We start from the raw sequence: 57671 nt of genomic DNA, 5'->3' as shown, positions 1-57671 counted from the left end.
TGTATGGGAGGTTTGATGAAAAAAATGAAATCGAGACGAGAAAACGGTTTCAATTGCTCGGGTTTCATCATCAATAGGCTGTGCCTTGCGGAGGTGCGCGAAAGCCCACGAGGTGCCTCGTTAGCCACTCAAGCCATTGCTAACGAAGACGAGGTCCTAGCTGATCTGGATGTCGACCTTGTTGGGGACTTGGGCAACGACCAGGATTTGGCGTCTTCAAGTGACCGAGCAGGTATTGGCGCACCCATTGAAGTCCACATTGAAGCCCCTATTGAAGAGGAGGTCCCCATTGAAGAGCTCAATACTAAATTTCGAAAGAGCTGCATTCAAGATCGGCAAGCTGACAAGGAAAAATACGCGCGGATGCTTTTTGTAAAGCTGGAACTCTGCGTTTACGTGCACAGCAAGTTAAAGGAACGTGGCGGTGTGGAGCGAACCAGCTTGTCGCGGGAACTGGCAAAAGTGATTCGCAAAGTGCTAACGAACCAGGCGCACATGGATCGAGTTCATCAAAGAATTTGCGGGGCAAGCCTGGCGCTGCGCGCGTTTTCCCAGGACCGGAAGGGGGGCCATCAGGATATTGATCCCCAATAGGTCTTTGTAATGTAGGGGGGGGGGGGGGGGGACGATCTGATCAGGTCTTTATAGTGGCAAAAATAAGAGGTGAGACATGCGTGTCGAAAACCCAGCTGTGCAATTTAACGGACATGCTCGCTCTGCAGGCGAAAATGTTGGAAATAAAGCAGACGTGAAATCTGAGATCGCTCTCACACTGATTGAAGCGATGAAGAGCGGGAATACCCCCTGGCAAAGACCTTGGGCGGCGCAAGCTCTTAGGCCAGTGAATCTCGCCACGAACAACGGATATCGAGGCATAAATAGGCTGCTGCTTGCTTTGGGGAGCTGTCTTGATGCTGAGGGACGCTCCGATCCTCGGTGGGCAACCTATCAGCAGGCGCAAGCAAATGGCTGGCAGGTCAGGCGTGGCGAGAAAGGGACCCCGATCGTGAAGTTGGTTGAAGTCGGGAAATCTGCGAGCCCGGATGCACATCAAAGCTCTTCTGCCGGCAATCGTCAGCCTGCCGGCAGCGTCAGATCTAATGCCAATGCCAATGCCAATGTCGGAAGTGGAAGTGGAGCGGGAGCGGGAGCGGGAGGGGGAGGCGGTGGACTTTCGGGCGCGCGGAATGCGCAGGCAGGTCAGGCCGAGCGCAAGGCTTTCGCGCTGCGGCGATACGTCGTTTTCAATGCTCAGCAAATGGATGGCGTGCCATCTCTTGAAACCCCATCTGAAAAGCTGTTCGATCCTGTCGTCCGTGCGGAGGCGGTGATCCAGGCTCTCAAAGAAAAGACGGGCTTGCTCGTCGTTCATGGTGGCACCGATGCCTGTTACGTGCCGGCCCTGGATGAAATACGGTTGCCGGCCAAAAAGTCTTTTCATAGCGCCTACGATTATTATGCGACGGCTCTGCATGAAGGGGCCCACAGCACGCTCCATAAGAAGCGTTTAGACCGTCAAGAGGCGATCGCAAAGCGATGGGGCGACGAGGCCTACGCTGTCGAGGAGCTGAGGGCGGAGATTTGTTCGGCGATCTTGGCGGCTGAGACTGGTGTGCCGATGACTCAAAGCCACATCGACAACCACGCGGCCTACCTTCAGCACTGGATCAAGGCTGTGAGCACTGATCCGATGGCCATTTTCTCAGCAGCGAAGGATGCCGAGCTTATGGCGGAATACATGCTTGGCTTGGAGCGGAAGATGGCGGCGATCGAGCCGCACAAGGAATGGATCGAAGAGTATGACAACGCGAGGAGCGCATGATTATTTCCCTTCAGCAGAGCTAACTGATAATTTTGGTCTCAAGTTCATCGAGGGCGAAGTTGATGAAAAATAAATTCCCATGTGGGTCAAATTTCTCACCATTTTAGTTGGTTTTGTGATACTATATTGCGGTGGAATAGAGTGACACCCGAAAACCCGCCCGGGAAGATATTCCATACCTGCCCAATTCCAAGTCTAATCAGCTTACGGAAACAGGTCCGGTAAGGCCATGTGCTCATTATGAGGCGGGGGTATCAAGCTGTGAATGTGTTGTAAGTGCAAAACAAGATCCGCGTGCAATAGAGGGTCCTTCTAAGCCTAAAAAGACCAAACCTGTAAAGGCAGAGTCTGTAAAGGACAAGTCAGCGAAGGCTGGGTCTAAAAAGGCCAAGTCGACAAAGGCGAAGTCCGAAAGTGGCAAGCCAGCGAAGGCGAAGTCCAAGAGGACCAAGTCAACAAAGGCGAAGTCTGATAAGGCTGCTAGCTGCGTAACCGTGGCAATGCAAGAAGGTGTGTTCGATGTGATCTCAAAAGCGGAGGTAATAATGAAAAGTTCGAAGAAAGTTAGTGCAGTGAAGAAGTTAGTAGGTTGGATGATGTTTGCAACAGCAATGAAAATGAGCATGCTTCCGTAAGCTGATTAGTGATAAAAAAGACCCGCCGAAGCGGGTTTTTTTTCGTCCATCGCTTTTGCTAAAGCGGCTTAGCCGATCGACACGTGCCTGTTCTCGATCGAGCTGGATGCGACCCACTAATTTGTGCGAGGCGATCATCGCCAGCAAGGCCACCGGCATGGCCGAGTCACTGATGCTTCGAAGATTAGCAGGACGCTTTTCGCGGCGGCGTTGTTAGATGATATCGGCATGCCTCTGCCATTAGCGACATGGCCTATTGGCCCGTAGTGAAAGATTTTATGGGCGATGGGTATGCGAGCTAAAGATTTGGATAAGCGCCTCACCCCGCATGCAAGCCAGATGCCTTACTTGGACAGGCTCAGGAGGCTAACGACTGTGCCGTCTTGAACTCGGAAAGATTGCGACTTGACTTGATATCTCGATGCTTCTCGATCCGAAAACCATAGTTGCCCTCCCTCCGTTTTTATTCTTGTTTTGCCCTCGCCTTCACCATACACCAAATCAAAAGCCTCGGTGTCATAGTGCAGCTCTCTATTGAGGAATAGATTCTCAGGTGCTTTGGGGCTTTTGAAAAACCACGCAAGACCTCTGCGAACATGACACACCACCCATGCAGGAGCTGTGGATGTTCGAACCATCTTAATGCACGTTGCGGTTATGCTGGCGTTGAACGTTGCGCCGAGTTTTTGCGCGCTGTCGATAGTCAGAGGCTTGCCACATGCAGCTGGAATGAATAGATAGCTAGGGAGCAAAAGCTGGCTAGCGAAGCTATTCGCAATGGCTTCGCCGTCGCGCGAAGCATCGCTATGTGGACCTATGTCTTTGCTCGTGCAAAGAAAGCCGCTGCGTCCGCGATCAAGTTTCAAGTGCCCAAGTTCATGTGCCAGTGAGAACCTCTGTCTAGTAATGATGCTCTTGGAATTGATGGTGATGACAGCTTTGTCCCCATCCGCAACAAGCCGGGCCTCGCAGCCGCAAAGAGGGCGACGATGGACGGTTGCTCCCATGTCGAATGCTATCGCATCCAAGTCGATGTCGGCGGGGTCGGATATGCCATAGTTCCACAACAAGGCCTCTGCAGGGCTAAGCTGGGAAAGTTCAAAGGGGGTCATGATTGTCCTTGACCGCCCCCATCTCAATAAAATCATCCCAGAGCGATAACCAGTCGTCGTCGGAAAGTGTTTTTCCATCGCGGAATGCGACGGCTAAATTGGGCCTGATTGCCAAAACAGCTTGTATGCGTTGCTTGATTGATTCCAAGCTAGGTCGCAAGCGCGGCTCAGTCGCCCTGTTTTGCTGAGACTCAGCCAGGCGCTGCCGCGCCAACGCTAGCTTTTGCCGCTTGGCTTCCGCGATGAGTTTCATAGCGCTTGAGCGAAACTCATTGCCGAGCTTGGCAGTGTCCAGTCCATCCTCTTGCGCTTCCTGCATTAGTTGTTCGTCCGTTAAAGCATCCACCTCGTCACTGAGAGCCGCTGCGATTCGGTTTGCTTTGCGGAGCAAATCTTTTTGGGTGTGGTGAGTCATTTTGTCCTCCGTCCACGAAAAATAACGTCTGCGCCACGGCGCAATTTTTTCCTTGCCGACTCGTATTCCGTGACGGTCAGTCCGAATTCTTCGATGAGAACACCCCGTGGTGTTCCGTCTTCCAGAGCTGCCAACACGAGTTCGACGTTGTCATCTCCTTTGAAATGCGCTTTCAGCTCTTCGATATCGGCTTGCAGCGCAAGGAACGCGGCATTTTCAATAAGGAGATCATCTGTGCCAGGTGCGCCTGCGATGTGAGCCAGGCTGCCATCCGAGTATCTGTCATCGTCAAGGTCACATTCAAGTGTTTCATTGATCACTTGTTTTAATCCACGCTGACCGTTTGCAATACTCTTCATCGCCCCGAATATGAAAATTTCAAAAGGCAAATCCAATGGCCAATGGCGCGTTCCCTGCAATGTTCGAACAATTGCTTCATTGAACAAGGCCATCGGATCTCCATCTGGCGCGCTGCCAGCCCAATATTTTATTTTCTTGCATAGGCGAATAATGTCCACATCCTTGAAGGCGCCTATGGCAACCTCGAGCCGCGCCGCGATGTCGCTTGGCGCCGCCATGTCTACCGGTTCAGATTGTCGCATCGCTTTTTTCTCCTCCGCCACATTGTAGGCTGGCCACCTTAAAAAGTCGGACAAAATATTTTTTGTCCGACTTTCCGATCTCATCAGCCTATGTTTATGTGGGGCACTTCCGCCCCATATTTAAGGAGCATTCCATGGCAAAGAAAAATAATCAACACGTCGTCCCTAATTCGACGGGCGGTTGGGCGGTGCGACGGGAGCATTCTGAGCGTGCGACGGCAATTTTGCCGACAAAGCAGCAGGCTGTCGACCGCGCACGTGAAATCGCTGCAAATCAAGGTGTCGAACTGGTCATCCACACAAAGGATGGCCGGATTCAAAACAAAGACAGCCACGGAAACGACCCGTTCCCACCACCAGGCTAATGCTTGGCATCATTGGAGAATCGCATGATCGACATTAAATTTAAGGTGGGTGGCCGAGAGGTGAGCCCGAACAATTTGAAAAGCGTTCTGGAAAAAGCCATTTTTCAAAATGTCCGAGACCAGATCGCCTCGCGCGTTGGCCGCATCTCTTGCCCCGAACATGGCAAGTCACCTCAAATAATAGGAGAGGGGCGGGATCTTTCCTCGCTGAAGTTCACGGTCAAAGGATGTTGCGACAAAGCTGTCAATGAAGTGCGACGTCGCATGGGCGCCTAGTCTAGGTGGCGACGAATATTGATGTGAAGGATGCCGCAAGGCCGCTGGAAGCTGCATGCTAAAAAGCGTGCGGCTTTCAGCCTGTATTTGCAAGTCGCCGGCTTTGATTAACTAAGCGTGGCGTGAGCAGTTTAGGATCAGCTGGGCTGGTGCAAGCTGAAAGTATTCGGATGCATTGAAGAGAAAATATGCGCCATGAGTTGTGGCGACAAAACAAAGGGCGCGCAATGAGAACAGAACAAGAAATTTTCGATGAGCTGGGCGCGTTATGCGCATCACCAGGATTCATCCATGTGATCGCATATTTTTGTATGCGCGACAACATGATCGGATATGCAGGCGATGAGATGAAGGCAGAGGACATGGCTAACCTCTACGGACACTCGCGTCTAATTCGAACCGAGATTTCCGCCCTGTTGGGGCTGTTGATCAAGCATGATATCGATTATGCGCTCCCCGAACCTGCAATGCTCCAGAGCTATGCGGAAAAATGCGAAGCTCTCCTAGAAGAGATACATCAAGCGATGTCAGGAGAGGTTTTCCGCGCTGTGACACCGGAGATGATGAAGGATAAAAACTTCAACCCGTTTACTTTGGGAGCAGCTCTGCGAGAGTCGATTTTCTATGGGGCGGAGTCCGCTTATGCTTTTCAATACCGGGATTTTTCGCCGCTGAAATATGGACGCGACGACGAGTGGCTTATTGCTAACAAGGGATATTCTGTTGACGACGGGAAGAAGGTGGTCCACGCCGTAGGACTCCATCAGAATGACAGCGCCGTCAATAATCTCAATGCGATGAAAGAGCTACCAATGGCGCAGTGGACAATCTTGCCGGCGAATGAGTTTTCCGCTACGGATATTGCGGCGCGGGCAGCTCTTCCTGTTGATGTGGTGGAGCGAGTATTGAATGCGTTCACGCTTTCGAAGGACCAGCGCAACGGAGGCTACAAGAAGCTTCAAGACTTCAATGCGATTAACGCCTCCCCGTTGATCAAGCGCGGTGATAAGTATTTGCTTTTTAATATTTGCAGCTTGTCCGAAGCATTTTATCAGTCTCCTTTTTACTGGATGTGGGATGACAAGCCCTATCGGCCGAAAGCGATGGAAAACCGTGGAAAATTCACGGAGGAATTCTCTGCCTCGCGCTTGGCTGGCGTTTTTGGGGAAGCGAATGTCTATGCCAACGTTAATATCTTCACATCAAAGGACACGATCGCTGGGGAAATTGACGTGTTAGTTATATTTGGAGATCGGGCGATCGTATTGCAGGCAAAATCGAAGCAGTTAACCATCGCCGCGCGGCAGGGCGATGATCAACAACTGAAAACCGATTTTGAGAAGGCTATCCAAGCATCGTGTAATCAAGGGTATTCGTGCGCTCATCTCCTGCGCGATCCGAAGGCCGTTCTCAGAAGCGCCGATGGGGTCGAAATCGCCTTGCCTTCTGAACTACGAAAAATTTATGTGATGTGCATTGTGGCGGACCACTATCCGGCGCTGAGCTTCCAAGCGAGGCAGTTCTTGAAATTTGCCACTACCGAGCACATTTCGCCGCCGTTCGTGATGGATGTTTTTTTGCTGGACGCCATGACAGAAATGTTGGACTCGCCGCTTCAGCTGTTGAGTTATGTCGACCGCCGCACCTATTACGATGATAAATTCATATCGTCCCACGAGTTGACTACACTGGGCTATCATCTGAAACAGAATCTTTGGTTGGATGGAAAACAAGATTTGGTCATGCTTGACGACACGTTGGGAACAGACCTCGACTTGTCGATGCTAGTTCGACGTGAAAATATTCCAGGCCCATGGACGCCAGATGGCGTGTTGACGCGCTTTGCCCAGACCCGAATCGGAAGGTTGGTGAAACAGATTGAGCGCGAACCCAACCCTGCGATGCTTGCGTTGGGCTTCTCGTTGCTAACACTTGGAGAAGATGCTGTGGTCAACCTCAGCAAAGCGATTGAAGAAGTCAATCGACGCGCGAAGGATGATGGAGAGAGACACAATATTTCGGTTCAAATGGAGGACGGCAGCGCCGGTCTCACCGTGCATTGCAACTATGACTCCGTTGAGGTGGCGAGCGAGAAGCTTCAGACATACTGCATAGCTCGAAAATACGCTCAGAAGGCCCATAGGTGGTTTGGCCTGTGCCTGAACCCAGATGACGGTGCCATTCGTTTCGGCGTTGGGATCGAGGAGAAGTGGGCGCGTGAACCAGCAATGGACGTTTTGACCCGAGGTATGGCGAAACCAATAAAAATGTCGGGTCTGAGCATTATGATTAGTAGAAAATTAACCAAGATTGGCCGAAATGATCCGTGTGCATGCAAGAGCGGAAAAAAATACAAAAAATGCTGCATGCAGTAGTCCGTAGTCACTACCGCGGTCTGGCTAGGCCTTTCTCGGCGGTGCCTAGATTGCTGTGCCAACGTGCAGACCTGGATTAAATTGAGAGCGGTGGATCTGATGCCCGGCTTGGCGGCACTGAAGGAGTTAACGCTTATTGTGGAGTATATGCTCGACTTGAGTGCGCAAAAGACAGTTGCCGATAGCTAAAAGGAATGGATTCAAAGCTGTAGTTGAGCATCTCAACCTATCGACATAACGGTGAACAGGAAATAGTCTTTTGACGGACTATGAATGAATATGGCTGACAATAAACGACATCATTATGTGCCGAAATTCTATTTGAGAGGTTTTTCGCAAGACAAAAAAAGCATCAACCTGTTACACGTCAAAAGTGGAAAAAAAATTCTTGGGGTGTCTTTAAAGAGTCAGTGCTATCGCGACTATTTCTATGGCAAAGAGGATACCCATGAAAAAGCGCTCGGCATCCTGGAAGGTGTCGCTGCTGAATCCCTTCGCCGCATGGTTGATGCTAGACGACCTCCTAGCCCTCATGAGCAAGACTTCCATACGATACTAATTTTTCTCGTAGTTCAATCATTTCGCACAGGCTATCAAGTCGACGCGGTGAATGAGATGACCGATAAGTTATTGAAACATCTATTGAAGGAAGAGGCCATGGCGAAATCCCCCGATCTCGACATGTCGAAGCTTACAATTTCAATGAAGAATGCCAGCAACATGAACGTCAAGAGTGCGTTCATCTCATACCCATTGCTAATCGATCTCCACTGGTTGTTGGTAAAGGCTGTCGATGATGATGAATTCGTCACTAGCGACACCCCCGTGGTTTTTGTGAACCCTTTGATGGGAGGAATCAATGGAATGGCCAACGTCGGAATCGCATGCAAGGGGCTGCTGCTGCTTTTTCCATTGACGCCACGCTGGTCGTTGCTGATGTTTGACAAGGCAGTGTATGAAATTCCGAAGGACTTCGGAGATGCGACGTCGGTGGACGCCTTACCCACCGACGTCGTCCAAATGAACTATTTGCAGGCTGCCTCGTGTTACGAGAATTTCTATTTTTTCCGTGACGACTTGGCTGCAGAAAAAATCTTGGCTGGCGCCAAACGATATAGGCGAATCAGAAAGAATACTCAATCGGTTTTTCCAGGAGAGGAGACGGAAAAATATAGGCGAGAAATTATTTTTAACTCCCAAGAAGGCATCGTCATGCCTCTGTCATTTTCTTTTTTAAAGATTCGAAGGCAAGCCATTCGTTGGCGAACTGAATTCATCCAGAAAAAAACGCGACCGGCGCTGGTGGTGCGCGATCCTTCGCTGTTTAGGTTGCATAACGAGTATCGCGAACTGCAAAAAAAAGGCGGTGTCATGCCGCCTATCGACGAGTTTTTGAAAAGTCGCTGCGAACAAGAAAAGGGAATTGATGATAATGGACAGCCTCAATGACGCTTCGTTATCTGGCTTCTAGCTTGGTGGAAACGGCTCTTTGATGAGTGCTTGGAGGTGCTGGGTGTCGGGGGAGGGGGGCTGCCTCCAGTGTTACTTCCTCTTGGTGCAAAGTATTTTCTGCAAAAGTTATTTGTTCCCGATGTAGCCTTTCAGGAAGGTTGCGAGCATGGCAGTGGCATACCGGAAGCAATCTATGACCTCAATTCAACTTTAGTTAGGTAATTGCGAATCGGCGCCCTTGACCCCAACGGCGTGTCTCAGTCCTGCGACACTACCGACCTGCTCCATTGTGTCTGCAGCCTCTCCCACTTTGACTTGTTCCTCAGCGCTGACCGATGGGCCATGGACTGCGCTCTGTCGCTGTTGGCAAAGGGCGCTTCGGCAAAATTTGGTGTAAAGACCGCCACACCTGTTGGCTCGAACGACGATCTTGAGCTGGCTTTCGATGGCACGTAGAATTGAGCGTCCTGCCAATGATGGTGGAGAATGGGAGTTGTTGTGAATTTGATCGAGTTCAAGCAGTCGGCGGATAAGCACATAGCGGAAGTTGAGCGTCTTGGCTCTGACATCGACGCTATCTTGGCGTATGTCGGCGCCGAGCAGCTGGAAGTGGCTGGTTTGGCAGAAGCGGGAAAGGCCATCCGTCTTGTCGCGCTGGAAGCCTTATCAAAGGGGAGGACGAATGCTTGGGAGTGCTGTCGGGGCCTTTGCAAAGAGTTGGTGCAGCGGTATGTCATCGAGGGCGAGCCGCTCTATCCATACATCCATCTCGCTGAATCGATTCGCGATCACTGCCGGGGTGGCTCTCGATCGCATGATGGCATCGAAGGCGATTGGAGCTTGGCCGTCAAATGCTCGGTGGCTGGTCGAAAAATTAGGGAGATGCAGGGGTATCACGATCTTGTCGAACCCACGCTGGGCGCCTACAGAAATTACGAGGAGGGTGCGCGCGCCGCCAAGCGGCTCATGGCTTGGGGTTTCGCTTTTGAACGAAGCGGTGGAGAGTTGCGCTTTGAGCCGGAGTCCGAGCGCAGAATCTTGGCCGATATCGATCGCCGAGTCCAGTCGTTCGGTGGCTTGGCGCTCGCACGTCGGATATTTGGCGCCATCGCAGGCTCCTACGATCCGGCACAAGAGCGTCACCATATCACGCGGCGCCCAACTAACTTAGGCAATGGCACGCCACAGGAGCCTCTTGGATATCTCCTCCAGCTTGCGGTCAAGCACCCGCTGGGGCGCAAGCCCCTGCGCAACTCACCGCAGCATTTAAACCGTATCGTGGTGCTTGCCACGGACTATGCCGCCGTCATGGAGGTCCAGCCGTATTGGATGGAAAGATTCGTCGGCAGGGACGCCGTAGCCATGTTCCAGGGGCTTCGCGAGATTGCGATCTACGACACGCTCTTTTGTCTGCCACAATTGCGCCCGCGCGACGCGGTGGCGATCGCAGAAGGCATCTTGGACGGTATCGAGATTTCAGGCTACTTTGGCTCAGGCTGGTCGATGGCCAATGCGCTTGAGGTCTCGCGCGCCATTGTCGAGAGCTCCGCCGGCAAGAGGGGGCCGCAATCGATCGACGTTGACGACTTGCTCCGCCGCTGTCCGAAGATGTCTCGCGAGGCCGTCTCGCGGACGCTGCGCGAGGCTCTCAGTCATCCTGAGCCAGGAGCCAACCAATGTTTGCTCAATCCATTATCAGCAGAACTCGGCGACGAGTTGAGTGGCCCTGGCATCGACTTCTTCGATCGTCCGCTTCTGAACCTTGGGGGCGGACGCTTTGAGCTGCTCGATAGGTCGATGTGTGCAACCGCCTTCATCAATGCCTTGCTGGCCCCTGCCGAGAAATTTATCAAGGATTTTGGAAGCAAGCACGCAGGAGTCGGCGTCGAAAAAATGTTGAGGCGAAGTTTTTTGGCGCGCGGCGTTAAAACGAAAGCCGGAAAGTATTCCGCTGACGGCGAGACGTTTGACTGCGATGCGGTTGTGGAGACCTCCGATAAAGTCATCCTAATTGAGGTAAAAAAGAAGGCCCTGACGGCGACTGCTCGGGCGGGCTTCGATGTGTCGGTCATCCTTGACTTAGCCAACAGCGTCTTGCGGGCTCAAACCCAAGCGGCTCAGCACGAGTTGCGGCTACGGCGGGGTGAGACATTAAAGTTGACGGAGGCGGATGGGACAATTCACGAATTGAGATTGGACGGCCGCGATGTGGAGCGCGTGGCGGTCAGCCTGCCCGACTTCGGAAGCTTTCAAGACCGCGAGGTGCTGATGGGGTTCTTGCATAGCCAAATGGAGGCGGAGTATTCGGTCAGCGCTCCTCAATATAAGGAAGACTTCGAAAAGCTTGCAAAGCTTCTCGCTAAATTCAAGAAGGTGGAGGCTCAGCTCCATGCGATGCAGCCAGAGTCCGTCGCACCCTTCTATCACTGCTGGTTCCTAAGTGTGCCTCAGCTTTTGATCTTGCTGGATGAAGCACACGACGCTGAATCGTTTTGGCGAGCTTGGAGCAGCACCCGTGGAATCCATATGGGCACTTTGGATTTTTATTGGGAGCATGCCTGTTTCAACGCGATGAAAGAGACAGCTCTCCCGAAGACAGCGTTCACAGCGCCAATTCCTTTGAGACAGGTGTAGGCGACCGCCATCATTAGAGCTCGTAGAAGCATGCTGACTTGCTTGCGGCTTTGTTTACCCGGACCTTTTGCAGAGGCACGATGCTTGTGTGCTCAAGCTGCACTGCTTGCTCCACGCCAAGCACAAAGGTCAGGTTCGCGCAGACCCTACTTTCGCATACTACTGTTTGAGGCAGATCAAGCGATAACTCAAGTTTTGAATTGAAACAGGGAGGTGGTAGCTCATCTATCTCCCTAGATTTGGACGCCAGGCTTAGCTTTTTTAATTCTTCTTTCGATCTCCCGCTTAATATCACCAGCAAGATATCGACCGTCCAACCAAGTGCCAGTGTTCTCGGGAACTTCGGACAGGGCTTGAGATGCTTTTTCAAGGTCGCCGGATAGCAGACAGCATTTGGCTAATGCAATCTTGGATGGGTTGAGCAAATAGCCATCATTGAGAAGCGTCGATTTTGTCATGCAAATAGAAAAAGCCTCCGCAGCTTCTTTGTAGTTGCCAATTTTATATTCATTGTAGCCGAGCTTAAAATAGTAAGGCGGATAATCATTTTTGATGGAGAGCGCTTTTTTTATGCTGCAGACAGCGTTTGTATAGTTTCCATGCACTTCATAAACAAACGAAAGCTTGCTCCAGGCTTTATGTTCATTTTGATCATTTTTAACCCAAGCTTCAGCCAATTCAAGCGCGCTATCAAGGTCATCCATGTCCACAGCATTGTTTATCTTTGCTGATACACTCATGCTTAACTCCTTTTTATAGCGTTCCCGCCGCATCTCTCGCTGACCTGCCCATTGATGCAGTCATCCATATTTCGCCCTTCCAGACTTCGCTGCCTGTTAGGGGAGTCAAAAAATTCCAAACAGCGTTCGCGTGCTTTAGACCACTCTTTTTCACATTCTTTTGTCATCTTAGCAAAAATCCTTGTTAGCGCAATGTTTTTGAGCAGTTGATGTAGGTATGAAGCAACCGCCTATCAGAAGGGAATAATTCTATTTCAACAATATTTCCGCCATGCTTGCTAAGTTGAAAGTTGAGCTCAAGAGCAAACCGGTATCCTCGTTCGAGTTGAAGGACAATAGCATATTTTCTGAAAGCGCGGCCTAGTCTGGGGCCTGAGCCTTATCACCCCTCACTTTTCAGAAACGGTTTAAAAATGAGCTTGGCAAACCCACTTTAGATGATTATTTGCAGCAAATTGTCGCGTCAGAATGTTAAGTTCGATAACGCTATAATTTTAGCTACCTATGCTTATTTACGGTTTTTTTGGTAAAAATCTATGAGACAACGGTCTTCTATATCGAAAGGGTTGACGATTCACATCGACTCGGACCCGCTAGACGAGGTCAAGGAAGAGTTACTTGCATACTGGTCGGCGCGTAAATACTCGCAGCATAGCGGTAGCTGGTTTGGGCTTTCGCTCGCCCCGGGCACCGGGAAAATTACATTCGGCGTCTATGGAAAATCGCCTTGGGTGCACGACAAAGCGCGCGACGAAGCGACCAGAGGCAGGCCGTCTATGCGTTCCTCGAAGAGCTTGTCGAAGCCGAAGAGGAAGTGGATGCGGAGGATGGAGCCACTGCCAAAAGCCGCAACAGTGAAAGTTGGCCGCAACGCCGCCCGACCATGACGAGGCGAAAAAAAGCAAGCGCTGCTGAATGGAACAGAGGCTAACTTTTGGCCCATCAGGTTAGAGGGGATGGCAGGCTAAATGCCTAGCATAAATTTTGCAGCTCCCATGTTGGGGGCGTATTCCATCGATAACGCAGCAAACTCGGCGGCTAGATCCGGCTTTAGCTTGACGCCATTCTCGCCCGCGTAGTCTCTGATGTTTGATGAAACGAATACCACCTTGGCTGTGAGGCCTTGATTTCGAAGATTCGCAATCGAAGCTAGGTAGGTTTCGATAACGATACAGTCCTTCATGGACTCCTTGCCCCTTCTAGCAGGCGTGATAGCGCGCCCGGCTCGGCTAAACACCTTTTGAGCAACATCGGTCGGCGCTGGCGCTCGGACAGTTGCCGACGCCATCCGATTAGCCAACAGGGCGGCGCGTCCAACATGGCCATCCCAATGCGCAATATCCGCTTTGGCGGTGGCGCCAAATGTTTCCATGATCGTATCCATCTTGTCTAGCCGCAGCTTCCACTTATCCAACGCTGTCTCGGCTTCTTTCTGGACATTGGGAAGATTGTCTTCAAGCTCGTCATATACTTGCTGGGCCAGAAGTGCTCTCAAGTCGTAGCCGCTTTCCATTTTTTTCAAGAGCGTTAGCGATGCCACAAACTCAATCGGATTGGCGTTTTCATTGGTAGCAGCCCGGATCAAATCAAGAATCGAGCAAGTATCTAAGCAAAGAATCGGAGCATTCAGGGTTACAAGATCGGTCACTTCGTTGTCGCTCAACTCCATTAGCGGCTTTCGTCGTAGCGTGCAAGCAAGCTAAGCGCGAAGTCGTAATCTTTGAGCAAATCGTGCGCGGTATCCTCTGGCCAGCGTTCAACCTCATGTAGCCAACGGTATACCAAATCGCTATCTGCCTTGCTGTGCTCAGCATGAGCCCCCATTAGAAAATCAATCCAACGGCCTTGATCAAGAGGATGCGATGCTCCCGTTGACTTATTCGCCAGACGGCTGAAGCTTTGCAACGCTTGGGCAGTTGGAGGGCTAAACCAGTCTTCGATCGACTGATGCTGCTTCGATAACTGGATCTCGAAATCCAACTTGCACGAAGCGGGGGTGGCGACTAGTTGCACAAATTCTTGTATTAGCGAGTTATAGGTTGCGTAATCAAGCGAGGAGCGCTTGGTGGGCACTACATTGAGAACGGAGTAACCTACGAGGCTCGGCCAAAGCACTATCCGCGCGCCGGGTAGCGTAGCATCTTCGGATCGCTCCATGAACATGATGATCCCGTCCTCTTGCTCTTGAACAGGCTCGTCCATAACGTAACGCCAAGGAGCCACAGCGTAATCGCTAAGCTCTTTTCCCAAGGAGGTCATCTGAGTGGCAGGACCAGTGATATGCAAATCTTGGAAAACTTCGATGGAGGATTTCATGTGGGTGGCTTTTAGGCGCTAGTGGAAATTGGCGATGATTCTATCAGTCTTATGTTGACTTGCAGCGAAACCTGGTTCACTTCACAGCATAATTTGCACACGAAACTGGCTCACGTATAAGCCACAATGCTGCTCACGACATTGGGGGGATTGGAGTGATTAATGTGGCATTACTAGGCATTATTCAACGCTGGGACATTCGCCTCCAGGTCCAATTGATAGAGAAAGCTAGGCGTTTGGGCATTTCTAAAAACACCACCCGACTCAAACTGCGATCAGAAAGCATTGGTCCAGCCTACTCCGCGTGGCACCCTATCTGGGCCGTCGAAAAATATGCGTTCCTGCTTTATGCGCTCCTGAAGACCGAAGCAGCACGATCACGCAAGCAGCGGCGCATGTTGAAACCGATACTTGAGGACGTGAAGGAATTGGGATGTGAGGGGCCTTATGACCGGGTCGCAGCATTCGCGAGCACATGGAGGGAGCGCCAAACTGAGAGGCTCAATCTTTCCAGTCAACAAAAAATCGTTACTTAAAGTGGGGAAACTACTTTGAGTAACGATGCATAGACCTCAGTCGAATATTATCGCCGTGCTGCCAGCGTTTTTTTTCGAGCATCCACAACAATTCGCCATCCCTCTAGTGTTTCGATATCAACGGAAAGCTCGTCAGGATGTGGCGTTGGAAGCTGTGCCGGCGCAGCAGCATCGTGTTCAAATTTTGAGCTTTTGGTCATACCAGCATTGATGATGGCGACATCGTCATCTTTAACCTCGACATATTTAAGTTGTTGCGTTTTTATTCCTTCGGTGAACCTTGTCACCACGCCTTGCAATAGAATTTCTTCAACTGCTCGCTCCCACGCAATTCGCAGATCATGGTAGGCATCGCGTGTCAACCGTTTAGCCATCTCCTCATCTCCATTTTTGTGGGCCTTGGCGACTGCTACCTGTTTTTGTCTGAGCGCCCCCACTCGTTTGCTGGTAGGCATCGCATCGAACGGCAAGCGATCGCTTTGCACTCCGAAGCCATCTGGAGCTCGTCGGATGCATTGGGGCTCTAATTCCAAGCCCAGAGCGTCGGCCTCCTGCTGGAGAATACATAGAAAGTAAATGTCGTGGGTGAGCACTATAACTTGGCGCTTTGTTGCCTCTTGGGCAAGCCGTTTTGCGACATGCCAACGTCGGCGATGATCGAGCGACGAGACTGGATCATCAAATACCACACCACCATGTCCAGGGGCCAAATTGACTTCAGTGAGGAAGGAGGCGAGGGCGATCGCACGCTGTTCACCCTCGCTAAGGATATCTTTGGCAGGGAGCGCTCCAGGCACCTCCAGCACAAGCTTGAACTGTGTCCGGCCTTTTAACGATTCCGGCTTCATGGCCACTTTCAACTCGTGGACGTTGAGCGATTGTAGTTCCGCGTTCAACGCGTCGACCACTTGCTTGGTTGCCATGGAATTGGATAGCACAGTAGAGAAGCGAGAGATGGGTGCTGTCGCGGAGGCTGCCAACGCACACTTGGATAGCTTGCCTGCTAAGGAAAATTTTGCGATGCATTCCAGTGCTGCGGTTTTGAGTTCAGAAAGTCTTCGCCGAGCGCCTAGCTCAGCGTGTTCTACCACCATCGCCGCTTTTGCTGCGACGTCCATCGTATCCTCCAAAATTTGTGCATCGACACGCATTTTTTTGCTTATGGCCGCAAGAGCATCCGATGATGGAATCGCTAATGCGTCTATTGCATTCCAGTCACCTAATGGAATTGACGCCTTTAAAATGGCTTCGCGCCGCTCGTTCAGGGCAAGTTGAGCACTTGAGCATTCATTCGCAAGCTCTTGGCTCGCGGTTACTAGGTCGGCGGCCAAGCCTGCATCAATAGACAAATCAATCTGGGCGTTTTTGACGGCTTGGTAAGCAGTCGCGGCGATCGATCGAGCAATGGTATGAGCCTTCTCTGCTTCCTTGTGTATGAACACCTCAAATGCTCGGAGGCGCGCGTCTCCTGTATCGGTTAGAAGATTCTGACAGAGGGGACACGCCGCCTCTGGGCCAAGATGTGGAAAGATGCTGTTGGCGTGCGACTCAGCAGAGAAAGCGCGGGCTGCCTCAAATAGGGCTCTCCAAGTATCGCCACCGGTGCCGGGCAAAAGGCCTTCGGCACCCTTAAAATCTTGTCTTGCCACTTCCGCAGCCTGCTTCGCAACTGTAGACTCATAGATAAGCTTTTTGAGCTCCGCAACCTTGGCATCGTCGAGGGCGCTCGCCGCCGCCGTTATGCGGTTCGCGAGTTCAGAAAATCTTGTTGCCTTGATTCTCAGCGCCTGCGCCTTCTGTTTTGGATCGGCCTCGGCCAAGGCTAGCGCCAACTTCTCAAACCGAAGTTGTTCATCGGCCGAAATCGTCGCAAGCGTCTCTATTTCCTGTGGAGCGGTAATCGCCGAGAGTTTTGCTAGCAGGGCGCCGGTTTTGGTCGCAGTTCTCGCCAAGTCTGCGAACATAGCCACATTTGGCATAGCTGTGGCGGAGTCGGCTCCGGCCATCGATTTAAGCTTGCCACAGACATCGACCAATTTGGACAGGATGTCCAGTCCGTAAGGGACGTAAGCAAAGTCGCCTTTATTGTCCACGTAAGCGCGGGCGCAATGTGAATCAAAAATAGAAACCGATGAAAGCTGCTCCGGGGACACTTGATTGGCAATCCACTCCACCTCCATTTCCTCGCCATCGACCAAAATCTCAAAACTAGCCTGCGCCGGTTCCCTTTGTGCTACGGCGACGTTCGCATTCGGATGAATCGCTTCGCTTTTGTCCCTGGCACGGCACGCCTTCTTGAGGACGCGCGAATATCCCGATTTCCCTGTTCCATTTTCCCCATAAATAACGCTAAGCCCAACGGGTTTGATTGGAAGGCGTTGATGCGGCGCTAACGCGTTCACGTTGAGCAGATTCTTTATGGCGACAATCTGAACGAGTCGACCTGCTTCCTGCGGAGCGGTGATCTGATCCGCAGCAAGTTTTCCAGGGATTCGTTTATGTGGATCTTCGATTCCATGTTCGGACTTGAGAAGCGCATACATGTCATCGTAGTCTTCGGCCTCCAGGTCCGCCTTTCCATATAGCCGAGCGATGATGTCCTGTTGCCAATTCGGCTGTTTTTCAGACCACTTTTGAATTTCTTGCAAGATTGTCATTGAATGCCTAATGTGATTGCAAGAATAGATACATATTTAAACAATATTAGTTTATATTCGTTCTCTGGCGCAACAAACATTGAAAAAATTCTGTAATGGGAAGGCTTCAATGCCTGCGGGGAACAAAACGAGTAGAGCTCGAAGGTAATTTTGATGGTGGCGTAATGAAGGCAACAAACCGAGCATATTCAATCGAATCGAGCGACGAGCGCATGTGCCATATCTTGGGCTTGGATGACAACGTGTATGTGGATTCTGCGCATATCCCCGATCCGAATTTACTGACCTACGACAACGGCTTCCATGTGGATTGCGCGGCTGTGTTCATCGACATCCGCGGCAGCAGTGGTTTGGTCAGGAAGCATTCCACTCCCGTGCTGGGCAAGATTTATCGAGCCTACATTTCCGAGTGCATTGCTGTGCTGAACCAAGATCCCAATTGCGGGGAGATATTCATCCAAGGCGACTGCGTCGGCGCATTGTTCCATGTCCCCACCGCAGAAGACGTCAACTCAGTCTTCTTCAGGACCGGAGAGCTCAACAGCTTGATCCAGCTTCTCAACTGGCGGCTTGGGCAAAAAGGCTATTCCACGCTGGAGTGCGGAATAGGCATGTCGGTAGGGCGCGCTCTGATGATCAAGGCTGGCTATAAGGGCTCTGGCATCAACGATGTCATCTGGATGGGAAACGTCGTCAACGAGGCTGCCAAGCTTTGCCACTTGGGTAACCGAGATGGCAGTGGCGTCATCCAAGTATCCCTGTCTACATATGCAAAGTTAAACTCTTCCCATCGCGAGCTTTTGAACCCGGTTGGGTCGCTCTTGCTCGGAGCTAAGCATTATCAAGGCACTTTTGTATCCACCGACATGGAGCATTGGACCGCCGAAAAGAGCTCGGCAAAAGAGAGCGAATGGATCAAGCTAGGCAAATGGGTTGGCCTGATCGATGAGCCACTGCCTGGCTCGCTGCGACGCGCCTAGAGTTGCCTATGATGGCGCGTGGCGCTCGAATCGGCTCTCTTCGGAGGCTGTCAAACAATACTTAACTTCTAAGTTGAAACGAGGATGCACATGCTGGAGCGGTTGAGCGGTGACAAGGGAAAGCGATTACGGATCGAAGCGTTTGCTGATCAAAAAATAGTTTCTGGCAACCGGGCACTGGCCCAAGAGCTTTCCGAGCTTGCCGATTTGATGGAGTTCAAGAAAGGAGCCTCCGCCGTCGAGCAGGGAGCTTCTGACAATGACTTGTATTTCATCTTGGCTGGATCATTTTCGGTGATCGTAAATGGCAGGGAGGTGCAGCGTCGAGGACCAGGAGACACTTTTGGTGAAATGGCTGCCATCGAGCCATCGCTGCGGCGATCAGCCAGCGTCTTGGCCTTGGAAGACTCGGTGGCCGCACGGCTCAGCGAGGAGGCCTTGTCCGAACTCGCTTCGCGCTATCCCGATATCTGGCGATTCTTGGCGCGGGAGTTGACCAAGCGGCTTATGCAGCGAAACATGTCCGTAAACGCCAAGCGTGAAAAGATCCGAGTGTTCATCATTTCATCGGCTGAGTCGCTGCCAATCGCGCGGGAAATACAAAGCGCGTTTGCGCATGACAACTTTCAAACCGTGCTCTGGACGGACGGCGTGTTCAAGGTTTCGAGCTACGCAATCCAAAGCTTGGAAGACGAGGTGGACCGGTCTGACTTCGCCATTGCCATAGCTCATCCCGAAGATCAGACTACCATTCGGGGGGCACAATGGCCCACCGCCCGTGACAACGTGATTTTTGAGCTGGGACTTTTCATGGGTCGGCTTGGGCGCGATCGGGCAATTCTTATGGAGTCGAGGGAAGAAAAAGTTAGGCTGCCAAGCGACATGGCAGGACTTACTACTGTGCCCTATCGGTTCGCGCCAGGGGCCGACGCGGCATCTATGATGGGGCCGGCATGCAACGAATTGCGCAAACATATTTTGGCCTTCGGCCCAAACGACTAAGCGAGCAAATATGGGATTAAAGGGTGACATCAACAGCGAGATCGGGAAAATCCTACAAAGCTCTTGGGCTGAGCGAGAAGGCAGAGTAGTGCCAAGCGATTCCTCCATCCAAATGGGCAACGATGCCGTAAAGATCGAAGCAACCGTGCTCTACGCGGATTTGGCAGATTCGACGATCTTAGTTGATCGATACAAGCCGCAATTCGCCGCGAAGATCTACAAAATGTTCCTCCATGCCGCGGCCAAGATTATTGTCGCGAACGGCGGAACGATAACCGCCTACGACGGAGACCGGGTGATGGCAGTTTATCTAGGTGGCTCGAAAAACACCCAAGCGGTGACTACCGCCTTGGAGCTCAAATGGGTGGTAGGCAACATCATTCAGCCAGCTCTAGCGGAAAAATATATCCAGACTGATTTCCGACTCAAACACGTTGTCGGGATCGACACCAGCGAATTGTTTGTCGCGAAAACGGGAATCCGTGGTAGCAACGACTTGGTTTGGGTTGGGAGGGCAGCCAACCACGCTGCTAAACTAGCCGCTATGCCTGATTCTCATCAAACCTACATCTCTGAGACGGTGTTCAAGAATATGAGAGCCGACGTAAAGGTGTCTGATGGCAGGCCCATGTGGGAAAGTCTGGCTTGGATTGAATTTGATGGAAGGAAGATATTTCGTTCGGACTGGGGCTGTGTGCTCGGATAGCGGTAGGCGGTTAATGAATGACAACTTAGTCTAGAGAATTTTGATCATCAAAAGCCACTGTTTTTCGTTTTTCAAAGAAGATTACAGGTTCATTCAAAAGGAACATATAAAAATGCTGTCATCTGAAAAATTAAAGCAGAACGCATTAACGTCTATACGCTTGGGTATGGAAGATTTTCAACGTGCTGTAAATCCGGTCAAGGCTGACGGAGACCCGGAGCGAGCGCTGTCCGCCGCGCGAAATCTTTTCGCCGGGATTTTGTTACTCTTCAAATATGGCTTAGCTTTACGCGTCAAAAATCCTGAGGATGTTGACGCATTGCTCTTCAACCCTCCGAAGCAAATCGTTCCCCATCCCGATGGTGCAGGTGGAGTGAGTTGGCGGCCAGTGGGTAGATTTGCGAAGCAAACTATAGACGTGGCTGGGATTAAATTGCGATTCGAAGCTTTTGGCATAATCGTTGACTGGGATGCTATGCAGCAGTTGCAGGATGAGAGAAATAATTTGGAACACCTGCATCCGACAAAAAGCGTAGGCGCGATTGCTGGATTCGTGGCAGATATGTTTCCAATTGTTCAAAATTTTGTGGTGGACGAATTGGAAGAGGGGCCAGCTGACTTTTTGGGACCAAGTTGGAAGGTCATGCTCGAACATCGGGCGTTCTTCGAAGCCAGTTTGAAGCAATGTGTTGAAGCATGGTGTGCAAATCCAGTCCCCGACGGAGTGAAAAAATACATCGATGCCGTTAGGTGCGATGAATGTGGTTCTCAATTGATCGTCCCGCGTGAGGACGAGGATGATCAATACAGTTGTGTAGCCTGTGGCGAGGTTGGGTCGCTAATTCCGCAGATCTTAGATCAACTTGAGCGAGAAGAAGGGGGATTCGATCCTCGTGATGGTGAAGACCCACCGTTGGCAGACTGTCCTAGTTGTGACAAGCCGCTCTTCGTTCGTTCCGAGGGGGCATGCCGTTGGTGCGAGCACGAAATGGAGCACTGGGAGTGCGAAATTTGCAGCCAGGCATTGACTTTAGAAGATCAACACAATGAAGGCTTGTGTAGTTATTGCGAATATAAAATGGGCAAGGATGATTGAGGTATTCATTCTCCATCGTAGCACTCGATTGATCAGGAGCGGGTTTCTAGCAGAAGAGAGAGACGCGCCTAGTAGGGCAGCAGCAACAGCTATTATTAGATTTTTAATCCTGGTCTGCCAACGCGACGCCTATGCGAACTTGGCCGTCTTCGATCCAATCGGATGAGACAGCCCAAAGACATCTGTGCGACTGTTCTGACGGGGTGGCTTGAGGGCATGTGTGAGCATCTGAATATTCACTAATTTGGCGAGCGGACCGAAGTGGCGTCGTCCAAAGCTTTCCACGACGCCGTGCGAGCTGAGTTGGACGCCACGGTGCACGGTGGCTCGCATTTGCGCACGACGGGACGAGGCTTGCGCTAGTTCTAACTAATAGGGGACACGATGGTCAGCATCAATGACGATAAATCATTCAAGTTAGCTTTGATCACTGAGGATTTGCAAGGCGACCAGTCCAAAGACGGTTTCGTTGCAGTGTGCGAGCAAGCGAGAGCGGCTATGAGTGCGCACGATATCGGCAGTGATTTCCGTCGTGCCTACCTCAGTTGCATGAGCGATCCTAAGGTCCTTGTGAGCCAAATCCAGGCTGACATGATGGACAACTACATGATCGCAGCCTTCGCATGCATGGAGCTGGGCGTCCCGAAAGACTTTCCATTGATCGCATGGGCCGCGCTGAATAAGATGGACTTCGAGGGCTTGCACGGTGAGATTGCCTGCATGCGCGCGTTGATGTGGGGTGGGTTCGACGTAAACGGCCAAACACCGGAAGGCGGCATTTCCGCGCTCCATGCAATGTGCAATTTGAAATGGGGGAGGGGAGCGCATCCCAGGGCTGTCCATCACCTCATTGAGAACGGTGCCAACGTCAACATTCAATCTGCGACGGGCGACACGCCGATGACTACTCTGTGCGGCAACGCGACATGGAACGAAGACATCGATAGAACGTTTTATTTGCTGTTCGATGCTGGCGCGGACCTGGAGATTGAGGCCGCGGATGGCGCCTCGGCTTGGCTCCTGCTTCAAAGCCAGCAGAAAGAAAATCCCCACCCCTTGCGTGAGCAACTCATTTCAGATTTGTCAGAATGACTCTCTGTGCGCATGCTGAATGGCGATGCAGGCAACGCCTGCGTGCCGGTGGGAGAAGGACGTCCAAAATTCAATTCGACAAACATTCCACCAAAATGATATTATCCGCCTGCGCTTAGCGCATGTTTCCTCTATGAAGGCGACGAATCAGCACCTCGCATTCACACTGCAGGGGTCGCAAGTTCGAAACTTGCACTTCCCACCAAATTTTTCGTTTGTATTCAATGACTTAGGATTTTTCATCCTAGCGAAATACGAACTTGGGGCAAACTTGGGGCAATGGGATTTTCGTCCATTGTCCCGCCCCAAACGATACGGCCGCTTCCTGCGGCCGTTTTCACATCAAACTGCGTTAACGCGCCTATCAAACCTCTCACTTTCCGTAAAAGTAGGAGCTTCGTACATTGAGCCATTACGACCACCAATTGAATCCATGGCCCAAACCGAATATTTATGGTCACGTGATAATGTGTGAATTTTCCCGTTTGACAATTCGTTATGCTCTGGTGCCGCTATCGGTCAGAAGCAGGCCGACGTAGGTTCCAGATGTAGTAAGAAAGGCGTACTGAGCGAGCGCCCGTTTAACTATATGACATGTACAGGCGCATAGGAGGTGTAAGTGATAATTCATCAAGTGGAATCCACTCGTGTTGGCAGGGTTGATTTGGGAATAGGTAGTTCGGAGCAGAAGAACCTTATAAGTGTATTGACGGGCCCTAATGGTTCCGGGAAGACTGAGATTCTTGCTACGATAGCGAATGTGTTTTACGGGGCACTGCATAACGAGGAAGAGCAAGCTAGCGTAAGTTGGTCTGATCAAGAGCATTTCGCCCGGACTACTTTTCGCAATCGTGATGAAATTCGTAGACCACGTGTGGTGGCGCAGACGTTCAGTCCGTTTTCACGTTTTCCTGTGCATATACATGACCATCCGCGTTTTGCGTTGCTACTTGATGATTTAACTGAAGGGCATGACCAATATGTTCCGATTGGTTTCGCTTTAAATTTCACTCGAAATATTAAAGAACTGACATATTTTACGATTGAGGAGGGACTGCTACGTCTCAGCAGCGAACCCAAAGCCGCGAAGGCGATTATGTCGGTTCTACGGGAACTTAATTTCCAGCAAGGTATGCATCTAGAGTATCAGAGTGGCCAACTTCTTCAGGCGTTGACAAGTATCGTTGGGCAACCTAATGCAATAGAGGAAGCTCTACTGCGCTCAAGTAGATCAGGAGCACTGTTCATTAATGGATATCGGACATTTCATATAAAAGATATGAAATTGTTTAACGAAATGCGGAATGGGAATATTAGTGATGTAGCAGATTTTATTCGTCATGCTATTAAGTTGACACGTCCTTACTTGCGCAGTACCGTGTCTGCCGCTCAACAGCACTATATATTTCAGACCTTCCAGGAACATTCGATGTCGTCGGATTATCGAGTGTTGCAAGCGTTTTCGATGCTACGTCAATTCGGTCTGATGAAATTAAATCGCTGCCTAGTTAGGCCAGCGGGAAGCCCGACAATCGATGTTACGTCCACCAGTTCGGGCCAGCAACAATTGCTATGTACATTTCTCGGACTGGCTTCAGCTTTAGTTGATAACGCAGTTGTCTTAATCGACGAACCGGAACTCAGCCTTCATCCGCACTGGCAACTTAAGTTTATTGCTCACATCAAGAATTTTTTAGATGTTGTTTCTGGTTGTCATGTAATTATCGCAACTCATTCGCCACTAATCACACAGGCCGCTATATCGCATGGCGCGGAAATTAAGGAGCTTGCCCCTATTGTGAGCTTTGAAAGGGTAAAAAATTCAAGAATGCTGTCTGTAGACGAGGCGCTAGTTACCATATTTGATACGCCGGTGCCGAACAGTCTTCACGTAGCGAATGAGATCCTTGAACTTATCTCTGAAGCTGAGGCCGGCCAGACGATGAATTTGACGCGCTCACTACGGCAAATTGATGCTTATTTGAAAATCTACCGTATTGGCGAGGAAAATATCGAAATGGTGCGACTTCTAGAAAAGGCAACGCGTCTTATCAAGGCCAGCGGCAGGGCCTCCTCGGAGAGACTGGCATGAGAGCACGGCACCGCGCTGACCCACTGCCCAAATTGAAGAATGTCTCAGAAGATGATCATGAGCGGTTGAGGCAAGCCGCAAAGAATCGAACAGTAACTTGGGGTACAAAAGATGAAGAATTATTCAAACTTGTAGCGAGTTTCAGAAATGAAGTAAAAGACTATTATTTCTCTGCACAGCGGCGCAGATGTTGTTACTGTAGTTTTGAACTGCAGCATCATAAGTTGACTTATGATGCGGAGCATATTCTCGATAAGGATGAGTACCCCGAGTACATGTTTGAGCTGAATAATATCGCTTCGGTATGCAAACATTGCAATATTTCAAAATCTAACCAATGCATTTCCGCATCAAAGCAGCGTTTTCAGGAGCTTTCCGTAAACAGCAACGAGTACAGCATTGTTCATCCCCATTTTGACGAGTGGGAGGATCACTTTCAGTTTGATGAGATCGGCCGTATTGTACCTGTCGATAATTCGCCCAAGGGAAGGGCGACTATGAAAATATGCAAAATTGATGTCATCAATATCGCCCGCCTCTCGGATGAGTTTTCTTTCCATGACAAAGATGTCGTCGAACAGACACTTCGTGCTTTTCACGAGGTCGACGAAGTGATCAGAAAACGCGAATTGTTAGAAGTAATCAGTGAGTTAGCTAATCGCTATCATCATTTTGGTGCCAAATCGATTGTGGCTCATCTGACTAAGGAAATCGGGGAGTTCGTGCCACTCCACACTTGAATTAAGGCAGCGAAGGCGGCCGCATAAGATGCTTTGCGGTCACTTCTTAGTATCTTTCAGGTATAAATCTTGTAGTGGTTTAATGTACCCGGACACTGATTTAGGCGAGAATGCTCGCCATGGAGAGGTGTTTGATGAGCAAGCAAAGACGTACGTTTTCCCCTGAGTTCAAACAGCAGGCGGCATGCCTGGTACTGGATCAAGGATACAGCCATACGGAGGCAAGCCGGTCAGGGGGGGCGAACCTACGTTGACGCCGAGCAAGCGGGGCGCGCCGTTTTCGCTGAGCCGCATCGCATGCTCACCTTGCTCATAATTTGCGCAACGGAATCGTCGCACCGTTCGGACTAAAGAAGAGTATTAGCTTTAGTGATCGCGGGCTGGGGAAGATTGGCATGTTTCCGATTATTTCAAGTACGGGGACTGAAGTCGTCGTCGGTGGTGACGACAAGCATCTGGATTCTCGGATCTGGATAAGCATTCAACCGAGTCTGAAGGGATCGGAAGTGACGGTTTCAACCTTGGTTAAAATAAACAATCTCTTTGGAAGAGTGTATTTGTTTATCATCATGCCGTTTCATAAGCTCCTGACGCGCTCGCTGTTGGAGCGCGCGGTCAACCGGCGCGACAAGGTGCACCGTAAGCCAGAAAGGTGACCTCATTGTTGCCGATAACCGAATATTGACCATATGGAACAGGTTTTGTCGCATTGACGACGCGGCCGCGGCCTCCGGTAAGTTGTGCTATTAAAACTTTGGCAACACGGCATGCTCAACTTTAAAGGAATGCGTTTCCCGATCGAAGTCATCTTGGTCTGCAACGCGACAGAATCATGGGACATTATCACAGGTCCGACGTTGCGTTCCCATTGGGAATGACTAGTACAAAATCGTAGCCCTGAATCATGCTTTGGACACTGCTGTTTCCATTCGCCAGGGATTTAGCCGATCCCAACAGGGGGCGCACATCGAACAATGACCATTCCTTATGCTCGCTCGCTGCGGCGAAGAAGGGTAATACGCCAGCCATGGCGGACTTGATATCGATTTTTTCGATTTCTGTTGAGGCCGACGCGCGTCCAATTCCAGCAAATTGCGCCTGCTGGCCTTTGGACGCCAGCACTAACACATGCAGCGATTTTTGCCCGCGGCCTTCCGCATATTCAGCCAGATAATTGCCGATCTCCCGGCTGCCGGCGTTCAGCGGGTTATAACCTCGGAATACATGAACTGCGCCGGCTTTCAGCAGCATTCGCTGTGCAGGCGCAAGCATCAAATGGCTGGCCACATTCTGCTTCATTAGTTTGGCACGCTGTGTATTGGATGCATATCCCTGCCCCGGAGTCATGTTTTTGCTATAAATGCTGCGGCTTTCGATCAACGAATTTAACATCGCCAAGGCGGGCATGTCCTTGGGTGCCGTGAGCAGCTTCTGTAACGCGAATAATTCCTCTTCTTTGATTTTCATCATGAAAAGATCACGCGGGTCTCCGTTCGCCGACGCCCGGTTATAGTCGTCGCTTTCAAGCTTGCGGAAGGCCTCGATTTTTGATTTCGCCAAAGGGCTAAGCGGTTGCCCAGCCATTTGCTCGAGTAAATATTTCGAAGCGCCCATGAGTTCCTGATCCATTCCCACTAATTGGAACGATGGTCCGGCAGCTTTGGCGAAACGGGCCAGGAATTGCGCCTCATCTTGCCATTTGTAAAAAGCAGTAGCGACCGGATAGGCCTTATTAAATGCTGCTATGCCAGCAACGCCAGTATTGGCCTTCAATGTCTTTGCCAAAGCATTAGCAACAGCCGGTCCATTTTCGACAATCAGTGTCGTAAATCCTTGACTTGCCAATTCTTCAAAATACGCTGCCGAAAAATTTGCAATCTCTGTAATGCCATGGTCCTCGCCGATGAGTACGAATTGGCTCTCCAGACCCGCATCTATCAATGTTGCCGCGCCGGAACCAACCATCTTTCCATGATCGATTGCGATCGTCGTGCGAAGGGCGGCCAAGCGGTCTGGCAAGGATAGTGGCTGATCCGCCGACAATGCAGGCATGGCCAAGCCGGCCAAAATGATAGAAATAATTATGGAGTGAGTTTTTCGCATTATTTTCGCAAGAATTGTGTTCTGGTCGGCGATTTCAGTCGCGGGGTATTGGGATGCAGGATGTAAAGCTTCCAGCGCAGGATGTCCTGCTTGTCTGGTAAGCGATCGCGCCCAATCGGTTGCTATGAGTGATTAGGGTAGGCTGACTTTGAGGGATATTTCCTTTTACAGATTTTCTGTATTGGCGGGAAGAAGAAATCTGGTCATGCTACGGTAAATCAGGTGACGCGACAACTATTCTGACATGGGAGGAAGTTAATAATTTTTTGTAAATGCTCATTGGGCAGGACCCTGCCTCCATTAAGGCGGCGGCGCGGTTGGCAATGCCAATCGCGCCGCCAGCCGCCGCTAATGCGACAGCACCGAATCGCGCGACCTGTGCCCAAGGTAAGGCAGCAAGCTGAGGAGGCCAAGCACGGCCAGCGCAACGCCGACCCACAGCGGGGAGCGCAAACCGTAGCCGGCGGCGATGCCGAGGCCGCCTAACCATGATCCGGCGCCCAGGCCGATGTTGATGACGGAAGTGTGCACCGTGTTGACCAGCGGCCCTGGGTGGGCGGTTTTCATCACGCGGGCGATGATGGCGGGATTCATCGACATGCCCACCAGGCCGGTGACGACCAGCAAGACGACGCTGATGGTCTTGTCGTGTGCAAAGATGGCGAACAGCGCCAGGCTGATGCTCAGGATGACCATGCCCCAGGCCATGATGGGGGTGGTGTAGCGGTCCGCATAACGGCCGACCACGCCATTGCCCACCACGTTGGCGACGCCGTAGACGCCCAGCAGCCAGGGTATCGAGGACGCTGGAAAGCCCGTCACCTCGGTCAGGATGGCCGCGAAGTAGCTGAACGCCGCGAAAATCGCACCGATGATGAGGCCGCTGCTGGCATACGCTGCCCACAGGTGGCGGTTGCGGAATTCCCCCAGTTCCTTGCCGAGGCTGACGATTTCCGACGGCTTGGCGCGCGGCACCAGCACGGTGATGAGCGCCAGGCACAAGAGCGCCAGCAGCACCACCAGCCAGAAGCTGGCGCGCCACCCCAGGTGCTGGTCGATGAGCGTGGCGACCGGCACGCCGACCACCGAAGCGAGCATGAGGCCGCCGATCACGACGGCGGCGGCGCGTCCGCGCGCGTCGGGAGCGACGATGTCTGCGCAGATCGCCAGGGACAGGCCAAAGCAGGTGGCGGCCGCCACGCCCGTGACCACCCGCGCGATGGCCAGGATGTCATAGCTGGTGGCCGACGCGGCGACGGATTGGGCAACGATATAAAAGCCCAGCAGCCACAGCAATCCCTTCTTATTCGGTACGCGCAGCGTGAGCAGGAAGATGGTGCTCAGCGGACCGCCGATGACCATGCCCATGGCGTAAAGCGAGATCAGATAGCCGATCCGGGTCACCGGTTCGTCCATGGCCAGGGCCAGCGACGGCATCATGCCCGCCACCATGAATTCGGATGTCGTCAACGAAAAGATCGTCAACCCCAGAATGTAAACAACCAGCGGCATAGCAATATCCTTCGAAAGTAATAACTAAAACACTCGCCAGGCGTGGCGCGCGCCCCGGCCGCATGCGGCCCTTGCGCGCGCCACGGCCGGGTCAGGTGTTGCAATACGTAAAGACGCTGTCCGGAATGTCGCCGACAAACAGGTTGGGAAAGTCGCGTACCGAAAGGTGCTGCGGGTCATTGCCCGTGACCATGCGCAGCAGGCGGTTGCCGCCGGCCTCCAGGTAAAAGACCGATGACGGCTTGCCCGCCCGCTCGACTACCCAGGCGTCCGCCTCCCGGCCCAGCACGCTGTGGCGGCCGTCGTGACGGGCGCCCCCGTCCAGCAGCACCGCTTGCGGCAGGAACAGGTCATGGAACGGTGTCACCTCATCGGCCAGCGCCGTGCCCTGCAGCTGCTCGCCGGTGGCCTGTGCTTGCCTCGCGTAGGCCACTTTCTGCTTGCGGCTTTGTTCACGCCTGGCGTCGCCGATTTCCGACATCCACAGCAAGTGTCCATGTTCCTTTTCCGACCAGGGGTTGAACAGGCCATCGATGCGGCAGATGTTGCGCGCATAGTCGAACCAGCAATAGCCGGACGTGACCTGGTCGTCCTCCTGCATCGGTGTCCAGTAGGAAATGTAAGCGCTGCTCCATTGCATCGGCAGCAGCGGCGGGGCGGAGTGTGTCGGCATGGCAGCTCCCTAGCGGCCCAGCGCGTAGCCAAGGCTGGCCATCAGCGCTTCTTGTAGCGATGGCAAGTCCTTGCGGCGGGCGTCGAAGCTGGCGGTCAGCTCTGCATTGCTCAGTCCGATACGCTCGCCCACGCTTTCAAACCACAGGCGGCTGCTGTTGGCGTGCTCCTTGAACAATTGCACCAGGGGCACGGCGCGGGCATTGAAACTGTCCAGGGCGGCGGCCGTGCCGGCTTCGGTATCGAGGATTTTCACCAGCAGCAGGGCTGCCACCACCGCCATGGTGGTGCCGTGGCCGATGGAAAAATGCCCCGATTGCAGCGCATCGCCCAGCAGGACGAACTTGCCGTCGCAGGCCCGGTCGTGGCTGAGGGTCATGAAGTTGCGCCAGCCCTGGCCCGGTTGGCTCTGCAACCCGTGCTCACCGAGTTCGGCCTTGAATGTTTTGGCGATAGTCGCGGCGGCGTCGCGTTCGGACAGCGCTTCCAGCCCCGCCTTGGCGTACGTCTCTTCGCTGCATTCGACGATGAAAGTGCTCATCGTGTCCGAGTATTTGTAGGCATGGCCGATGAAAATGCCTTGCTCATTGCTGCGGAACACCAGGTTCATCTGGTCGAACAGCTGGGTGGTGCCGTACCAGATGTATTTGTTGCGGCCGAAATCGATGTGCGGCGCCAGTGCTGGCGGCAAGTCCAGCGATTTGTAGTTGACGCCGTTCGAGACCACCACCAGGTCGTACTCGGCTTCCAGCTGCGCGCGGGACGCCGGCGGCGTTTCGTAGCGGATGTCGATGCCGGCCGCCACGCATTTGGCGCGCAGGGCTTGCACCAGGGCCTGGCGTCCGACGCCGCACAGGGTAACACCCGTGCTCATCAGGTTGGGCTGGTCGTGATGCACGAGCTTGAATTCTTCCAGGAACTGCGGATTGAGCCGTTCCGGCTGCTCCAGGTAAGAGAGCGGATTGGCCGGATGGCGCGGCGGCCGTCCCGGCAGCACCACGCCCCAGCCCAGCACTTCTTCCGGGGTGTTTTTTTCCGTAATGCTGATATTCCAGGCGGGCCGGGCCTGTTTCATCTGGCTGGCGAAGAGCAGGCCAGCGGGGCCTGCGCCGATGACGAGAATGTTCATTAATTTACCCTCCCAAGTTTATACCAAACGTTTTGCTTCCTCTGGATCTGCTGCAGTTCATCGTAAGGAATCGATGTAAAAAACAATTTATCCGCCATGTCCGGTGGATAAATACGGGGAAATTTCTGGTGCATGAAGCGGTTGTAGCGCGTCTGCAGGAAGAAAATCAGGCTGGGGTTGCTCAGCGCTTCGTAGTTGGCGATCGCCATATCCTGCATGGCGTCCGCCTGCACCTTGCGCTGCTGCGTGAACTCGGCCAGGGTAGGCGCCAGCGCATTGCCATGCTTTTCCAGCAACGTGGCGAAGATATAGCTGTCTTCCAGCGCCATGTTCATGCCCTGGCCGAGGAACGGGGCCGTGGCATGCGCCGCATCGCCGATCAGCAGGACATGGTCCTTGTAGTGGAAGGTGCTGGAGCGGACATTGATGAGGTCATTGCTGGGCAGGGCGATAAACTGGTTCACCATCTCTTGCCGGCTGGCCGCCGGCAGCTTGTCGTAATAGCGGTCGAAGAAGGCCGCCATGGTTTCCCGGTTCAGCGTGTTCAAGCTCGGTGTGCCGGAGTAGGGCAGGCAAATGACGAAGCTGATGCTGCCGTTCGGGATGGTGGCTGCGCGGCCGGCAAACTGGCCCTTGGAGTCCATGCCGAAGAAATACAGCAAATCCTTCCTGAAACCCAGGCCCTCCGCATTCGGCAACACGAGGGTCTTGTAGCCATGGCGAAAGAAGCTTTGCTTGAACTCGAAGCGCCGCATGCCGCTCTGCATGGCGCGCCGCACCGCGGAATGGGCGCCGTCGGCACCGATGATCAGGTCGCCATGTAGCTGCTGCACGGCGCCGTCCTGCCCCTGGATCAGCACGACCTTCCTTTCCAGGTCGACATCCAGGCATTTATGCTCAAAGTAGTATTTCACTTCGTGCCTGGCGGCGTAGGTGTTTAACAGGCGCTGGAACGCGGACCGGTCCAGCGACAGCGGAAACAGGCCTTCGCGCTGGCTCAGTTCGCGCACCTTGAATTTGCCGCCGACGGAAAACGCCATGCCCAGGATGCGTTCGCCGCACCGCTCCAGCTCCTGCCTGTCGATGCCGGCCGCCAGCACGGCCTTGACGCCGCGCACGGTCATGGTGACGCCGATGGCGCGCGAGTTGACGGGATCGGCGGTTGCGGACGCTTTCTGCAGCGGATCGCCCCGTTTTTCGACCACGTGGACATCGTGCCCCCGTTGCGCCAGATAAATGGCGCTGAGGCTACCTGCCAGGCCTCCGCCGACGATAATGATTTTATGCATTTCAGGCCTCTCTTGACATCTTTCCCCGAGATAAATCGGTAAGTTGCTGATTAAAAAACTCCAACATTTCTATCGGCGCCATGCCGATGACATCGCTCTCCAGGCTGCGCGCGTACTGCGCCAGCGCCAGGCACTTCTGCGCCAGCATGTCGCAGCCCAGGCTGTAGTCACTGCTGACCTGGCTGCTGACCGGTTCGGGCACGGGCGGTCCCGCGTGGCGCCCGGGCACGCCCGATGGCATGTTCATCAGGGCCGCCGATAGCGGGCGCAACAGGCCGGTCATGATGTCGATGGAGGCGTTCATCAGGCGCGAGCGGCGCAGGCTGCCCAGCGGCCGCTGCGCGAAATGGTGCGCCATCAGCAGGAAGGTCAGTTCGTAGCAGCCTTGATACAGCTGCATCAGCGCGCGCGCCGTTTGATCCGTCACTACCGTGCAGTCCGCCCGCGCTTCCAGCACCGGATTCTTCAGCGCCGGCAGCGCCGGCTCGAACGGCTTGCCGCAGGCGGAGAACTTGCCGGCGACGGCGCGCAGCCGCTGGAAGTGCGACGAGGCGAAATGCGGCGAATCGACGGCCACGCCTTCGCCCTGCTCGGTGACGAAGTCGATGGCGAACAGCGCGCTGTCGCGGTCGGACACTTCCAGCTGGTAGCCGGGATAGGCGCGGTTGGTCAGTTCTTTCAGGAACAAATGGTGTTCGCCGCCGCGCTTGCCGCCGTCGCTCTCGAACAGGCCGGGCAGCTCGGCCAGGGCCTGGCGGATCGCAATATAGAAGGTGGCAATCGATTTGCCCGGCGTGGGAATGTAGTCGGGCCATTCGAAACGCACGAAGCGGGCCAGCACGTGTTCGGAAAATGGCTCGAATGCAAATTCCGTGTCCAGACCGAAACGCTGGCGCGCCTGCTGGCCCAGCACCGGGGCGCCTCTATGGAACGGTTCGCCAAGCGCCATCAGCACATTGTTGACTAACAAATAGTGAATCATTTCTTCATGGGCGATTTCCAGCAACATGCCGCGCGTGCCGCTGTTGCGGCGCCGGTCTTCGGCGCCGCAGGCCAGCTCCAGCTCGGCCGGCAGCCAGCGGCCCGCCTGCACCAGCGCCGCCCCCTGCGCATAATTGGGAATGGAATACGCTGCATACAGGTATTGCAGCATGAGCGACAGTTCCAGGTCGATGGCCTTTTTCAGCTCGTCGATCAGTTCCGCCTTGCTGCCGATGGCGTGCGGCGTGGCCGGTGCCGGCACCGCCGCCTTGGCCTTTGCCTCGACCTGCGTCAGGTATTTCAGGAACAGGCGCGATTTTGGCAGCGACAGTTCGCGCGTACTGGGCATGTAGTAGCTCTTGTCGCGGTTTTGCGGATCGCACATCTGCCACATCAGGCGCGCATACGTTTCGCACTTGCACTGGTCCGCCAGGCTGAAGACCTTGTCCGACATGAAGGGGTACACGAGCTCGTAGTAACTCATCACATGCCGGTAGAGGAAGGCGTAGTCGACCTGTTCCGCCGGTACGTCGTCCAGATGCCAGTCGTCGGGCAGCACGCGCACGCCGAGGTATTGTTTGTGCTTGCCTGTCCCCAGCACGATGCGGGTTGCGCCCGGCTGGCGCCCCGTCAGGGTCAGCGCCGTGTAGCCATGCCCGAGCGGCGACGGCTGCCGCTGCACGGCCAGCAGCGCGTCGTCTTCCGCCTGTGCCGGCAGGGCATCCGGCGCTGCCAGTTCGCCACGGAAGCGGCTTTGCACGGTGATGGTCTGCGGAAATTGCTCGTGCTTGTTGCGGTTCGGCGCTTCCAGGTACAGCTGGTTGCTGTCCGACTGCAGCACCCAGTCGGCTTCGTCCCACTGTGCCTGCGCGCTGCCCAGGCTGAGCGAACCTGCGGCGGGGGCATGTTGCAGCGGCACGTCGAAGACGCCGTGATGGCGCCAGTGGTCGCGGTACAGCGGTTCCGGAATGCGGGCCAGCAAGGTGCCGGCGCCGTCATGCAGCAGCAGGTCGCCGAGCGCCTGCTTGCCGCCCAGGGCATGCGTTGGATGCTGTTCCGAGACGGCGTCCGCGTCGCGCGTGGTGAAGGGGATGGCGGTCGGCATGTTGAACGCGACGCGGTCCGCATGCACTTGCACCAGCACCGGTCCCAGGCTGGCCTGGCGCGGCTGCAGCAGGCGGCCGGCCGGATAGGTGGCCAGCTCGTCGCGCCGCCACAGGCCGATGCTGCCGGCCAGGTCGTAGAACACGGGCGAGTCCGGTTTTGGCGGCGTCGACATATTGAACAGGCAATACTGCACCGTCAGGCCCAGCACCTCGTCGTCGGCCAGGGCTTGCTGTAAGGTATGCATACTGGCCGGCAACGGCAGCTCCGCATTGAACAGGAAATGCGGGTCTTGCTTGGACACGGAGAACTGGAACAGCCTGGAGCGGCCAAATTCCTCGTCCAGGAAATGTCCGCTGCGTTCCGTGATATGGCCGCTGCCGAGCCAGCGCACCGAGTGCGCCTGCGCGATGTCGGCGGTAAACAGCGTGGGCGTGTTGGGCGAGGCCAGCTTGTCGCTCAAGGTGAACTGGCCGGCGTAGATCAGCGTGGTGTCCGGCTGGGCCGGGTTGTTGTCGATCCACCTGGCGCGGTTGAAGGTCGTGCGCAGGTACTCATTGTAGTGGCCCCACAGGCCCAGCTTGGCGCCCACCAGCGGGTCTTGCGTATCGACCTCGCCATCGCGCAGCTGGACGCCCGTGATCCTCGCGTTTTCCCACGAAAAATGATTGTTCCCGCAAAAATTGTGGCCTGCCGCCAGGCTGAAGATGCCGTCCGGATCGGGCTTGCCCTTTGCGTTGAAGCGGGGGGCAAGCTGTTTCAGGTGCGCATGGAACTCAGCCGGCGGCCGGCTCAGGTCGACAGCTTCGCCCGCCATCGATATCGTGTTCGTGGCGATATCGATGTTGCCGTGCGTATTACGATTCCCCGTCGGCACATTGGCGCGGGCAAAACCCCGAAAATGCAGGCGGGGGAAGTCAAGTAGGCTCATGCGCGCTCGGTCGAGGAAGTGATGAAGGTATCGTTGGCGGCGGCGACGTCTTCCCGTTGATCGAGCCGCTGCAGCAACAGGCCGCTGGCGTGCTGGGCGCTGATCAGGCTGCCTTCCATCCAGCCGCAATGCGCGGTATAGGCATCCGAGCAAGAGATGATGCCGTCCCGGTGCAGCAGGACGGCCGGGTGCTCGGCTTCCGGTTCCACGCAAAACTCGACGCCATGCGGCCAGAACTTGTGGAAGTGCGCCTTGATCGGCGGCAGCGGCTGGCCATCGAGCGGCAGGACGTCTTCCAGGTGGCGGCGGACGCGCTCCAGGTACACGTCTTCACCGAGTTCCAGGCTGTCCCGCCAGTAGGTGGCGCTTTTGCTGTCGGTGTAGAACAGCACATACTTGTCGCTCTTGAAGTAGACCTTGCGCAGGGGATTGGCCGCCATCAGCACCTTGTCGGTCAGCCCCAGCGCTTCCCACCAGGCCGTGTCGAAGGTGAGGAATCCCTTGAACAGGGGCAGCGAATCGTACTGGAACGGACTCCAGGCGTTCGGAAAATCCAGGTTCAGGCGCGGCATGGCGGACGGCGGGATGGCCATCACCAGGTGGCGCGTGCGGTGCATCTGCGTGTCGCCCTGGTGGCTGAAGGCGAGCACATGGTCGGCGCCGGATTTTTCAACGGACAGCAAGCGGTGTTCCAGGCGGAATTCCACCCCGGCGGCCTGGGCCTGGTACTGCAGCTGGCACAGCAGCGCGTGGTAGCCGTCGGTGGCATAGCGCCACTGGTTGGCGGCGTTTTCCGTGAAGTGCTGCGTTTCCGGATGTTTCTTGATGATGTCGTAGGCCATGGCCGCCGACACCATCGGCAGCAGCAGGGCGTCATAGCCGGTCGCCTTGATGATGTGGGTGGCCTTGGCGGCACCCAGGTAATGGCTGAAAAATTCGAGGAAGGAGTCGTTCGGATGCTCCTTGAGCATCGGGCTCAGGCCATGCAGCGTTGCCTTCAGCTCCTCCAGCACGCTATCGTGGGAGATGACCTCGGTGAACGGGTAGACGGCATGCGGCAGTCCGCTGCCCTGCATCAGTTGCTGGAAATGCGGATGCAGCTGCGGCGAGTAGCGGGCGGCGCCGAGTTCGGCGATTTCCTTGCCATCTATTTTCCGCGACTGGATGCGGCCGCCGACGGTGGGATTCAGGTCGAAGACCCGGATGCGCAGCTTCCTGCTGGCGGCGGTGTCGATCAGGCGGTTGGCGCAAGTCAAGCCGCCTATGCCGGCGCCTACGATGCAAATGTCAGAATACGTGCTCATACGAAATTCCTTTTTAACGTTCATTAATCAAAAAGCTGCAAAATCGCTAGCAAAAGTTTCCCCTGCACGTGTAGGCAAGGGAGGTGGGACGCTGGGTGTTACCGCACTTGGCGAGCGCTATCGGCTGGGGAATGAAGAGCCTGGCGAGAACTGGCGTTGTTTCTGGAATGGTCGATTCTTGGCTGCAGAGTTTCTGTTTCAAATCAAAGATGGCACCGACAGTAGCCCAGGCATCGGGCAGTCAATTTGATAAATATCAATGTAGTTGTCGTTCGGTGTTACGTCCTTGTCGACGCGGCGAGGCGGGCGGGATGGCGGCGGCAGTGCGCCGGGCAGTGGCAGGGCGGTGTGGAAGGCGGTGCGGTGCGGCTGATCGAGCCGCTGGGGGGAGTGTCGCCGTTTGCCGAAGGCGCCAGGACCGGCAGTGGGTCCTGGTGCCTTCGGCGCTGGCTTGGCCTGCTTTTTGCTATTTTTATTGTTTCTGACTTTGCGGCTGGCGCGCAGTGCATGCGCCAGCCGGGCGATGCCCGATGCCGGCGCCCGTCAAAAATCTACGGCGGCCGACAGTTGCACGCTGCGGGGCGCCGATTGCGAGACGGTGCCATACGAGGCCACGCCGGCCCAGTAATGGCGGTCGAACGCGTTCATCAGCCCGCCGCGCAAGGTCGTCGCCTTGCCGGCGAAGGCCGTGCGGTAGCGCAAGCCCAGGTCCACCTTGGTCCATGACGGCACCGCTTGCAGATTTGCCTGGTCGACGAACTGCCTGCCGGTGTAGCTGACGGCGCCCGTGGCCGTCAGGCCGGGCCAGTACGGCACATCCCATTCGCCGCCCAGGTTGGCCATGGAGGTGGGCACGCCCACGGGACGCTTGCCCATGGTGGCGGCGCTGTTGGTTTTTACGAGGCGCCCGTCCAGCAGGGTCACGCCGGCCAGCAGGCGCACGGCCTTGCTGGCGGCGCCGGACAGGTTCAGTTCCAGGCCCCGGTTGCGCTGTTCGCTGTCCATGCTGTAGACCTTGCCATACAGCTGGCCGCTGGGTTTAGTCACCTGGAACACGGCCAGGGTCGCCAGCACCACGCCGAAATCGGCCTTGGTGCCCACTTCATACTGCTTGCTCTTGTAGGGCGCGAACACCTGACCCGCGTTGTCGGCGATGTTCGGTGCGATATCGCCCTTGCTCAAGCCCTCGATATAGTTCGCGTACAGCGACACGTGGCGCAGCGGCTTGACGACGATGCCGGCCAGCGGCGTCAGGGCGCCTTGCTTGTAATGCGTGCTGAGGGCGCCGCTGGCGGCGTGGTAGTTCTTCGCTTCGACCAGCTGGCGGCGCAGGCCCAGAGTCAGCTGCACGCGCCGGTCCAGCATGTCCAGCGTATCGGCCACGGCCAGGCTGGAGAGGGTGGCGGCGGACAGCTTCGGCGCGCGGGCCGGCGCGGGAACGCCGGGGTCGGCCACGGCCACGGGGCGGTAGATATTCGAGGCGATGAGCTTGCCGGAATTGCTCACGCTGCCAAATTCGTCGCGGTAGACATTGCCCATCACGACCAGCGCATGCTCGACGCCGCCCGTGCGAAAGCGCGCGCGCACGCCCGTGTCGCCGCTGGCGCGCCGCACGCGGAATTTCCAGTTCATGGGCGTGACCGTCATGTCGCCCGCCGCGCTGGTGATGGCCGGCGTCTGGTCCGAATAGCGCGACACGTCGGAGCGCGTGCCGCCCACGTCGGCGAAGACGGTAAGGTTGTCGTTCAGGTCGTACTCGACCTTGCCCAGGGTGGCCAGGTCGTTGGATTTCCACCAGCCCCAGGACTGGGCGATGTTGCGTCGGCCATCGGGCGCTGCCGGCACGGGCAGGCGCGCGCTAACCAGGAAGGGGCGCGTGGGTGCGTCGATCCACTGGTATTGCTCGATCACGTCGAGCGAGGCGCGCAGCCGCTGGCCCTGGTAATCGAGGGCGACGGCCGCCACTTCCGCGCGCGACGTCTGGTGGTCGAGCGGCGTGTGGCCCTGGCGGTGCAAGCCGTTGAAGCGGATGCCGAAGCGCCGCTCCTCGCCAAAGCGGCGGCTGATGTCGATGGCGGCGCCCAATTGCGCACTGGAACCGTAATCGACGGTCAATCGCGTCAGGTCGCGCGGCAGCGAGCGTTTCGGCACGGCGTTGACGACGCCGCCCACGCCGCCGTTCGGCGACATGCCGTACAGCAAGGCGGCCGGCCCCTTGAGCACTTCCACGCTCTGCAGATACTCCGTAAATAGATGGTAGTTGGGCGAGACGCCATACACGCCGTCGAACGCCACTTCGCTCAGATTGCCTTCGTTGAGGGGAAAGCCGCGGATGAAGAAGGAATCCGTGACGCCGCCGATCTGGCCCGTGAAGCGCGTGGACGGGTCGCCGCCCAGCACCTCGGCCAGGGTCAGCGCCTGCTGGTCCAGCATGCGCTGGCTGGTGTAGCTGTTGACGCTGAACGGCGTGTCGAGCAAGTCTTTTTCGCCCAGCATGCCGGCGCGCGCGCTCTTGGCGATCTGTCCGCCGGCGTCCGCTTCGGCTTGTCCGTTGACCAGCACGGTGGCGAGCGGGGCGGGTGCATCGGCCGCCGCCTGGGCGATCGCCTGCGGCGTCACGCTGGCGAAGAGCAGGCCGGCGAGGATCAATCGGGTGGTGAGGTGGGGGTGGGCGAGTCGGGAATGTGGAATGGGCATCAGGGGCAAGCGTATGAAGTTGATAGGGAGGAATTGCACACAGGATATTATAAATGAGAATCATTACGATTTATAATGATTAACATATCCATTGCCGCCACGGCCGCCTACATGCCGCGCGCGTGCCTGGAGGGCATTTCAGCACGGAAAATGGCCATCCTGGGCCTTCAGATCCGGATATTTGCTGTCTTATATAAGATTCGTCGCCATCTGATACACAAACAGCGGCAGGACAGTCTAAAATACGTGGTGGGCAAGCACGGCGTCACCGCCGGCACACTAGCCGTCCAAAGCAAGGCTAACCGTCCTGTGTTTGGAATGAAGAAAGTTAACCACCAGGCATCACCGCATACAAGGGAATGAACATGGCAACACAAAAATCCAAAATCATCTACACGCTGACTGACGAGGCGCCGCTGCTCGCGACGTATTCCCTGCTGCCAATTATCAAAAAATTCACCGCGCCGGCTGGCGTGGACGTGGTCGCCAGCGATATTTCGGTAGCGGCCCGTGTACTGGCTGAATTTCCCGAATTCCTGACGGACGCGCAAAAAGTCCCGAACACCCTGGCTGAACTGGGCAAATTGACCCAGAATCCGGACACCAACATCATCAAATTGCCGAACATCAGCGCTTCGCAAGGCCAGTTGATCGCCTGCGTGCGCGAATTGCAAGGCCGTGGCTACAAGCTGCCGGACTACCCGGAAGATGCGAAGACGGACGAAGAAAAAGCCTTGAAAGCCCGCTACGGCAAGTGCATCGGCAGCTCGGTCAACCCGGTCTTGCGCGAAGGCAATTCCGACCGCCGCGCGCCGAAGGCCGTCAAAGAGTACGCGCGCAAGCACCCGCATTCGATGGGCGAGTGGAGCCAGTCGTCGCAAACGCACGTGTCGCACATGCACCATGGCGACTTCTACCATGGCGAGAAATCGCTGACCCTGGAAAAGGCGCGCGACGTCAAGATGGAACTGGTCACGGCCTCGGGCAAGACCATCGTGCTGAAACCGAAGGTTTCCCTGCAAGCGGGCGAAATCATCGACAGCATGTTCATGAGCAAGAAAGCGCTGCTGGAGTTCTACGAGAAGGAAATCGACGATGCCTTCAAGACGGGCGTGATGTTCTCGCTGCACGTCAAGGCGACCATGATGAAGGTTTCGCACCCTATCGTCTTCGGCCACTGCGTGCGCATCTTCTACAAGGACGCGTTCGCCAAGCACGCCGCGCTGTTCGACAAGCTGGGCGTGAATGTCAACAATGGCATGAGCAACCTGTACGACAAGATCGAAACCTTGCCAGCGTCGCAAAAAGATGAAGTGCTGAAAGATTTGCACGCCTGCCACGCCAACCGTCCGGAACTGGCCATGGTCGATTCGGCCAAGGGCATCACCAACTTCCATTCGCCGAACGACATCATCGTCGACGCGTCGATGCCAGCCATGATCCGTATCGGCGGCAAGATGTGGGGCGCCGATGGCCGTCCGAAGGACGTCAAGGCCGTCATGCCGGAATCGACTTTCGCGCGCATCTACCAGGAAATGATCGGTTTCTGCAAATGGCATGGCAACTTCGATCCGAAGACCATGGGCACCGTACCGAACGTGGGCCTGATGGCGCAGCAAGCGGAAGAATACGGTTCGCACGACAAGACGTTTGAAGTGCCGGAAGGCGGCATCGCCAACATCACCGACCTGGAAACGGGCGAAGTGCTGCTGACGCAAACGGTGGAAGAGGGCGATATCTGGCGCATGTGCCAGGTCAAGGACGCGCCGATCCGCGACTGGGTCAAGCTGGCCGTCACGCGCGCGCGCAATTCGGGCATGCCTGCCGTGTTCTGGCTCGATTCCTACCGTCCGCACGAGAACGAAGTCATCAAGAAGGTACAGGTGTACCTGAAGGAGCACGACACCAAGGGCCTGGACATCCAGATCATGTCGCAAACGCGCGCCATGCGTTACACCCTGGAACGCGCCTTCCGCGGCCTGGACACCATCTCGGTGACCGGCAACATCCTGCGCGATTACCTGACCGACCTGTTCCCGATCCTGGAACTGGGCACGTCCGCCAAGATGTTGTCGATCGTGCCATTGATGGCCGGTGGCGGCATGTATGAAACGGGCGCTGGCGGTTCGGCACCGAAACACGTCAAGCAACTGGTGGAAGAAAACCATTTGCGCTGGGATTCGCTGGGCGAGTTCCTGGCCCTGGCCGTGTCGCTGGAAGACATGGGCATCAAGACGGGCAATGCGAAGGCCAAAATCCTCGCGAAAACCCTCGACGAAGCCACCGGCAAGCTGCTGGACAACAACAAGTCGCCATCGCCACGTACCGGCGAGCTGGACAACCGTGGCAGCCATTTCTACCTGGCCATGTATTGGGCGCAAGCCCTGGCTGTGCAGAAGGACGATGCGGAACTGGCAGCGCATTTTGCGCCGGTGGCCAAGGCCCTGGCCGACAACGAAGAAAAGATCGTTGCCGAGCTGAAAGCAGTGCAAGGCAAGGAAACGGATATCGGCGGCTACTACCTGCCAGATCCGGCGAAGACGGAAGCCGTCATGCGTCCTAGCGCCAGCCTGAATGCAGTGCTCGACAGCATCTGATGCAGTCCTGACAGGCAGTAAGTCCTTTACTGCCTGACACAAAAAACGCCGCCGGAAGCGATTCCGGCGGCGTTTTTCATTTCCGTGCAGGTTTACTTGTAATGCTTGTAGACCTCGGTGCTGCCATTGTTCTTGACCAGCAAGACGTCATACGCATCCTTGCGCGGTCCTTCCATGCCTGGCGAGCCCATCGGCATTGCCGGCACGGCCAGGCCTTTCGCCTTGGGTTTGTCGCGCAGCAACTGCTTGATCTCGCTGGCCGGCACATGGCCTTCGATGGCGTAGCCGTTGACGAGGCCCGTGTGGCAGGAGCCGAGCGCGTCGGGAATGCCGGCCAGCTTGCGGTATTGCGCCGGCATCTCGACATTTTTCGCGCGGACCGTAAAACCGTTCGCTTCCAGGTGCTTGATCCAGTCGGCACAGCAGCCGCACGAGGCGCTCTTGTAGACTTCGATGACGGGCAGGGCCGCCATGGCGAATGTGGGCAGGCCCAGCATGGAGGCGAAGGCGCCGCGCAATAAGAAATGTTTGATCATGTGTTGCTTTCAGACGGAGTAGGGCTATCGTGGCCACCTTGGTGGCCTGCTTGGGACGAGCTTGGAATTTAAGCGGAAAGCGGCCGCGGCGGCCGGCGCGGGCCGTCGGGAATGAATCCCGCCAGCAAGGTGGCCGTTGCGACGGTGACTTGTTGCGCGCCGCTGCAGGCGGCAGGCAGGGCGAAGGAGGGCGGCATCAGCGCGCCCAGGCAAAAGCCGGCGCAGGCGCCGCAAGCGGGCTGTTTGGCAGGGGTCTTGTTGTCTTCCGGCGTGCCGGCGCTGTCCGCGACGGCCGAGGACCGTGCAGCGTGATGCTGGCAAGCCGCAGTCATCGCGGCGGCAGGCTCGTCAGCGAGCGGCGCGCACAGCCGCATGGCGCCCGCAGCGGTTGCTTGCAGCGGCACCGCAGCGATCAGCAGCAGGATCAGCCATGTTTTGAAGAGTCTTAGCATCGCCGGAAAGTATAGCATAGGGGCAACTGCTGCCAGGAGCGGGCTTCCGTTAGCGCGAGGCGGCGGCCAGCATTTTCGACGCGTACATGGCGCGGTCCGCATGGCGCAGCAGCAGTTGCATGGTATCGCCGTCTTCCGGATAGTGGGCCACGCCGATGCTGACGGCGATCTGCAATTGCTGTCCGTTGCCCAGGTGCAGCGGCGTGGCCAGGGCCGCATGGATCTTTTGCTCGATCAGGCTGACATCCACCGGCGCGGTATTGCTTTCCAGAAGCACGACGAATTCATCGCCGCCCATCCTGGCCAGGGTGTCGGTTTCGCGCATGCAATCGCGCAGGCGGCTCGCCACCGTTTGCAGCAGCAGGTCGCCGCAGGCATGGCCGTGGTCGTCGTTGACCCGCTTGAAGTTGTCGAGGTCGAGGAACAGCAGCGACAGCCGGCCTTCCTGGCGGTGTGCGCGCGCGAACGCCGTGTGCAGGCGGTCGTGGAACAGGCGGCGGTTCGGCAAACGGGTCAGCTCGTCGTGCATGGCCATGAATTGCATTTGCGTCTGCAACTGCCGGCGCTCGATGGCGGTGGCAAGTTGCTTGGCGACAAATTGCAGCAAATCCTGGTCTTGCTCCGTGCCGATGACGGCATCCTGGCCGCCTTGCAAGGCCAGCGCGCCGACGCTGCCCAGGGAAGAATACAGCGGCACGGCCAGCCAGCACGAGGACAGGGCGCAGGCCGCCGTTTGCAGCGCCGCCGGCAGGCCGGCCAATTGTCCCGCTTGCAGCAGCAGCGGGCGGCCGCTGCGCAGGACTTCGTCGCACAGCAGGCTGGCCAGCGATGACGTGGGCTGGGGCGCGCTGTCGTCGGCATGCGAGGTCATGGGAGGCTGGGCGCCGTGTTCGTCCTGCAGCAGCAAGGTCAGGCTGCGCGTGGGCAAGTGTTCGCCGATGATGTGCTGGATGCGGTGCAGCAAGGCGGGCAAGTCTTGCGTCGCCTGCATGGCTTCGGAGATGGCGTACAGCGCGGCCTGCTTTGCCTGCGCCTGTTTCAGCAGGGTGACGTCGCGCGCCACGGCCACGCGCAGCTGGTCGGCGGCGGACCAGCGGGCGGACCACATGATGTGCGCCAGGCTGCCATCCTTGCGCAGGTAGCGGTTCTCGAAGTGCGTCTGGGCATGGCCATCCATGATGGCACGCGCGGCGGCCAGGGTGCGCGCGCGGTCGGCCGGGGCGACCATGTCGAGCATGAGCTTGCCGATCATTTCCTGCTGCGTATAGCCGAAGATGCGTTCGCAGGCGGCGCTGACGAAAACAAAGCGCCCCTCCACGTCGACCATGCACACGGCATCGAGCAACAAGTCGGTAAAGCTGGCCAGCGGGGCGCGCAAAATCTTGTGTTCCATAGTGGCATTTTAATGGACATTCCCGGCTGTGATTCAACTTGTTGGGGGCAGGCGGGGTCTGCGGCATGAAAATGTTTCATTTCCCCGACGCTCATGCTTTTCCGTTTCTTGCCGTTAATGCAGTATTGCCATGCAGTACTTGCCATCACGCCAGATAACGTGACGCAAGGTTTGCCTGGCGCCAGGTAATTGCAAAATACTTAACCATATCGAACTTTTATGATGCATCTTCTATCCATTTGCAAGGTGACAGCGCCATGACCTCCATTTCTCCACTGTCAAGCTGGAACAGCGCCCCGTCACGGGCTTCCGCCACCACGTCGAACCGCGCGGAGGCGGCAGCGCCGTCGTCCGCATCCTCGCCGTCCGCCATCGTTGCTCTCAGCCCGGAAAGCGTGAACGACGGCAAGCCGGCAGCGTTCGTCAAACCGCCGATGGTGTGGGAAAGCGCGACGCGCGACAAGGTGAGCGAGGCGATGACGAAGAGTTTTTCTTCGTACGCGTTTGGCGGCCGCTTCAGCGGCCTGGGCGCGGCCATGCTGGGACAGGCCAAGCTGGGAAACTACAATTTCTCGCAGGCGATGCGGCAGCCGCCGCCGAGCACCACGCCGAACATCTATGCGGCGTCCGGCATCGCGCCCGGCAGCCTGCATGGCAACGGCGAAGACCGGGTTTCCCTCAGCATCACGACGAAGAGCGGCGTGGAAGTCAAGCTGTCGCTCGACAGCCAGGGCGACGGCCTGGCCGTGAACATGACGACCAGCGGCGACCTCAGCGACGCTGAAGCGAGCGCCCTGGGCGAGCTGGCGAAAGGTTTTCAGGAAGCCATCGACGGCTTGGGGCAAAGCACGCCGAAAATCAAGCTGGAAGGCTTGATGCAGTTCGACCAGCAGGTGTTCGAGTCGGTGAAGCTGCATGCGGAAGTCAAGGTGCGCGGCGAAACGGAAAGTACCCAAACCCTGGATTTCCAGGCCGATGGCGCGCAGCGCAAGGTCAGCTTCAGCGGCGAGGCCGGCAGCCTGGACCTGAAGGTCGATACCAGCGCGCTCAATACCCTGGGCAGCCCCGAGCGGCAAGCCAAGGCGCTGGGCAGTTATATGAAGCAATTCGACCAGGCGGCGTCGCGCGGCCATGGCGACGCGGGCCTGGTGGCCATGCTCAAGGACAGTTTCACTGCCTTGCACAGCAATACCGCAGCACCGCAAGTGGCCACGGACAATCCCGCGACGGGCAAGTGGCGCCTGGCGGCCGAGGACAAGTCCATCCTGACGGGGTTGGCCGATTTCAGCGCCTCCGTGTCGCAGACCGTGAAATTCAGCAATCCCATGCGCAGCGCGGAAAAGGATGGCTTCAATTATGAAGTGTCGCAAAAGACGGAGCAGGCCGGCGCCCGCCAGGACGAGCGCTCGATCAGGCAGCAGCAGCAATCGAAGCTGAGCGCCAGCTACCACCAGACGCTGGTCCCCGGCGTGCCGCTGCGCCTGCTGGACAATACGGAATCGCAGAACTATACCTACCACCAGATCGAGGATACGGCCAGCAGCGAGGCGCAAGTGGCCTACAAGGATGGCAAGATGGTGAAGGCGAGCTTGCGGCAGGAGGGCAGCCAGTCCGAACACGTCATGAAGTATTTCCTGGGCAAGCTGCAATCGGACAAGACCACGCCGGGCAATTTCTCCGTGCTGCGCGACTTGCTGCCCGTGCTGGGACCGTACAAGTCGGGCGAGAAGGACATGACGCCCGAAGCGCGCCTGGAACAGCGCAAGCAGGCGCTGCTGACCTTGAGCGACGACGTGCTGCTGCAGTCGTATGCGGGCCAGACCATCAGCCTGTGGCAAGCCGATGTGCCGCCCGAGGAGGCGGTCCGTTAATTGCCCGTTGCCTCATATTAAAAAAAGCCCGTCTTCCTGCGAAGACGGGCTTTTTGTTTGATGCGGCGCAAACAGCTTACGCTTTGGCCTTGCTTTGCTTGATCCAGTAACCGACGCCCAGCGCGGCGAGCCACACGGGAATCAGGTAGACGGAGATGCGCAGGCCCGGCGTCAGGTACATGATCACCAGGATGCCGGCCAGGAAGACCAGGCACAGGTAGTTGGTGAACGGGTAGCCCAGGCTCTGGAACAAGGTCGTCTTGCCTTCGATTTTTTTCTGCGCGCGGAAGCGCAGGTGGATCCAGCTGATCATGGCCCAGTTGATGATCAGCGCCGAGACGACCAGGCCCATCAGCACTTCGAATGCTTCGCCCGGCATGAAGTAATTGACCACCACGCAGGCGCCCGTCGCCAGGGCCGAGACGCCCAGGGCGACCAGCGGCACGCCGCGGCGGTTCAGGTGCAGCAGCGCGCGCGGCGCATTGCCTTGCTTGGCCAGGCCGAACAGCATGCGCGTGTTGCAGTACACGCCGCTGTTGTAGACGGACAGGGCGGCCGTCAGCACCACCACGTTCAGGGCCGTGGCCACCAGGTTGCTGTCGAGCGCATGGAAGATCAGCACGAAGGGGCTGCCGCCGGTGACGACGTTTTGCCACGGGTACAGCGACAACAAAATGCCCAGCGCGCCGATGTAAAAGATCAGAATGCGGTAGATGGCCTGGTTGGTGGCGCGCGGGATCGTCGTGCTCGGGTCATCGGCCTCGGCCGCCGTGATGCCGACCAGTTCCAGGCCGCCGAACGAGAACATGATGACGGCCATGGCCATCACCAGGCCCTGCCAGCCATTCGGGAAGAAGCCGCCATGCTGCCACAGGTTGGCTACCGAGGCTTGCGGGCCCGCGTCGCCGGAGGCCAGCAGGTACGCGCCGAAGACGATCATGCCGATGATGGCGACCACCTTGATGAGGGCGAACCAGAATTCCATCTCGCCGAACGCCTTGACGTTCAACAAACTGATGGCGTTAATCACGCAAAAGAAGACGAGCGCCGAGACCCAGGTGGGCACGCCCGGCCACCAGTACTGCACGTAGATGCCGACGGCCGTCAGTTCGGCCATGCTGACGAGCACATACAGCACCCAGTAATTCCAGCCCGACAGGAAGCCGGGCAGGTGGCCGCAATATTTGTCGGCAAAGTAGCTGAAGGAGCCGGCGACGGGTTCGTCGACCACCATCTCGCCCAGCTGGCGCATGATCAGGAAGGCGATGACGCCGGCGATACCATAGCCGAGCAGCACCGAAGGGCCGGCCATCTTGATGGTTTGCGCGATACCCAGAAACAGGCCGGTGCCGATGGCGCCGCCCAGGGCGATGAGCTGGATGTGGCGGCTTTTCAGGCCGCGCTTGAGCTCTTGTGGTTCGGTACTCCCGACTGCCGTCATATGTTTTGTCCTGTTTTTACGGGGCTGAGGTCGCTGATTCTAAAGCATGAACGGGCAAATCTGGAGCGAAATGCATGTTGCACTGCGGAGGCGCAAGAAAACCCCCGCATCTTCGCCGAACGGCGCGCAAAACGGCGGCAGGCCGCGGCGGCGGCACGGTATCATGATGGAAAATTTCAAGGAGTGTGTATGAATCTTGCGCAGCGCAGCCGTTTGCAAGGCATCAGCCTGGGTTTTTTGGCCGGCTATGTCGATACCCTGGGCTTTGTCGCCCTGTTTGGCCTGTTCACGGCCCACGTGACGGGCAACTTCGTGCTGATCGGCGCGGCGCTGGCCAACGCCACGCATGCCTCGATCGCCCTCAAGCTGCTGGCGTTCCCCGCGTTTGTCGCGGGCGTGGCGGCGGCGCGACTGTTGACGGTGGCGGCCGAACGCCGCGGCGGACCGGCGCTGCGCCTGGCGTTGCTGCTGGAGCTGGCGCTGCTGCTCGGATTCATGGTGTTGGGCGTGCTGGCCGAGCCGCTGGGGCCCGAGCCGGGCGCGCTGGCCATGACGGCCGGCCTGTTCGGCGCGGCGGCCATGGGCGCGCACAGCGCCATCAGCCGGCTGCTGCTGGCCCATTTGGCGCCCACGTCCATGATGACGGGCAACGTTACGCAAATCGTCATCGACACGGTCGACGTGCTGCGCGGCGCGGCCGACGGCGCCACGCGCGAACGCTGCGTCAAATTCTTCTGGCCCCTGCTGGGCTTTGCCGCGGGCGCCATCCTGGCCGCCTTTGCCTACCTGGCCGTGGGCTTTGCCGCGCTGGCCGTGCCGCTGGCCATTCTGCTGCTGCTGATCGCGCTGGAACCGGCGCGCCTGGCCGCCTAGCCCTGCGCCGGCGGGCGCGCCGCGACGATGGCCGGTTCGTACACGGCCAAAAACTCGGGCGGCAAACGGCGCGCGCGGCCGCTGCTCAATTCGATGCAGATCAAGTCCCAGCGTCCGCGCACGACGGTGGCGCCGTCGCTGTCGCGCACCAGCTGGAAGCGCCGTTCCATGCTGGAGCGGCCATCGCTGGCGCACAGCCAGGTGGCCAGGGTCAGCGCTTCGCCGGCCCGCGTCGGCAGCAGATAGTCGTATTCGCCGCGGCGTATCGCCATGGCCCGGTCCAGGCGCCGGTAATCGTCCAGGTCCAGCCCCAGCGCGGCCGAATGGTGCCAGGCGATATGCTCGCACCAGCGCACGTAGACGGCGTTATTCGTGTGCTGCAAGCCGTCGATGTCGCCCGGTTCGGGCGTGACGGGCAGGGTATGGGCGTGCGGATAATCCCAGTTCAAGTGCATTCCTTTCGATACGGTGGCGGCTGATTGTACGGTCTCGCGGCGCTTCCTGTCTGCGGCGCACGCGTGGAAAAACACTGTTTTTCACATTGATGTATGATGCATCATAATTTGTCAGCGATCAAAAAACACGCATGAACCATCAATTGGACAGTCTGGTGCACGTCAATCTGGGCAAGTCCGTGTACGCCATGCTGCGCGAAGCGCTGGCGGCCGGGCGCTTCCAGCCGAATGACCGGCTGCGCATCCGCGAACTGGCGCTGCAGCTGGGCACCAGCGTCACGCCCGTGCGCGACGCCATGCTGCAGCTGGTGCAGGAAGAGGCGCTGGTGCTGCGCTCGCCGCGCGACTTCCGCGTGCCCGTGCTCAGCGTGGCGCGCTACCTGGAAATCCGCGCGCTGCGCCTGGAACTGGAAGGCCTGGGCGCGGCGGAAGCGGCGCAGCGCATCGACGCCGCCACCCTGGCCGACCTGGAACGCCTGCTGCAGGCGAACGAAGAGGCCATCGCGCGGCACGACCTGGCCGCGGCGCTGCAATGCAACCAGGCGTTTCACCTGGGCCTGGCGCAGGCGGCCGGCATGCCGACCTTAAAACGTTTCGTCGACCACCTGTGGATGCAGACGGCGCCCCTGATCGCCGCCGGCTATGCCAGTTTTTCGCCCGACATGCGGGTGGGGCACCATCACGCCATCATCAGCGCGCTGCGCCAGCGCGACAGCGCGGCCGCGCGGCGCGCCATCGAGCAGGATATCCTCGATGGCGGCACGCAGATGCTGGCGTATGTCATGCGCCAGGAGCGCATGCACGCCGGCGCAACCGAAGAAGACAAGGAAGACCATGACGCACATCAAGCACAAGATTGAACAGAAAATGGAACAGAAAACCGCCATCGTCACGGGCGCCAGCCGCGGCATCGGCCATGCCGTGGCCGAGCGCTTCCGCAGCCTGGGCTGGAGAGTCATCACCGTGTCGCGCAGCCCGATTCCCGGCGGCTGCCCGCGCAGCCAGGAGCGCAACACGCATGTGTGCATGGATTTGTCGGACCTGAGCCAGATCGGGCAGATGGTCGAGACGCTGCGCCCCATGCTGGGCGACGCCAAATTGCACGCGCTGGTCAACAATGCGGGCGTGTCGCCGAAGGGGCCGGGCGGCTCGCGCGTCAATTCGCTGACGACGGACATGCAGACGTGGCAGGAAATGTATAACACGAATTTCTTTGCGCCGCTGGCGCTGACGCGCGGCTTTGCGCAGGAATTGTCGAACGCGCGCGGCGCCGTCGTGAATCTGTGCTCGATCGCCGGCTACCGCGTGCATCCGTTTGCCGGTTCGGCCTACGCCAGTTCGAAGGCGGCGCTGGCGTCGCTGACGCGCGAAATGGCCAACGACATGGCGCCGCTGAACGTGCGCGTGAATGCGATTGCGCCGGGCGAGATCGACACGGCGATTTTATCGCCGGGCACGTCGCACATCGTCGACACGCAAATCCCGCTGCGCCGCCTGGGCACGACGGCCGAAGTGGCGGATCTGGTGGAGTTTTTATGCAGCGAGCGCGCCTCGTACATCACGGGTGCGGAAATTCCCATCGACGGCGGCCAGCGCATTTAAGTGAAAAGGAAGATCGCATGACTCGACATATCGGCATCGTCGGCTGCTCGGCCGAAGGCGCTGCCCTGTGCTACCGCACGATCTGCGAAGAGGGCGCGCATGCGCTGGGCGCCTATGAGCACCCGGAAGTGACGCTGCACACGCCGCCGCTGGCGCGTTATGTGGAGTGCCTGAATGCGGGCGACCTGGCCGGCGTGGCCGAACTGATGCTGGCGTCGGCGCACAAGCTGGCCGCCGCCGGCGCCGATTTCCTGATCTGCCCCGACAACACCATCCACCAGGCATTCGAGCTGATGGCGCCCCGTTCGCCGCTGCCGTGGCTGCATATCGCCGACGTCGTGGCCAGCTACGCGGCGGCGCGCGGTTACCAACGCGTCGGCCTGACGGGTACGCGCTGGCTGGTCGACAGCGCCGTGTATCCGGACAAACTGGCCGCGCGCGGCATCGATTGCGTGCGGCCCGGCGAGGACGAACGCAGCGAGATCAACCGCATCATCATGGAAGAGCTGGTGCCGGGCGTGGTCAAACCGGACAGCGTGGCCCGCTTCCAGGCCATCATTGGCAGCTTGCGGGAGCAGGGCTGCGACGCCGTCATCCTCGGCTGCACGGAAATCCCGCTGATCATCAGCGACGCCAATTCGCCGCTGCCGACGCTCGATTCCACGCGCTTGCTGGCACGCGCCGCCTTGCGCAGGGCGCTGGCCGCCTGATTATTTGGCTAGCTGAGTATCGAGCTGCGCTTGCAGCGCGGCCACCACCAGCGCGTGGTCGTCCGCCTGCGCCAGGCCGGAAACGGTGACGGTGCCGACCAGTCCCACGCCGCGTATCAGCAGGGGGAAAGCGCCGCCATGGCCCGCGTATTCGATGTCATCGAGGTATTTCACGTCTTCGAAGGTGCTGCCGCGGCTTTTATACGAAATGCCCATGTAGTAGGAGCTGCGGCAAAAGCGCTGCACCGTGTTGTTCTTGCGGCGTATCCAGTCCGCCTGGTCCGCCGTGGCGCCCGTCATGGCGTGGTGGAACAGGATCTGACCGTTGCGCGTGATGTTGACGGTGACGGCCTTGCCCCGCTTGCGCACTTCCTCGACGATCCACAGGCCCACGGCCAGCGCGGCATCGTTGTCGAAGCGTTCGAATTGCAGGGATTCTTCCTGTTGCGCCAGGGTTTGCAGCAAATCGGCGTAATGATCCATCGTGGAGGAGGGCGGTAGTGGCTGGAAGCGCTACTGTAGCGCACCACGGGCCGGCCGCGCGCGCTTTTTCCGTGGCGCGGCTAAAATAACCGGTATGAACCTGTCCCTGTTCGCCGATGAAGACCAGATCCCGGCCGGCCCGGCGCCGCTGGTGCCAGGCTCGCGCGCGTCGGTCCTGCTGCGCGGTTTTGCGCTGCCGTATCTGCCCGAGCTGCTGCCGGCGCTGGATGCCGTCGTGCTGGCGGCGCCCCTGCGCCACATGGCCACGCCGGGCGGCTTGCGCATGTCGGTCGCCATGAGCAATTGCGGCCCCCTGGGCTGGGTCACGGATGGTCGCGGCTACCGCTACGCGCGGCAAGATCCTGCCAGCGGCCTTCCCTGGCCGCCGATGCCGTCCGTGTTCCTGCGCCTGGCGCGGCAGGCGGCGCTGGCGGCCGGCTATCCGGACTTCACGCCCGACGCCTGCCTCGTCAACCGTTATGCCCCCGGCGCGCGCATGGCCCTGCACCAGGACCGCGATGAATGCGATTTCACCGCACCCATCGTTTCCGTCTCGCTGGGGCTGCCCGCCACCTTCCTGTTCGGCGGCGCCGAGCGGGCCGACAAGGCTGCCCGCATCGCCTTGCTGCATGGCGACGTGGTGGTGTGGGGCGGCGCCGACCGCCTGCGCTTCCACGGCGTGGCGCCCCTGAAGGAGGGCGAACACGCTTTGCTGGGCGCGCAGCGCATCAATCTGACGTTTCGCAAGGCCGGCTGATCCGTCAATACGCCCTATTAATGCAAGGCACTTGCAAATGCGGCCGTTTTTCTCCATGATATGCAACTTGTTTGCATATGGAGTGACCAGCATGAAACGCGATCCGATTTCCTCGCCCCTGCCCGACGTGGCGGCTGGCCCCCATTCGGGCAATCCCTTGCCGCTCGAGTGGGTCGGCATGCAGGGCATCGCCTTGCCCCTGTGGCTGGAGGAGGGCGGGCAGGCGCAGCAAGTGCATGCCTGGGCCGACGTGCAGGTCGACTTGCCCGACCCGCAAGTGAAGGGCATCCACATGTCGCGCCTGTACCTGCTGCTCGAAGCGTTTGCCGCCGCGCAGCCGCTCGATGCGGGCGCGCTGGCCGCCGTGCTGCGGCGCATGGTGGACAGCCACGCCGATTGCGGCAGCACGCAGGCGCGCCTGGCGCTGGCGTTCCCCCTGCTGCGGCGCCAGCCGGCGTTGCTGACGGCGGGGTTGTCGGGCTGGAAATCGTATCCCGTGCGCCTGCAGGCCACTGTTTCTCCGCAGGGCTTTGCCCTGTCCCTGACGGTGGAGGTCGGCTACTCGTCGACCTGCCCGTGCTCGGCGGCGCTGGCGCGGCAATTGCTCGCCGACGCCTTCGCGGCGCGGTTCGGCGCGGGCGGCATCGACGGCGCGGCTGCGCGTGAATGGCTGCGGGAACACGCGAGCCTGGCCACGCCGCACAGCCAGCGCAGCACGGCGACGGTCACCGTGCCTTTGACGGAGCAGGCGGAGCTGGACCTGTTTCCCCTGATCGACGTGGTGGAAGCGGCGCTGGCGACACCGCTGCAGACGGCCGTGAAACGGGCCGACGAGCAGGCGTTCGCGCGCCTCAATGGTGCTAACCTGATGTATGTGGAGGATGCGGCACGCCGCGTGCAGGCGGCGCTGGCGCCACTGGCGCCACATTTTGCGCAGGCGCGTGTTACCGTACGGCATATGGAAAGCCTGCATCCGCACGATGCCGTGGCGCAGGCGGGCAAGCTTGCCGGAGATTATTAGTCAACCACCGTGGAGGAGGGCAAGATGCCGCAGAAAATCGAGCGGGAAGTCAACGATGACAGCCTGGAAGCGGAGCTGGAGCGCGAGCGGCGCGAGCATGCGCTGATCGACGAGGAAAAGCTGGGCATGGACGAGCTGGAAGAAGAACATTTGAAGCGGGAGCGCCAGCCCGGCGCGCCAGCCGGGCGCTAGAGTCAAGGCGACGTGATCATCGCTGGCATCGCGCCGCGCTGCCCGGTACAATTTCGCTTTGTCATTCTCCCCCAACCCCGGAGGCCCATGAAATATCGCGCATTATTCCAGTTCATCCTCGGCCTGACAGGCGCCGTCCTGGCCGCCTCGCATGCCCAGTCCGCCACCATCTGCACCGCCATGGCCGACGCCAGAACGGGCGCTGTCTTGTTGCAAGAGGGTAATTGCCTCGACCGCGTCACCCCCGCCTCGACGTTCAAGATCGCGCTCAGCCTGATGGGCTATGACGCCGGCTTCCTCAAGGACGAGCACAAGCCCAGCTTGCCATTTCGCCAGGGCTATGTGGACTGGGGCGGCGAAGCGTGGCGTCAGGATACGGACCCGTCGCGCTGGATGCAGTACTCGGTGGTCTGGTATTCGCAGCAGATCACGCAGGCGCTGGGCGCCGAGCGCTTCCAGAAATACGCGAAGGCTTTGCGCTATGGCAATGCGGACGTCTCGGGCGATCCGGGCAAGGACAATAGCCTGGAGCGCTCGTGGATCAGCTCTTCGCTGAAGATATCTCCGCTGGAACAGCTGGGCTTTTTGCGCAAGCTGGTCAACGATCAGTTGCCTGTCAGTAAGCAGGCGATGGAGCAGACGCGCCGCCTGACCCGCCTGGCGGACGTGGCCGGCTGGCAAGTGCATGGCAAGACGGGCGCGGCCTTCCCGCGCAAGGCCGACGGCAGCTTTGACGAGGCGCATGGCTACGGCTGGTTCGTGGGCTGGGCCAGCAAGGGCGAGCGCAGCATCGTGTTTGCGCGCCTGGTGCAGGACGAGCAGAAGGGGCAGCAGTCCGCGGGCTTGCGCACGCGCGAGGCCATGCTGAAGGAATTGCCGGCCCTGCTGGAGCAGGCGCAGAAGTGACGGCCAGCATCGTCGCCGCCACCTTCATCGCTTCCGACGGCGAGTACCTGGAAGCCGTCATCGAGGTGGAGGGCCAGCGCCTGCATGTGATGGACGAGTTCGGCGGCGGGCAACTGGCCGCCGGCACGCAAGTCCGGCTCGAATTGTGGCCCATGACCAGCGAGCTGGACGACTGGGACGCCATCTTCGGCGCCAACCCCGGCTGTGTAAAGGGCGTGCGCCGGCTTGACGGCTGGCGCTACCTGGCGCTGGGCGTCGTGACCCAGGTCGATCCCGTCATCTGCGATTGCGGCTTGCTGCAACTGGAAAACCCGTTTACGACGCATGATGCGCGCTGCGTGGGCGCGTATGTCGGCGTCACCCTGGCGCGCCTGGATGCTTGCCTGGCGTAAAATCCGGCCCGCTTTGTTGCCCGCCCTATATACTTGCTGAAACGGATCATCCGGCATCAGACAAGGTTACAAGCATGGCATCAGGCATGGAGCAGTTTCAGGAAAAAGCACGGCAGGCATGGATATGGACGCGCGCGCAAGCCTTGCGCGTGGCGGGAGTGGCGTGGGTGAGAGCGGTGGCGCTGTACCGGCGCGGCCACGCGCACCTGATGACCTTGCCGCCCGTGCGGCGCGCGCTGGTGCTGGGGCTATGGTCGTTCCTGGCCGTGCTGGCGCTGGTGATTCTGTACATGCTGCTGCTGATCCCCCTGACGCCGAGCATCCATGACTTGCGCCAGGCGCGCGCGGCCGCGCCGAGCACCATGGTCAGCGCCGATGGCGAGGAACTGGCCCGCTTCGACCAGGGTTTGCAGGAACGGGTCACGTTAAAACAGATTTCGCCGAACGTGATCAGCGCGCTGATTTCGACGGAAGACCACCGCTTCTATGAACACCACGGCATCGATTTCACGCGCACGGCGGGCGCCGTCCTGCATACGGCGGGAGGCAACCCGCAGGGCGGCTCCACCATCACGCAGCAACTGGCGCGCAATATGTTCCCCGAGGAAATCGGCCGCTCGCGCAACCTGAACCGCAAGCTGAAGGAACTCATCACGGCCCTCAAAATCGAGGCCACCTACAGCAAGACGGAAATCCTGGAAGCCTATCTGAACACGGTACCCTTCCTGTACAACACCTACGGCATTGAAATGGCGGCGCGCACCTACTTCGACAAGCCCGCGTCGCGCCTCGACATCCTGGAAAGCGCCACCCTGGTCGGCATGCTCAAGGGCACGAATTACTACAATCCCGTCGGTAATCCCGAACGTTCCTTGCAGCGGCGCAATGTGGTGCTGGGCCAGATGCGCAAACATGACGTTATCGACGAGGCGCGCTACAGGCAGTTGATCAAGCGTCCCCTGCGCCTGCATTTCGAGCGCCAGAGCGAGCGGGCGCAGTCGGACAGCCATTTCACGGCGTATGTGCGCAAGTGGCTGATCGATTGGGCCGACGAGAACGACTACAACCTGGAGCGCGACGGCTTAATCGTGCACACCACGCTGGACCAGGATTTGCAGCAGGCGGCCGAGCGCGCCGTCGAGCGCCAGGCGAATGCCTTGCAGGCGATCGCCGACGTGGAATGGAGCCGCGCGGGCGTGCCGTCATCCACCTCGACAGGCATGTATGCGGGCATGCAGGGCGGCAGCGTGCCATTCGATTATTTCTGGAAATCGCATCCGGCCCTGCTCGACGCCTTCGTGCGCGAGTCGGGCGACTACCGCAAGCTGACGGCGGCCGGCGCCACGCCCGAGGCGGCGCTGGCGCAGCTGAAGGGCGACCGCGCCTTCATGGCGGCCCTGCGCAAGTCGAAGACGCGCCTGGAAGCGGGCTTCGCGGCCATGGACCCGGCCACGGGCGCCGTGCGCGCCTGGGTGGGCAGCCGCGACTTTGCGCGCGAACAATTCGACCACGTGTCGCAGGCGGCGCGCCAGCCCGGTTCCACCTTCAAGCCCATCGTGTATGGCGCGGCGCTGGAAAAGGGCCTGAGCCCCGACCACGTCTACCGCGATGAAGTCATGGATATCAAGGCGGCCGACGGCACCAAATGGCGCCCGACGGACATGAGCGGCACGACGGGGCGCGACATGACCATGCGCGACGGTCTCGTGTATTCGAAAAACACCATCACGGCGCAAGTGATGCAGGATGTCGGCTTGCCGCCGATCATCAAGCTGGCGCGCGCGCTCGGTATCCGCGACAGCAAGCTGGAAAAAGTGCCGTCGCTGGCGCTGGGCACCAGTCCCGTCACCTTGCTGGAAATGGTCAACGCCTACGCCAGCATCGCGGCCCAGGGCGAAGCCCGTTTGCCGTTCGTCGTCACGCACATCACGGACCGCGAAGGCAAGGTCATCGCGCGCTTCGGCGAAGACAAGCCCCAGCGCGCCATGCAGCAGGCATCGGCCGCCACCCTGACGGACATGATGCGCGGCGTCATCGACCGCGGCACGGGCACGGCCATCCGCAGCCGCTTCGGCATCCGCTCCGACGTGGCGGGCAAGAGCGGCACCACGCAAAACAATGCGGACGGCTGGTTTATTTTGATGCATCCGGAACTGGTGGGCGGCGCCTGGGTCGGTTTCAATGACGCGCGCGTCACCATGCGCAGCAATTACTGGGGCCAGGGCGGCCACAATGCCGTGCTGGTGGTGGGCGACTTCTTCAAGACGGCGCTCGACACGGGAAAACTGTCGCGCGACGCCATCTTCCCCGGCGGCAAGCCACCGCCGCCGCTGCGCCATGTGGAGCCCGTCGACGAGCCCGAGGACGAACCGGTGGAAGAGCCGGGCGACTTGCTGCAGGAAGGCGCGCCGCCAGCGCCGCTGGCCATGCCGGCCGAAGGCGAGGACGGACAGGAATCGCATGGCAAGGCGGTGCAGGAGCCGGCTCCCGCACTGGCTCCTGTGCCGCAAGGCTGAGCTGCGAGGCAGGCGCGTCTCTCTGCATGGAATTTCCAGTCCCCATCGATGCCATGAAATTCAGCATGGAGAAAAAGTCACCGGCGCCCAAGGATATGGAGCCGATG

Annotated in this window: 53 protein-coding genes and 1 pseudogene (1 of these 54 cut by a window edge); 32 read left to right on the top strand and 22 right to left on the bottom strand. The window is 57.6% G+C overall.

The genetic code is table 11. The annotated features are described in order from the left end of the window. Positions 1-15: 15 nt before the first annotated feature. Together BZG29_RS17115 and BZG29_RS17110 are read left to right on the top strand one after the other, a co-directional pair. Positions 16-594 (top strand): hypothetical protein, encoded by a 579-nt coding sequence (locus tag BZG29_RS17115; protein WP_150130969.1) that lies wholly within the window; start codon positions 16-18, stop codon positions 592-594. Positions 595-670: 76 nt separating this feature from the next. Continuing rightward, the gene (locus tag BZG29_RS17110) at positions 671-1822 is read left to right on the top strand and encodes a zincin-like metallopeptidase domain-containing protein (RefSeq protein ID WP_077405378.1); all 1152 of its coding nucleotides are present in this window, start codon (positions 671-673) and stop codon (positions 1820-1822) included. A gap of 238 nt (positions 1823-2060) precedes the next feature. On the opposite strand, the gene BZG29_RS17105 is transcribed toward BZG29_RS17110, so the two are convergent. From BZG29_RS17105 to BZG29_RS17090, 4 genes are all read right to left on the bottom strand, one after another. After that, entirely contained in the window at positions 2061-2447 is a 387-nt protein-coding gene (locus BZG29_RS17105) for a hypothetical protein (RefSeq protein WP_077405376.1), read from the bottom strand. 354 nt (positions 2448-2801) lie between these two features. Next, complete coding sequence (locus tag BZG29_RS17100) at positions 2802-3569, bottom strand: ImmA/IrrE family metallo-endopeptidase (protein WP_077405373.1); 768 nt, start codon at positions 3567-3569, stop codon at positions 2802-2804. Next, the gene (locus BZG29_RS17095; RefSeq protein ID WP_077405370.1) at positions 3556-3984 is read right to left on the bottom strand and encodes a hypothetical protein; all 429 of its coding nucleotides are present in this window, start codon (positions 3982-3984) and stop codon (positions 3556-3558) included. The genes BZG29_RS17100 and BZG29_RS17095 overlap by 14 nt, the downstream gene beginning before the upstream one ends. Further along, positions 3981-4640, bottom strand: coding sequence for a hypothetical protein (locus BZG29_RS17090; RefSeq protein WP_150130968.1), 660 nt, complete (start codon positions 4638-4640; stop codon positions 3981-3983). Before BZG29_RS17090 ends, BZG29_RS17095 begins: the two co-directional genes overlap by 4 nt. Before the next feature lie 80 nt (positions 4641-4720). Here BZG29_RS17090 and BZG29_RS17085 point away from each other — a divergent pair, with 80 nt between their 5' ends. The 5 genes from BZG29_RS17085 to BZG29_RS17065 all read left to right on the top strand — a co-directional run bounded on the left by BZG29_RS17085 (position 4721) and on the right by BZG29_RS17065 (position 11688). Further along, positions 4721-4951: a DUF2188 domain-containing protein gene (locus BZG29_RS17085; RefSeq protein WP_077405346.1), complete on the top strand. Its 231-nt coding sequence runs from the start codon at positions 4721-4723 to the stop codon at positions 4949-4951. A 24-nt stretch (positions 4952-4975) separates the two neighbouring features. Beyond that, the gene (locus BZG29_RS27855) at positions 4976-5227 is read left to right on the top strand and encodes a hypothetical protein (RefSeq protein WP_150130967.1); all 252 of its coding nucleotides are present in this window, start codon (positions 4976-4978) and stop codon (positions 5225-5227) included. A 188-nt stretch (positions 5228-5415) separates the two neighbouring features. Continuing rightward, positions 5416-7602 (top strand): SEC-C metal-binding domain-containing protein, encoded by a 2187-nt coding sequence (locus BZG29_RS28535; protein ID WP_150130966.1) that lies wholly within the window; start codon positions 5416-5418, stop codon positions 7600-7602. Between the two features lie 279 nt (positions 7603-7881). Further along, positions 7882-9051 carry a DUF4238 domain-containing protein gene (locus BZG29_RS17075; protein WP_171985038.1) on the top strand — a complete coding sequence of 390 codons (1170 nt, stop codon included), beginning with the start codon at positions 7882-7884 and terminating at the stop codon, positions 9049-9051. Positions 9052-9552: 501 nt separating this feature from the next. Continuing rightward, a complete protein-coding gene (locus tag BZG29_RS17065) occupies positions 9553-11688 on the top strand; it encodes a hypothetical protein (protein WP_150130965.1) in 2136 nt (711 codons plus the stop codon). 233 nt (positions 11689-11921) lie between these two features. On the opposite strand, the gene BZG29_RS27850 is transcribed toward BZG29_RS17065, so the two are convergent. The 3 genes from BZG29_RS27850 to BZG29_RS17055 all read right to left on the bottom strand — a co-directional run bounded on the left by BZG29_RS27850 (position 11922) and on the right by BZG29_RS17055 (position 14744). Next, positions 11922-12428, bottom strand: a complete 507-nt coding sequence (locus BZG29_RS27850; RefSeq protein ID WP_150130964.1) for a tetratricopeptide repeat protein — start codon at positions 12426-12428, stop codon at positions 11922-11924. A gap of 964 nt (positions 12429-13392) precedes the next feature. Then, positions 13393-14097: a PIN domain-containing protein gene (locus BZG29_RS17060; protein WP_077405331.1), complete on the bottom strand. Its 705-nt coding sequence runs from the start codon at positions 14095-14097 to the stop codon at positions 13393-13395. Beyond that, positions 14097-14744, bottom strand: coding sequence for a hypothetical protein (locus BZG29_RS17055; RefSeq protein WP_150130963.1), 648 nt, complete (start codon positions 14742-14744; stop codon positions 14097-14099). Before BZG29_RS17055 ends, BZG29_RS17060 begins: the two co-directional genes overlap by 1 nt. 164 nt (positions 14745-14908) lie before the next feature. On the opposite strand from BZG29_RS17055, the gene BZG29_RS27845 reads away from it, so the two are divergent. Next, positions 14909-15280 (top strand): hypothetical protein, encoded by a 372-nt coding sequence (locus BZG29_RS27845; RefSeq protein WP_150130962.1) that lies wholly within the window; start codon positions 14909-14911, stop codon positions 15278-15280. Positions 15281-15327: 47 nt separating this feature from the next. On the opposite strand, the gene BZG29_RS17050 is transcribed toward BZG29_RS27845, so the two are convergent. Continuing rightward, complete coding sequence (locus BZG29_RS17050; RefSeq protein WP_077405325.1) at positions 15328-17937, bottom strand: AAA family ATPase; 2610 nt, start codon at positions 17935-17937, stop codon at positions 15328-15330. A 164-nt stretch (positions 17938-18101) separates the two neighbouring features. On the opposite strand from BZG29_RS17050, the gene BZG29_RS17045 reads away from it, so the two are divergent. The 9 genes and pseudogenes from BZG29_RS17045 (at position 18102) to BZG29_RS17000 (ending at position 26301) form a co-directional block, all read left to right on the top strand. Next, entirely contained in the window at positions 18102-18917 is an 816-nt protein-coding gene (locus BZG29_RS17045; protein ID WP_171985037.1) for an adenylate/guanylate cyclase domain-containing protein, read from the top strand. A 90-nt stretch (positions 18918-19007) separates the two neighbouring features. After that, a complete protein-coding gene (locus BZG29_RS17040; RefSeq protein WP_077409153.1) occupies positions 19008-19919 on the top strand; it encodes a TIR domain-containing protein in 912 nt (303 codons plus the stop codon). 88 nt (positions 19920-20007) lie between these two features. Further along, positions 20008-20625 carry an adenylate/guanylate cyclase domain-containing protein gene (locus BZG29_RS17035; RefSeq protein WP_253192614.1) on the top strand — a complete coding sequence of 206 codons (618 nt, stop codon included), beginning with the start codon at positions 20008-20010 and terminating at the stop codon, positions 20623-20625. A gap of 40 nt (positions 20626-20665) precedes the next feature. After that, positions 20666-21721, top strand: a complete 1056-nt coding sequence (locus BZG29_RS17030; protein ID WP_216350314.1) for a hypothetical protein — start codon at positions 20666-20668, stop codon at positions 21719-21721. A 384-nt stretch (positions 21722-22105) separates the two neighbouring features. Beyond that, positions 22106-22813: an ankyrin repeat domain-containing protein gene (locus BZG29_RS17025; RefSeq protein ID WP_077405316.1), complete on the top strand. Its 708-nt coding sequence runs from the start codon at positions 22106-22108 to the stop codon at positions 22811-22813. 619 nt (positions 22814-23432) lie between these two features. Further along, complete coding sequence (locus tag BZG29_RS17020; protein WP_150130961.1) at positions 23433-24905, top strand: AAA family ATPase; 1473 nt, start codon at positions 23433-23435, stop codon at positions 24903-24905. Then, positions 24902-25645 carry a hypothetical protein gene (locus BZG29_RS27840; protein WP_150130960.1) on the top strand — a complete coding sequence of 248 codons (744 nt, stop codon included), beginning with the start codon at positions 24902-24904 and terminating at the stop codon, positions 25643-25645. The genes BZG29_RS17020 and BZG29_RS27840 overlap by 4 nt, the downstream gene beginning before the upstream one ends. A gap of 134 nt (positions 25646-25779) precedes the next feature. Next, positions 25780-25878: pseudogene (locus tag BZG29_RS17005) on the top strand (transposase); the annotation flags it as partial. Positions 25879-25962: 84 nt separating this feature from the next. After that, positions 25963-26301 carry a DUF2867 domain-containing protein gene (locus BZG29_RS17000; protein ID WP_077405304.1) on the top strand — a complete coding sequence of 113 codons (339 nt, stop codon included), beginning with the start codon at positions 25963-25965 and terminating at the stop codon, positions 26299-26301. Positions 26302-26488: 187 nt separating this feature from the next. Here BZG29_RS17000 and BZG29_RS16995 read toward each other — a convergent pair whose 3' ends face one another. The 7 genes from BZG29_RS16995 to BZG29_RS16965 form a co-directional block, all read right to left on the bottom strand. Continuing rightward, positions 26489-27748, bottom strand: a complete 1260-nt coding sequence (locus BZG29_RS16995; protein WP_077405301.1) for a hypothetical protein — start codon at positions 27746-27748, stop codon at positions 26489-26491. A 348-nt stretch (positions 27749-28096) separates the two neighbouring features. Beyond that, positions 28097-29218, bottom strand: coding sequence for an MFS transporter (locus tag BZG29_RS16990; protein ID WP_366928656.1), 1122 nt, complete (start codon positions 29216-29218; stop codon positions 28097-28099). A 133-nt stretch (positions 29219-29351) separates the two neighbouring features. Beyond that, positions 29352-29933: a violacein biosynthesis enzyme VioE gene (gene vioE, locus BZG29_RS16985; protein ID WP_077405295.1), complete on the bottom strand. Its 582-nt coding sequence runs from the start codon at positions 29931-29933 to the stop codon at positions 29352-29354. Between the two features lie 9 nt (positions 29934-29942). Then, a complete protein-coding gene (locus BZG29_RS16980; RefSeq protein WP_077405292.1) occupies positions 29943-31061 on the bottom strand; it encodes a tryptophan hydroxylase in 1119 nt (372 codons plus the stop codon). Beyond that, positions 31061-32350, bottom strand: coding sequence for an NAD(P)/FAD-dependent oxidoreductase (locus tag BZG29_RS16975; RefSeq protein ID WP_077405289.1), 1290 nt, complete (start codon positions 32348-32350; stop codon positions 31061-31063). Before BZG29_RS16975 ends, BZG29_RS16980 begins: the two co-directional genes overlap by 1 nt. A 1-nt stretch (position 32351) precedes the next feature. Continuing rightward, positions 32352-35366, bottom strand: a complete 3015-nt coding sequence (gene vioB, locus BZG29_RS16970; RefSeq protein ID WP_077405286.1) for an iminophenyl-pyruvate dimer synthase VioB — start codon at positions 35364-35366, stop codon at positions 32352-32354. Next, a complete protein-coding gene (locus BZG29_RS16965; RefSeq protein WP_150130959.1) occupies positions 35363-36670 on the bottom strand; it encodes an FAD-dependent oxidoreductase in 1308 nt (435 codons plus the stop codon). The genes vioB and BZG29_RS16965 overlap by 4 nt, the downstream gene beginning before the upstream one ends. On the opposite strand from BZG29_RS16965, the gene BZG29_RS27835 reads away from it, so the two are divergent. Further along, positions 36645-36920 carry a hypothetical protein gene (locus BZG29_RS27835; RefSeq protein ID WP_150130958.1) on the top strand — a complete coding sequence of 92 codons (276 nt, stop codon included), beginning with the start codon at positions 36645-36647 and terminating at the stop codon, positions 36918-36920. The two genes, BZG29_RS16965 and BZG29_RS27835, sit on opposite strands and share 26 nt — an antisense overlap. Before the next feature lie 293 nt (positions 36921-37213). Here the strand turns inward: BZG29_RS27835 and BZG29_RS16960 are convergent, their stop codons facing one another. Beyond that, positions 37214-39367 (bottom strand): TonB-dependent siderophore receptor, encoded by a 2154-nt coding sequence (locus BZG29_RS16960; protein WP_077405280.1) that lies wholly within the window; start codon positions 39365-39367, stop codon positions 37214-37216. A 75-nt stretch (positions 39368-39442) separates the two neighbouring features. On the opposite strand from BZG29_RS16960, the gene BZG29_RS16955 reads away from it, so the two are divergent. Both BZG29_RS16955 and BZG29_RS16950 read left to right on the top strand, forming a co-directional pair. Continuing rightward, entirely contained in the window at positions 39443-39730 is a 288-nt protein-coding gene (locus BZG29_RS16955; RefSeq protein ID WP_077405277.1) for a hypothetical protein, read from the top strand. Between the two features lie 2 nt (positions 39731-39732). Next, on the top strand, positions 39733-41964 hold the full coding sequence (locus tag BZG29_RS16950) for an NADP-dependent isocitrate dehydrogenase (protein ID WP_077409151.1): 2232 nt from the start codon (positions 39733-39735) through the stop codon (positions 41962-41964). Positions 41965-42056: 92 nt separating this feature from the next. Here BZG29_RS16950 and BZG29_RS16945 read toward each other — a convergent pair whose 3' ends face one another. The 3 genes from BZG29_RS16945 to BZG29_RS16935 form a co-directional block, all read right to left on the bottom strand. Continuing rightward, complete coding sequence (locus tag BZG29_RS16945; protein ID WP_077405274.1) at positions 42057-42500, bottom strand: DUF411 domain-containing protein; 444 nt, start codon at positions 42498-42500, stop codon at positions 42057-42059. Between the two features lie 68 nt (positions 42501-42568). Then, positions 42569-42952 carry a hypothetical protein gene (locus BZG29_RS16940; protein WP_077405271.1) on the bottom strand — a complete coding sequence of 128 codons (384 nt, stop codon included), beginning with the start codon at positions 42950-42952 and terminating at the stop codon, positions 42569-42571. 49 nt (positions 42953-43001) lie between these two features. After that, positions 43002-44345 carry a bifunctional diguanylate cyclase/phosphodiesterase gene (locus BZG29_RS16935; RefSeq protein ID WP_077405268.1) on the bottom strand — a complete coding sequence of 448 codons (1344 nt, stop codon included), beginning with the start codon at positions 44343-44345 and terminating at the stop codon, positions 43002-43004. 257 nt (positions 44346-44602) lie between these two features. Here BZG29_RS16935 and BZG29_RS16930 point away from each other — a divergent pair, with 257 nt between their 5' ends. Further along, positions 44603-46216, top strand: coding sequence for a hypothetical protein (locus tag BZG29_RS16930; protein WP_150130957.1), 1614 nt, complete (start codon positions 44603-44605; stop codon positions 46214-46216). A 76-nt stretch (positions 46217-46292) separates the two neighbouring features. Here the strand turns inward: BZG29_RS16930 and BZG29_RS16925 are convergent, their stop codons facing one another. After that, entirely contained in the window at positions 46293-47657 is a 1365-nt protein-coding gene (locus BZG29_RS16925; protein ID WP_077405263.1) for an amino acid permease, read from the bottom strand. A gap of 189 nt (positions 47658-47846) precedes the next feature. Between BZG29_RS16925 and BZG29_RS16920 the strand changes: the two genes are divergently transcribed. Continuing rightward, a complete protein-coding gene (locus tag BZG29_RS16920) occupies positions 47847-48530 on the top strand; it encodes a YoaK family protein (RefSeq protein WP_077405260.1) in 684 nt (227 codons plus the stop codon). Here the strand turns inward: BZG29_RS16920 and BZG29_RS16915 are convergent. Next, positions 48527-48979, bottom strand: a complete 453-nt coding sequence (locus tag BZG29_RS16915; protein ID WP_216350313.1) for a thioesterase family protein — start codon at positions 48977-48979, stop codon at positions 48527-48529. The two genes, BZG29_RS16920 and BZG29_RS16915, sit on opposite strands and share 4 nt — an antisense overlap. 137 nt (positions 48980-49116) lie before the next feature. Here BZG29_RS16915 and BZG29_RS16910 point away from each other — a divergent pair, with 137 nt between their 5' ends. The 3 genes from BZG29_RS16910 to BZG29_RS16900 are packed head-to-tail and all read left to right on the top strand — an operon-like array spanning position 49117 to position 51297. After that, positions 49117-49845: a GntR family transcriptional regulator gene (locus BZG29_RS16910; protein WP_077405254.1), complete on the top strand. Its 729-nt coding sequence runs from the start codon at positions 49117-49119 to the stop codon at positions 49843-49845. Continuing rightward, positions 49820-50587, top strand: coding sequence for an SDR family oxidoreductase (locus tag BZG29_RS16905; RefSeq protein WP_253192613.1), 768 nt, complete (start codon positions 49820-49822; stop codon positions 50585-50587). The genes BZG29_RS16910 and BZG29_RS16905 overlap by 26 nt, the downstream gene beginning before the upstream one ends. Positions 50588-50604: 17 nt before the next feature. Continuing rightward, entirely contained in the window at positions 50605-51297 is a 693-nt protein-coding gene (locus tag BZG29_RS16900) for an amino acid racemase (protein WP_077405251.1), read from the top strand. Here BZG29_RS16900 and BZG29_RS16895 read toward each other — a convergent pair whose 3' ends face one another. Then, entirely contained in the window at positions 51298-51780 is a 483-nt protein-coding gene (locus tag BZG29_RS16895; RefSeq protein ID WP_077405248.1) for a heme-degrading domain-containing protein, read from the bottom strand. Between the two features lie 94 nt (positions 51781-51874). Between BZG29_RS16895 and alkB the strand changes: the two genes are divergently transcribed. The 7 genes from alkB to BZG29_RS16865 form a co-directional block, all read left to right on the top strand. Next, positions 51875-52537: a DNA oxidative demethylase AlkB gene (gene alkB, locus BZG29_RS16890; protein ID WP_077405245.1), complete on the top strand. Its 663-nt coding sequence runs from the start codon at positions 51875-51877 to the stop codon at positions 52535-52537. 91 nt (positions 52538-52628) lie between these two features. Further along, positions 52629-53558 (top strand): GTP cyclohydrolase FolE2, encoded by a 930-nt coding sequence (gene folE2, locus BZG29_RS16885; protein ID WP_150130956.1) that lies wholly within the window; start codon positions 52629-52631, stop codon positions 53556-53558. Between the two features lie 24 nt (positions 53559-53582). Further along, complete coding sequence (locus tag BZG29_RS28180) at positions 53583-53750, top strand: hypothetical protein (protein ID WP_171985036.1); 168 nt, start codon at positions 53583-53585, stop codon at positions 53748-53750. 87 nt (positions 53751-53837) lie between these two features. Next, positions 53838-54656: a class D beta-lactamase gene (blaOXA, locus tag BZG29_RS16880; RefSeq protein ID WP_077405242.1), complete on the top strand. Its 819-nt coding sequence runs from the start codon at positions 53838-53840 to the stop codon at positions 54654-54656. Next, positions 54653-55048, top strand: coding sequence for a hypothetical protein (locus tag BZG29_RS16875; protein ID WP_077405239.1), 396 nt, complete (start codon positions 54653-54655; stop codon positions 55046-55048). Before blaOXA ends, BZG29_RS16875 begins: the two co-directional genes overlap by 4 nt. A 74-nt stretch (positions 55049-55122) precedes the next feature. Next, positions 55123-57564 carry a transglycosylase domain-containing protein gene (locus tag BZG29_RS16870; RefSeq protein ID WP_077405236.1) on the top strand — a complete coding sequence of 814 codons (2442 nt, stop codon included), beginning with the start codon at positions 55123-55125 and terminating at the stop codon, positions 57562-57564. 26 nt (positions 57565-57590) lie between these two features. Further along, on the top strand, positions 57591-57671 hold the beginning of the coding sequence (locus tag BZG29_RS16865; protein WP_077405233.1) for a hypothetical protein. It continues 135 nt past the right edge of the window; 81 of the gene's 216 nt are visible here — the first part of the coding sequence; the start codon lies at positions 57591-57593; its stop codon lies off the right edge, out of view.

This window comes from Janthinobacterium sp. LM6 (genome assembly GCF_002002885.1).
Lineage (GTDB): Bacteria > Pseudomonadota > Gammaproteobacteria > Burkholderiales > Burkholderiaceae_D > Janthinobacterium > Janthinobacterium kumbetense.
This window is presented reverse-complemented; position numbering and strand designations above follow the sequence as displayed.

Excerpts from the sequence above, each read along its gene's own strand:
- BZG29_RS17115 (WP_150130969.1), top strand. The coding sequence starts at position 16 with ATGAAAAAAATGAAATCGAGACGAGAAAACGGTTTCAATTGCTCGGGT.
- BZG29_RS17025 (WP_077405316.1), top strand. The coding sequence starts at position 22,106 with ATGGTCAGCATCAATGACGATAAATCATTCAAGTTAGCTTTGATCACT.
- BZG29_RS28535 (WP_150130966.1), top strand. The coding sequence starts at position 5,416 with ATGCGCCATGAGTTGTGGCGACAAAACAAAGGGCGCGCAATGAGAACA.
- BZG29_RS16935 (WP_077405268.1), bottom strand. The coding sequence starts at position 44,345 with ATGGAACACAAGATTTTGCGCGCCCCGCTGGCCAGCTTTACCGACTTG.
- BZG29_RS28180 (WP_171985036.1), top strand. The coding sequence starts at position 53,583 with ATGCCGCAGAAAATCGAGCGGGAAGTCAACGATGACAGCCTGGAAGCG.
- BZG29_RS16870 (WP_077405236.1), top strand. The coding sequence starts at position 55,123 with ATGGCATCAGGCATGGAGCAGTTTCAGGAAAAAGCACGGCAGGCATGG.
- BZG29_RS27855 (WP_150130967.1), top strand. The coding sequence starts at position 4,976 with ATGATCGACATTAAATTTAAGGTGGGTGGCCGAGAGGTGAGCCCGAAC.
- alkB (WP_077405245.1), top strand. The coding sequence starts at position 51,875 with ATGAACCTGTCCCTGTTCGCCGATGAAGACCAGATCCCGGCCGGCCCG.
- BZG29_RS16950 (WP_077409151.1), top strand. The coding sequence starts at position 39,733 with ATGGCAACACAAAAATCCAAAATCATCTACACGCTGACTGACGAGGCG.
- BZG29_RS16960 (WP_077405280.1), bottom strand. The coding sequence starts at position 39,367 with ATGCCCATTCCACATTCCCGACTCGCCCACCCCCACCTCACCACCCGA.
- BZG29_RS17105 (WP_077405376.1), bottom strand. The coding sequence starts at position 2,447 with ATGCTCATTTTCATTGCTGTTGCAAACATCATCCAACCTACTAACTTC.
- BZG29_RS27850 (WP_150130964.1), bottom strand. The coding sequence starts at position 12,428 with ATGAGTGTATCAGCAAAGATAAACAATGCTGTGGACATGGATGACCTT.
- BZG29_RS16995 (WP_077405301.1), bottom strand. The coding sequence starts at position 27,748 with ATGCGAAAAACTCACTCCATAATTATTTCTATCATTTTGGCCGGCTTG.
- folE2 (WP_150130956.1), top strand. The coding sequence starts at position 52,629 with ATGAAACGCGATCCGATTTCCTCGCCCCTGCCCGACGTGGCGGCTGGC.
- BZG29_RS16945 (WP_077405274.1), bottom strand. The coding sequence starts at position 42,500 with ATGATCAAACATTTCTTATTGCGCGGCGCCTTCGCCTCCATGCTGGGC.
- BZG29_RS16895 (WP_077405248.1), bottom strand. The coding sequence starts at position 51,780 with ATGGATCATTACGCCGATTTGCTGCAAACCCTGGCGCAACAGGAAGAA.
- BZG29_RS16910 (WP_077405254.1), top strand. The coding sequence starts at position 49,117 with ATGAACCATCAATTGGACAGTCTGGTGCACGTCAATCTGGGCAAGTCC.
- BZG29_RS27840 (WP_150130960.1), top strand. The coding sequence starts at position 24,902 with ATGAGAGCACGGCACCGCGCTGACCCACTGCCCAAATTGAAGAATGTC.
- BZG29_RS16965 (WP_150130959.1), bottom strand. The coding sequence starts at position 36,670 with ATGAGCACGTATTCTGACATTTGCATCGTAGGCGCCGGCATAGGCGGC.
- BZG29_RS16900 (WP_077405251.1), top strand. The coding sequence starts at position 50,605 with ATGACTCGACATATCGGCATCGTCGGCTGCTCGGCCGAAGGCGCTGCC.
- BZG29_RS17055 (WP_150130963.1), bottom strand. The coding sequence starts at position 14,744 with ATGAAATCCTCCATCGAAGTTTTCCAAGATTTGCATATCACTGGTCCT.
- BZG29_RS17045 (WP_171985037.1), top strand. The coding sequence starts at position 18,102 with ATGAAGGCAACAAACCGAGCATATTCAATCGAATCGAGCGACGAGCGC.
- BZG29_RS17100 (WP_077405373.1), bottom strand. The coding sequence starts at position 3,569 with ATGACCCCCTTTGAACTTTCCCAGCTTAGCCCTGCAGAGGCCTTGTTG.
- BZG29_RS16920 (WP_077405260.1), top strand. The coding sequence starts at position 47,847 with ATGAATCTTGCGCAGCGCAGCCGTTTGCAAGGCATCAGCCTGGGTTTT.
- vioB (WP_077405286.1), bottom strand. The coding sequence starts at position 35,366 with ATGAGCCTACTTGACTTCCCCCGCCTGCATTTTCGGGGTTTTGCCCGC.
- BZG29_RS16955 (WP_077405277.1), top strand. The coding sequence starts at position 39,443 with ATGATTAACATATCCATTGCCGCCACGGCCGCCTACATGCCGCGCGCG.
- blaOXA (WP_077405242.1), top strand. The coding sequence starts at position 53,838 with ATGAAATATCGCGCATTATTCCAGTTCATCCTCGGCCTGACAGGCGCC.
- BZG29_RS16905 (WP_253192613.1), top strand. The coding sequence starts at position 49,820 with ATGACGCACATCAAGCACAAGATTGAACAGAAAATGGAACAGAAAACC.
- BZG29_RS16940 (WP_077405271.1), bottom strand. The coding sequence starts at position 42,952 with ATGCTAAGACTCTTCAAAACATGGCTGATCCTGCTGCTGATCGCTGCG.
- BZG29_RS17085 (WP_077405346.1), top strand. The coding sequence starts at position 4,721 with ATGGCAAAGAAAAATAATCAACACGTCGTCCCTAATTCGACGGGCGGT.
- BZG29_RS17050 (WP_077405325.1), bottom strand. The coding sequence starts at position 17,937 with ATGACAATCTTGCAAGAAATTCAAAAGTGGTCTGAAAAACAGCCGAAT.
- BZG29_RS16925 (WP_077405263.1), bottom strand. The coding sequence starts at position 47,657 with ATGACGGCAGTCGGGAGTACCGAACCACAAGAGCTCAAGCGCGGCCTG.
- BZG29_RS16975 (WP_077405289.1), bottom strand. The coding sequence starts at position 32,350 with ATGCATAAAATCATTATCGTCGGCGGAGGCCTGGCAGGTAGCCTCAGC.
- BZG29_RS27835 (WP_150130958.1), top strand. The coding sequence starts at position 36,645 with ATGCAAATGTCAGAATACGTGCTCATACGAAATTCCTTTTTAACGTTC.
- BZG29_RS16980 (WP_077405292.1), bottom strand. The coding sequence starts at position 31,061 with ATGAACATTCTCGTCATCGGCGCAGGCCCCGCTGGCCTGCTCTTCGCC.
- BZG29_RS17060 (WP_077405331.1), bottom strand. The coding sequence starts at position 14,097 with ATGGAGTTGAGCGACAACGAAGTGACCGATCTTGTAACCCTGAATGCT.
- BZG29_RS16930 (WP_150130957.1), top strand. The coding sequence starts at position 44,603 with ATGACCTCCATTTCTCCACTGTCAAGCTGGAACAGCGCCCCGTCACGG.
- vioE (WP_077405295.1), bottom strand. The coding sequence starts at position 29,933 with ATGCCGACACACTCCGCCCCGCCGCTGCTGCCGATGCAATGGAGCAGC.
- BZG29_RS17075 (WP_171985038.1), top strand. The coding sequence starts at position 7,882 with ATGGCTGACAATAAACGACATCATTATGTGCCGAAATTCTATTTGAGA.
- BZG29_RS17040 (WP_077409153.1), top strand. The coding sequence starts at position 19,008 with ATGCTGGAGCGGTTGAGCGGTGACAAGGGAAAGCGATTACGGATCGAA.
- BZG29_RS17110 (WP_077405378.1), top strand. The coding sequence starts at position 671 with ATGCGTGTCGAAAACCCAGCTGTGCAATTTAACGGACATGCTCGCTCT.
- BZG29_RS17095 (WP_077405370.1), bottom strand. The coding sequence starts at position 3,984 with ATGACTCACCACACCCAAAAAGATTTGCTCCGCAAAGCAAACCGAATC.